The organism is Isoptericola sp. MSGPD8_1_ISO-PGPR-S23-394, from assembly GCF_058072785.1.
The window spans coordinates 1,424,729-1,482,399 of the sequence record NZ_CM176517.1 but is presented as its reverse complement, the minus strand read 5'-3'; the positions used below and the strand labels follow the sequence as shown (position 1 = coordinate 1,482,399).

47 protein-coding genes (2 of these 47 running past the window's edge) are annotated in these 57,671 nt (G+C 73.3%); 16 read left to right on the top strand and 31 right to left on the bottom strand.

Annotation, left to right across the window (positions count from 1 at the left end; translation table 11 throughout):
* The 4 genes from AC3RJ8_RS06550 to AC3RJ8_RS06535 form a co-directional block, all read right to left on the bottom strand.
* Positions 1-430: the 5' end (the start) of a ketose-bisphosphate aldolase gene (locus AC3RJ8_RS06550; protein ID WP_489715105.1), read on the bottom strand. It extends 440 nt beyond the left edge of the window; only the first 430 of its 870 coding nucleotides appear in the window; the start codon lies at positions 428-430; the stop codon falls past the left edge of the window.
* 30 nt (positions 431-460) lie between these two features.
* Positions 461-1,351 carry a carbohydrate ABC transporter permease gene (locus AC3RJ8_RS06545; RefSeq protein WP_489715104.1) on the bottom strand — a complete coding sequence of 297 codons (891 nt, stop codon included), beginning with the start codon at positions 1,349-1,351 and terminating at the stop codon, positions 461-463.
* 2 nt (positions 1,352-1,353) lie between these two features.
* Complete coding sequence (locus tag AC3RJ8_RS06540) at positions 1,354-2,313, bottom strand: carbohydrate ABC transporter permease (RefSeq protein ID WP_489715103.1); 960 nt, start codon at positions 2,311-2,313, stop codon at positions 1,354-1,356.
* Positions 2,314-2,385: 72 nt separating this feature from the next.
* Positions 2,386-3,669, bottom strand: coding sequence for an ABC transporter substrate-binding protein (locus AC3RJ8_RS06535; protein ID WP_489715102.1), 1,284 nt, complete (start codon positions 3,667-3,669; stop codon positions 2,386-2,388).
* Positions 3,670-3,857: 188 nt separating this feature from the next.
* Here AC3RJ8_RS06535 and AC3RJ8_RS06530 point away from each other — a divergent pair, with 188 nt between their 5' ends.
* The 3 genes from AC3RJ8_RS06530 (at position 3,858) to rpsT (ending at position 5,705) form a co-directional block, all read left to right on the top strand.
* Positions 3,858-4,685, top strand: a complete 828-nt coding sequence (locus AC3RJ8_RS06530) for a DeoR/GlpR family DNA-binding transcription regulator (protein WP_489715101.1) — start codon at positions 3,858-3,860, stop codon at positions 4,683-4,685.
* A gap of 47 nt (positions 4,686-4,732) precedes the next feature.
* Entirely contained in the window at positions 4,733-5,302 is a 570-nt protein-coding gene (locus AC3RJ8_RS06525) for a type II toxin-antitoxin system PemK/MazF family toxin (protein WP_489715100.1), read from the top strand.
* 142 nt (positions 5,303-5,444) lie between these two features.
* A complete protein-coding gene (gene rpsT / locus AC3RJ8_RS06520) occupies positions 5,445-5,705 on the top strand; it encodes a 30S ribosomal protein S20 (RefSeq protein ID WP_489715099.1) in 261 nt (86 codons plus the stop codon).
* 80 nt (positions 5,706-5,785) lie between these two features.
* Here the strand turns inward: rpsT and holA are convergent, their stop codons facing one another.
* Positions 5,786-6,811 (bottom strand): DNA polymerase III subunit delta, encoded by a 1,026-nt coding sequence (gene holA, locus AC3RJ8_RS06515; protein WP_489715098.1) that lies wholly within the window; start codon positions 6,809-6,811, stop codon positions 5,786-5,788.
* A 51-nt stretch (positions 6,812-6,862) separates the two neighbouring features.
* Positions 6,863-10,027 (bottom strand): glycoside hydrolase family 9 protein, encoded by a 3,165-nt coding sequence (locus AC3RJ8_RS06510; protein WP_489715097.1) that lies wholly within the window; start codon positions 10,025-10,027, stop codon positions 6,863-6,865.
* A gap of 138 nt (positions 10,028-10,165) precedes the next feature.
* On the opposite strand from AC3RJ8_RS06510, the gene AC3RJ8_RS06505 reads away from it, so the two are divergent.
* Together AC3RJ8_RS06505 and AC3RJ8_RS06500 are read left to right on the top strand one after the other, a co-directional pair.
* Positions 10,166-11,305 (top strand): glycosyltransferase family 4 protein, encoded by a 1,140-nt coding sequence (locus AC3RJ8_RS06505; RefSeq protein WP_489715096.1) that lies wholly within the window; start codon positions 10,166-10,168, stop codon positions 11,303-11,305.
* Positions 11,306-11,425: 120 nt separating this feature from the next.
* Entirely contained in the window at positions 11,426-13,561 is a 2,136-nt protein-coding gene (locus AC3RJ8_RS06500) for a LuxR C-terminal-related transcriptional regulator (protein WP_489715095.1), read from the top strand.
* 88 nt (positions 13,562-13,649) lie between these two features.
* Here the strand turns inward: AC3RJ8_RS06500 and AC3RJ8_RS06495 are convergent, their stop codons facing one another.
* The 3 genes from AC3RJ8_RS06495 to AC3RJ8_RS06485 form a co-directional block, all read right to left on the bottom strand.
* The gene (locus tag AC3RJ8_RS06495; protein ID WP_489715094.1) at positions 13,650-16,115 is read right to left on the bottom strand and encodes a ComEC/Rec2 family competence protein; all 2,466 of its coding nucleotides are present in this window, start codon (positions 16,113-16,115) and stop codon (positions 13,650-13,652) included.
* Entirely contained in the window at positions 16,112-17,119 is a 1,008-nt protein-coding gene (locus tag AC3RJ8_RS06490; protein ID WP_489715093.1) for a ComEA family DNA-binding protein, read from the bottom strand. Before AC3RJ8_RS06490 ends, AC3RJ8_RS06495 begins: the two co-directional genes overlap by 4 nt.
* A gap of 92 nt (positions 17,120-17,211) precedes the next feature.
* Complete coding sequence (locus AC3RJ8_RS06485; protein ID WP_489715092.1) at positions 17,212-18,126, bottom strand: DegV family protein; 915 nt, start codon at positions 18,124-18,126, stop codon at positions 17,212-17,214.
* Between the two features lie 90 nt (positions 18,127-18,216).
* On the opposite strand from AC3RJ8_RS06485, the gene AC3RJ8_RS06480 reads away from it, so the two are divergent.
* A complete protein-coding gene (locus tag AC3RJ8_RS06480; RefSeq protein ID WP_489715091.1) occupies positions 18,217-18,396 on the top strand; it encodes a hypothetical protein in 180 nt (59 codons plus the stop codon).
* A 66-nt stretch (positions 18,397-18,462) separates the two neighbouring features.
* Here the strand turns inward: AC3RJ8_RS06480 and AC3RJ8_RS06475 are convergent, their stop codons facing one another.
* Entirely contained in the window at positions 18,463-20,943 is a 2,481-nt protein-coding gene (locus AC3RJ8_RS06475) for a glycogen/starch/alpha-glucan phosphorylase (protein ID WP_489715090.1), read from the bottom strand.
* A gap of 164 nt (positions 20,944-21,107) precedes the next feature.
* On the opposite strand from AC3RJ8_RS06475, the gene AC3RJ8_RS06470 reads away from it, so the two are divergent.
* Positions 21,108-21,887, top strand: coding sequence for a glycoside hydrolase family 78 protein (locus AC3RJ8_RS06470; RefSeq protein WP_489715089.1), 780 nt, complete (start codon positions 21,108-21,110; stop codon positions 21,885-21,887).
* Positions 21,888-21,892: 5 nt separating this feature from the next.
* Here AC3RJ8_RS06470 and AC3RJ8_RS06465 read toward each other — a convergent pair whose 3' ends face one another.
* The 9 genes from AC3RJ8_RS06465 to AC3RJ8_RS06425 form a co-directional block, all read right to left on the bottom strand.
* Positions 21,893-25,276 carry an ATP-binding protein gene (locus AC3RJ8_RS06465; RefSeq protein WP_489715088.1) on the bottom strand — a complete coding sequence of 1,128 codons (3,384 nt, stop codon included), beginning with the start codon at positions 25,274-25,276 and terminating at the stop codon, positions 21,893-21,895.
* Positions 25,273-26,034 (bottom strand): DUF4194 domain-containing protein, encoded by a 762-nt coding sequence (locus tag AC3RJ8_RS06460; RefSeq protein ID WP_489715087.1) that lies wholly within the window; start codon positions 26,032-26,034, stop codon positions 25,273-25,275. The genes AC3RJ8_RS06465 and AC3RJ8_RS06460 overlap by 4 nt, the downstream gene beginning before the upstream one ends.
* Entirely contained in the window at positions 26,027-27,523 is a 1,497-nt protein-coding gene (locus AC3RJ8_RS06455) for a DUF3375 domain-containing protein (protein ID WP_489715086.1), read from the bottom strand. Before AC3RJ8_RS06455 ends, AC3RJ8_RS06460 begins: the two co-directional genes overlap by 8 nt.
* Positions 27,524-27,619: 96 nt before the next feature.
* Complete coding sequence (leuS, locus tag AC3RJ8_RS06450; RefSeq protein ID WP_489715085.1) at positions 27,620-30,640, bottom strand: leucine--tRNA ligase; 3,021 nt, start codon at positions 30,638-30,640, stop codon at positions 27,620-27,622.
* A 51-nt stretch (positions 30,641-30,691) separates the two neighbouring features.
* Positions 30,692-31,354, bottom strand: a complete 663-nt coding sequence (locus AC3RJ8_RS06445; RefSeq protein ID WP_489715084.1) for a vitamin K epoxide reductase family protein — start codon at positions 31,352-31,354, stop codon at positions 30,692-30,694.
* A gap of 76 nt (positions 31,355-31,430) precedes the next feature.
* Positions 31,431-32,657: an MFS transporter gene (locus tag AC3RJ8_RS06440; protein ID WP_489715083.1), complete on the bottom strand. Its 1,227-nt coding sequence runs from the start codon at positions 32,655-32,657 to the stop codon at positions 31,431-31,433.
* Positions 32,658-32,746: 89 nt separating this feature from the next.
* Entirely contained in the window at positions 32,747-33,442 is a 696-nt protein-coding gene (locus AC3RJ8_RS06435; protein WP_489715082.1) for a metal-dependent transcriptional regulator, read from the bottom strand.
* A 29-nt stretch (positions 33,443-33,471) separates the two neighbouring features.
* Positions 33,472-35,142, bottom strand: coding sequence for a metallophosphoesterase family protein (locus AC3RJ8_RS06430; protein ID WP_489715081.1), 1,671 nt, complete (start codon positions 35,140-35,142; stop codon positions 33,472-33,474).
* A 61-nt stretch (positions 35,143-35,203) separates the two neighbouring features.
* Positions 35,204-36,754, bottom strand: a complete 1,551-nt coding sequence (locus tag AC3RJ8_RS06425; RefSeq protein ID WP_489715080.1) for an MFS transporter — start codon at positions 36,752-36,754, stop codon at positions 35,204-35,206.
* A 103-nt stretch (positions 36,755-36,857) separates the two neighbouring features.
* Between AC3RJ8_RS06425 and AC3RJ8_RS06420 the strand changes: the two genes are divergently transcribed.
* Positions 36,858-37,388 carry a TetR/AcrR family transcriptional regulator gene (locus tag AC3RJ8_RS06420; RefSeq protein ID WP_489715079.1) on the top strand — a complete coding sequence of 177 codons (531 nt, stop codon included), beginning with the start codon at positions 36,858-36,860 and terminating at the stop codon, positions 37,386-37,388.
* A gap of 33 nt (positions 37,389-37,421) precedes the next feature.
* On the opposite strand, the gene ku is transcribed toward AC3RJ8_RS06420, so the two are convergent.
* The 4 genes from ku to AC3RJ8_RS06400 form a co-directional block, all read right to left on the bottom strand.
* Positions 37,422-38,213, bottom strand: a complete 792-nt coding sequence (gene ku, locus AC3RJ8_RS06415; RefSeq protein ID WP_489715078.1) for a non-homologous end joining protein Ku — start codon at positions 38,211-38,213, stop codon at positions 37,422-37,424.
* A 47-nt stretch (positions 38,214-38,260) separates the two neighbouring features.
* Positions 38,261-38,482 (bottom strand): SCO4848 family membrane protein, encoded by a 222-nt coding sequence (locus AC3RJ8_RS06410; RefSeq protein ID WP_489715077.1) that lies wholly within the window; start codon positions 38,480-38,482, stop codon positions 38,261-38,263.
* A gap of 69 nt (positions 38,483-38,551) precedes the next feature.
* Entirely contained in the window at positions 38,552-39,241 is a 690-nt protein-coding gene (locus AC3RJ8_RS06405) for a response regulator (RefSeq protein WP_489715076.1), read from the bottom strand.
* Positions 39,238-40,377 carry a sensor histidine kinase gene (locus AC3RJ8_RS06400; RefSeq protein ID WP_489715075.1) on the bottom strand — a complete coding sequence of 380 codons (1,140 nt, stop codon included), beginning with the start codon at positions 40,375-40,377 and terminating at the stop codon, positions 39,238-39,240. The genes AC3RJ8_RS06405 and AC3RJ8_RS06400 overlap by 4 nt, the downstream gene beginning before the upstream one ends.
* Before the next feature lie 112 nt (positions 40,378-40,489).
* Here AC3RJ8_RS06400 and AC3RJ8_RS06395 point away from each other — a divergent pair, with 112 nt between their 5' ends.
* Genes AC3RJ8_RS06395 through AC3RJ8_RS06385 form a run of 3 tightly spaced genes read left to right on the top strand, consistent with a single transcriptional unit; the run spans position 40,490 to position 44,643 of the window.
* The gene (locus tag AC3RJ8_RS06395) at positions 40,490-41,224 is read left to right on the top strand and encodes an ABC transporter ATP-binding protein (RefSeq protein WP_489715074.1); all 735 of its coding nucleotides are present in this window, start codon (positions 40,490-40,492) and stop codon (positions 41,222-41,224) included.
* Positions 41,221-42,009, top strand: a complete 789-nt coding sequence (locus tag AC3RJ8_RS06390) for an ABC transporter permease (protein WP_489715073.1) — start codon at positions 41,221-41,223, stop codon at positions 42,007-42,009. Before AC3RJ8_RS06395 ends, AC3RJ8_RS06390 begins: the two co-directional genes overlap by 4 nt.
* 42 nt (positions 42,010-42,051) lie before the next feature.
* Positions 42,052-44,643 carry an ATP-dependent DNA ligase gene (locus AC3RJ8_RS06385; protein ID WP_489715072.1) on the top strand — a complete coding sequence of 864 codons (2,592 nt, stop codon included), beginning with the start codon at positions 42,052-42,054 and terminating at the stop codon, positions 44,641-44,643.
* Position 44,644: 1 nt separating this feature from the next.
* On the opposite strand, the gene AC3RJ8_RS06380 is transcribed toward AC3RJ8_RS06385, so the two are convergent.
* Both AC3RJ8_RS06380 and AC3RJ8_RS06375 read right to left on the bottom strand, forming a co-directional pair.
* Positions 44,645-45,349: a class F sortase gene (locus tag AC3RJ8_RS06380; protein WP_489715071.1), complete on the bottom strand. Its 705-nt coding sequence runs from the start codon at positions 45,347-45,349 to the stop codon at positions 44,645-44,647.
* The gene (locus AC3RJ8_RS06375) at positions 45,349-46,137 is read right to left on the bottom strand and encodes a hypothetical protein (protein WP_489715070.1); all 789 of its coding nucleotides are present in this window, start codon (positions 46,135-46,137) and stop codon (positions 45,349-45,351) included. The genes AC3RJ8_RS06380 and AC3RJ8_RS06375 overlap by 1 nt, the downstream gene beginning before the upstream one ends.
* A 151-nt stretch (positions 46,138-46,288) precedes the next feature.
* Here AC3RJ8_RS06375 and AC3RJ8_RS06370 point away from each other — a divergent pair, with 151 nt between their 5' ends.
* Positions 46,289-47,212 (top strand): NADP-dependent oxidoreductase, encoded by a 924-nt coding sequence (locus tag AC3RJ8_RS06370; RefSeq protein WP_489715069.1) that lies wholly within the window; start codon positions 46,289-46,291, stop codon positions 47,210-47,212.
* 14 nt (positions 47,213-47,226) lie between these two features.
* On the opposite strand, the gene AC3RJ8_RS06365 is transcribed toward AC3RJ8_RS06370, so the two are convergent.
* On the bottom strand, positions 47,227-48,057 hold the full coding sequence (locus AC3RJ8_RS06365) for a siderophore-interacting protein (RefSeq protein WP_489715068.1): 831 nt from the start codon (positions 48,055-48,057) through the stop codon (positions 47,227-47,229).
* 81 nt (positions 48,058-48,138) lie between these two features.
* On the opposite strand from AC3RJ8_RS06365, the gene AC3RJ8_RS06360 reads away from it, so the two are divergent.
* Positions 48,139-48,948: a DUF2599 domain-containing protein gene (locus tag AC3RJ8_RS06360; protein WP_489715067.1), complete on the top strand. Its 810-nt coding sequence runs from the start codon at positions 48,139-48,141 to the stop codon at positions 48,946-48,948.
* Positions 48,949-48,955: 7 nt separating this feature from the next.
* On the opposite strand, the gene AC3RJ8_RS06355 is transcribed toward AC3RJ8_RS06360, so the two are convergent.
* Positions 48,956-49,993: a DUF2804 domain-containing protein gene (locus AC3RJ8_RS06355; protein ID WP_489715066.1), complete on the bottom strand. Its 1,038-nt coding sequence runs from the start codon at positions 49,991-49,993 to the stop codon at positions 48,956-48,958.
* 67 nt (positions 49,994-50,060) lie between these two features.
* Positions 50,061-51,413: an MFS transporter gene (locus AC3RJ8_RS06350; RefSeq protein WP_489715065.1), complete on the bottom strand. Its 1,353-nt coding sequence runs from the start codon at positions 51,411-51,413 to the stop codon at positions 50,061-50,063.
* 89 nt (positions 51,414-51,502) lie between these two features.
* Here AC3RJ8_RS06350 and AC3RJ8_RS06345 point away from each other — a divergent pair, with 89 nt between their 5' ends.
* Entirely contained in the window at positions 51,503-52,738 is a 1,236-nt protein-coding gene (locus tag AC3RJ8_RS06345; RefSeq protein WP_489715064.1) for a GNAT family N-acetyltransferase, read from the top strand.
* A 7-nt stretch (positions 52,739-52,745) separates the two neighbouring features.
* Here the strand turns inward: AC3RJ8_RS06345 and AC3RJ8_RS06340 are convergent, their stop codons facing one another.
* Positions 52,746-53,438 carry a hypothetical protein gene (locus AC3RJ8_RS06340; RefSeq protein WP_489715063.1) on the bottom strand — a complete coding sequence of 231 codons (693 nt, stop codon included), beginning with the start codon at positions 53,436-53,438 and terminating at the stop codon, positions 52,746-52,748.
* A gap of 185 nt (positions 53,439-53,623) precedes the next feature.
* On the opposite strand from AC3RJ8_RS06340, the gene AC3RJ8_RS06335 reads away from it, so the two are divergent.
* Both AC3RJ8_RS06335 and mqo read left to right on the top strand, forming a co-directional pair.
* Positions 53,624-54,292 carry a pyridoxine/pyridoxamine 5'-phosphate oxidase gene (locus AC3RJ8_RS06335; RefSeq protein ID WP_489715062.1) on the top strand — a complete coding sequence of 223 codons (669 nt, stop codon included), beginning with the start codon at positions 53,624-53,626 and terminating at the stop codon, positions 54,290-54,292.
* Positions 54,293-54,410: 118 nt separating this feature from the next.
* Positions 54,411-55,982 (top strand): malate dehydrogenase (quinone), encoded by a 1,572-nt coding sequence (gene mqo, locus AC3RJ8_RS06330; protein WP_489715061.1) that lies wholly within the window; start codon positions 54,411-54,413, stop codon positions 55,980-55,982.
* Between the two features lie 12 nt (positions 55,983-55,994).
* Here mqo and AC3RJ8_RS06325 read toward each other — a convergent pair whose 3' ends face one another.
* Positions 55,995-56,924, bottom strand: coding sequence for a ketopantoate reductase family protein (locus AC3RJ8_RS06325; protein WP_489715060.1), 930 nt, complete (start codon positions 56,922-56,924; stop codon positions 55,995-55,997).
* Between the two features lie 25 nt (positions 56,925-56,949).
* Positions 56,950-57,671 carry the 3' portion of a Re/Si-specific NAD(P)(+) transhydrogenase subunit beta gene (gene pntB, locus AC3RJ8_RS06320; RefSeq protein ID WP_489715059.1) on the bottom strand. The gene runs 682 nt beyond the window's last position, so 722 of the gene's 1,404 nt are visible here — the last part of the coding sequence; its start codon lies beyond the right edge, outside the window — the gene reads right to left on this strand; the stop codon is at positions 56,950-56,952.

The following is a 57,671-nucleotide window of genomic DNA, read 5'->3' as shown; positions in this document are numbered from 1 at the left end:
CCGCCTGCTCGTCGAGCTTGCCGATGGTTCCTAGCTCCCCCTCGACGGAGAGACCCACCGCATGGGCCGACTCGACCACTCGACGCGTCACGGCGACGTTCTCCTCGAAAGGCAGCATGGAGGCGTCGATCATCACCGACGTGAAGCCCGTCTTGATCGCGGTGAGCGCCTGCTCGTAGGTACCGCCGTGGTCCCAGTGGATCGTCACCGGCACGCTGGACCGGTGGGCACGCTGGACGAGCGCCGGCAGCAGGTCATGGCCGAGGTGCGCGACCTCGTCGGGGTGGATCGCCACGATCAGCGGTGACTGGCGCTCTTCCGAGATCTCGAAGACGCCCTTGCCCATGGCCCAGTCACTGATGTTGAAGGCGGGTACGGCAAAGTTGTTCTCGTTCGCGACATCGAGCAGTGCACGTCCGTCGATCAGCATGGTGTTGCCTTTCCTCTTGTGGTATTCATTTCAGATCTTGACGGCGCCAGCCGTCATCCCGCCGATGAAGAATCGTTGGAACAGCAGGAACAGCACCAGGACGGGAATGCAGCCGAGGATGCTCATCGCCATCATCTCGTTCCACTCGTACGAGTGCTGACCCATCAGGAGCTGAATTCCGATGGGAACGGTCCGCATGTCCTCAGTGCGCGTGAGCGTCAGGGCGAAGAGGAACTCGTTCCAGGCGATCATGAACGTGTAGACGCCCACGGAGACCAGACCCGGGACGGATATCGGCACCAGGATGCGCCACAGTGCGGTCATCGGACCTGCTCCGTCGACCTTGACCGCCTCGTCCAGCTCGCGGGGCAAGGTATTGAAGTAGCCCGTCATCATGATGATCGCGTAGGGCAACGTGAAAACCATGTACGTGAGGATCAGGCCCGGATAGGTGTTGTACAGCCGAAGCGCCACGACCAGCCCGAAGTACGGGATGAGCAGCGTGATCGGGGGCACGGCCTGCACGGAGATGATGACGACGTTGATCGCCTTCTTGCCACGGAAGTCGTACCTGCTGAAGGCATACGCGGCGAGCACGGAGACCGCCAGGGTCAACACGGTCACGGACAGCGCGATGATGTAGCTGTTGGCGAAGAAGCGCAGCTTGACCGAGTCCGTGAGGATCGTGACGTAGGCGTCCAAGGAGAATGACTCAGTCACGAGCCGTGGGGGCGAGGCGAAGATCTCCGGGTTCGGCTTGAAGGAGCTGGAGAGCATCCAGAGCACCGGCAGGGAGGAGAAGCACGCACCGGCCACGAGGGCGACCAGCAGGGCCGCCTTCCTTCCGCGCCGGGGCGGTGGCGTCCTCAGCCGAGCCGGGTCGACCGCCGAGCGGAGTGCGGGAGCGTTCGTGGCGACCATGGTCAGTCCCTCCCCTTCTGGTGCCGGACGTAGAAGAACGCCAGGACCATCGACAGCAGCAGCACGAGCACGGCTGCGGCGGACGCCAGCGAGAAGTCGTAGCTCGTGAACGCCAGCTTGTAGGTGAAGGTCGAGAGCACCTCCGTGGCGTTGATCGGCCCGCCCCCGGTGGTCATCCAGATCAGCGGGAACTGCTGGCTGGTCCAGATGAGGTCGAGCAGCGCCATCGAGATGATGATCGGGCGCAGCTGCGGGATCGTGACGTTCCGGAACTGCTGCCATGCGCCGGCGCCGTCGACGCGCGCCGCCTCGTACAGGTCACGTGGTATACCCTGCAGGCCGGCCAACAGGCTGATCATGAAGAACGGGTAGCCGGCCCAGATGTTGATGAACGTGACGGCGAGCAGGGCGCTCGACGGGTTCGCCAGCCACTCGGTCTGCCCGTCGGTGAGTCCGGCCGATCCGAGGAGATGGTTGACGACGCCGTTCGGGTTGAGCAGGAGCCGCCAGAGCACGGCGACGATCGCCACCGTGAACAACCACGGCAGGACGTAGAGGGCACGGAAGAGCCCCTTCGTCCGGTCGCCGAGCAGTGGGGAGTTCAGCATCAGCGCGAAGGCGAGCCCGATCATGAAGTGGGCGACGACGGACACGCCGGTGAACACGAGGGTGTTCCGCACCGCGATGTAGAACACCGGGTCGGCGAGGACCTCCAGGTAGTTGTCGAACCCGACGAACGCCGGGTTGTCGCTCGTGATCACACCGTCCATGAGCGAGTACCAGATCACCATGGTGATCGGCGTGGCCATCAGGATGATGAGCAGGACCCCGGTGGGGCTCAGGAATCCGTAAGGGGTGAGCGTGCGACGGATCCGGTGCGCGGGTGTGCGGCGCGCCGCCCGTTCCCGCTGCGGTTCGTCCGTGGAGGGCGAAGCGGCCGCGGACCTCAGCGTCGTTGACACCTGACTTCTCCTTGGGCTGGGATCGTGCCGGGCAGACCACCCGGCACGATCGTGGGCAGGGCGACGTGGGGTCTAGAACTCCGCCTCCCACTTCTCCTGGGCCGCGGCGAGCGCCTCGTCCAGCGTCTGCTGGCCGTCGAGCGCCTTCTGGAACTCCTCACCGAACTCCCGCATGAGCTGCTCAGCAACCGGCAGGCCGACGAACTCGTTCGCGGGGTATCCGTCCTGGTAGATCTCGAACGCGGTGGCGAACACCTCGTCACCCTCGACGAAGTCGGGCACGGACTGGGTGTTGCCCGGGAAGGCGTGCGCTGCCTCGGAGAGGTCGGCGTTGGGCCCCTCGCTCATGAGGAACTCGATGAGCTTGAACGCTTCGGCCTTGTGCTCCGAGTTCTCCGCGATGCCGATGCCCCACGAGGCGTAGGGGATGCCGCGCTCTCCCGCGTAACCGTCCTCGGCCGGGAGCGCCGAGACGCTGAAGCTCAGGTCCGGGTTGGACTCGCGCAGGGTGTTCACGTGTGCGAGCGAGTCGACCATCATGCCGACACGGCCGTTCGTGAACTCCTCGACCTTGTCCTGCTCCTTCATCGTGTAGGCACCCGGCGCCACGACGCCGGCATCCCACAGGTCCTTGACGAACTGTGCGCCGCTCGCGACGTCGGGGTTGCCGGTCAGCGCCGGCTGCCCGTCGGAGAGCATCGAACCTCCGGACGCCCAGACCCACGACATCACGTCGTTCTGGACGCCGTTCGGAGCCTCGAGCGACAGCGGCAGCACCCATCCGTGCGTGGACTCGTCCAGTGCGGAGATCCTCTCGGCAGCATCGGCGAACTCGCCACGGGTCTGCGGCGGCGCGTCGACCCCGGCTTCTGCGAGCAGGTCGTCGTTCGTGAACATGGGGTAGACGAAGTTGACGACAGGGATCATGTAGGTCGAGCCGCCAACCTGGACCTCGCTGGCGAGGTTCGACGTGTCGTATCCGGCCTCGTCCATGACGGCCGACAGGTCGGCGATGGATCCCTGGCCGGCGAAGTCGTTGACCCAGGCCCCGTCGAGGCCGACGACGTCGGACATGGTCCCGGCCGCGGAACCCGCGACCACCTGCTCCTTCGTCGAGGCGTACGGGCCCGAGAGCAGCTCGACGGTGATCCCGGGGTTCTCCTCCTCGAACTGGTCCATCAGCCCGCGGAAGTAGCCGTCTGGCAGCTCCGGCTCCCACCATTGCGAGAACTCCAGGACGACGTCCCCGTCCTCGCCCACCTCCGAACCACCACCGCCGCATCCAGCCACGACCGCCAGGGCCGAGACCCCGAGTCCGGCCAGCAGTGTCCGTCTGATCTGAGCACCGTTGCTCATGACAACTCCTTCCGAGATGCCGCTTCGTGCGACATTCTGCGTTCTCATGCGTGTTTTCTCAACCTACTGCGACACTCCTGCGACGTCAAGAGGTTCTAGGAGCAGATATGTGCACGGCCTCGCAGACGAGCGGCAGCGGCCGCCGCAAGGTGTCGCAGAAAACGGCACTTGTGTGCTAAGTGTGGGGGATGGCTCCTTCCCCAACGCCAGAAACCGGAAACGGCACACGTCGGCTTCCCGCCGGTCGCAAGGCCGAGCTCGCCGAGTTCGTCGCCCAGGCCGGCGAGGTCACCGTGGCCCAGCTCGCCGAGCGGTTCGACGTCTCGACCGATACGATCCGCCGCGACCTCGACGCCCTCGACGCCGACGGCGTCGTCGTCCGTACCCATGGCGGCGCGGTCAGCGCCAATGCGGTACCGCGCCCGGACACCGGTGTCGACGTGCGCCTGCGCCTGCAGACGGCGGCGAAGGAACGCATCGGCGGGCAGGCGGCGTCCCTGGTCCGCGACGGCGCCGCGCTGCTGATCAACGCCGGCACCACCACCCTGGCCCTCGCTCGCGCGCTGTCCGAGCATCGAGAGCTGACGGTCGCGACCAACAACCTGCGGATCGCGGCAGAGATGTCACCCGTCGTCTACCGCGACCTGTATGTCCTCGGTGGCGCGATCCGCCCCAGCGCGCAGGCCACGTTCGGACCTGTCCGATTCGCCGCGTGGGCGGACGGTCCCGAGATCGACATCCGCTGCGATCTCGCGATCATCGCCGTCGGCGCGGTCTCCGTCACGGACGGCTACTCCACCAGCAACGTCACCGAGGCGTCGATGATGAGCGACATGATGGATCGCGCCGACCGCGTCGTGGTCCTCGCCGACTCGTCGAAGTTCGGGCGGCGACTGTTCGCCACCGTCGCGGAGCTCGGCCGTGCCGATGTCCTGGTCACCGACGCCGACCCACCCGCGGATCTGCGGAACGCACTGACGGCAGCGGGAGTCGAGGTCATGGTGGCCTCGACATAGCGGTTCGGTCGGGCACCACGACGACCACCCGAGGCTAGGCTGCCCGCGTGAGAACGCCCCGTTGGACCACACTGCTGCGCGCCGCATCACGGGTGCTCGGCTCCGCGCTCGGTTCCCGGCCGGGAGGACGACGCTCCCCGGTCGGGACCACGACCCGACCCCACGACGCCGGCCCGGCCCGGCCCCCGGACGGCGCCTATCCGGGCGACTTCAGCGGCACGGTGCGCACCAGCTACTCCCCGCGCCCCGACGGCGCACCCGACCCGGGCGAGATCGTGTGGACGTGGGTGCCGTACGAGGAGGACGCGAGCCTGGGCCACCCGCGCGGCAAGGACCGGCCGGTGCTCCTCGTCGGGCGCGACGGACCCTGGCTGCTGGGGCTGCAGCTCACCAGCAAGGACCACGATCTCGACGCATCCCGGCAGGCCCGGCACGGCCGGTACTGGCTGGACATCGGTAGCGGCCCGTGGGACGCCCGACGTCGACCGAGCGAGGTGCGCCTCGATCGCGTCGTCCGCGTGGACCCGGGAGCGGTGCGCCGCGAGGGCGCGGTGATCGATCGCCGCGTCTTCGACCGGGTCGCCGCGGCGATGGCGCAAGGTGCCCGGGACTGGTAATATGGTGCGCTGCGTGTCCGCCCAGGTCGGCGGGCACAGCCACTGTTCCTCTCCACGGGTTCCCCACCCCAGTCCCGGAGCTGTGGCCGCCCTCGACGACCTATCCGCTCGCCGTCAGGCGAACACACCAGGAAGTACACCAGTGGCCAACATCAAGTCCCAGATCAAGCGCATCAAGACGAACGAGAAGGCTCGTCTGCGCAACAAGTCCGTCAAGTCGGAGCTGAAGACGCACGTGCGCAAGGTGCGTGCCGCCGTCGCTGCCGGTGACAAGGAGGCCGCGACGGCCGCCCTGCAGACCGCGACGCGCAAGCTCGACAAGGCCGTCTCGAAGGGCGTCATCCACGCCAACAACGCGGCGAACCGCAAGTCGGCCATCGCGAAGGCCGTCGACGCGCTCTGACGCACCGCAAGCCTGCCTGAGGGCGCCGTTCCCGTACCGGGGACGGCGCCCTCTTGCTGTGCATGCAGCCGACGACGGCGTCAGCGCATCGCGCGCGCCCGCGCGATGGTCAGGACCGCCTTCTCGACGGCGTAGACCGGGTCCCGGCCGCCGCCCTTGACGTCGGCGTCGGCCTGGGCGACCGCCGTGATCGCCGTGGCCAGTCCTTCCGGGGTCCAGCGGGCCAGGTCCCGGTTCGCGTTGCGGACCTGCCACTCCTGCAGGCCGAGCTCGCGCGCCGTCGTCGACCCGCCACGGATCGCCGCGACCCGTGCCAGGGTCCGCAGCCGCAGGGCGAGCGCCGCCACGACGGGCACAGGGTCGGCGCCGGTGTCCAGCGCGTGCCGCAGGAGAGCCACGGCCGAGCCGGCGTCGCCGGCGACCGCCGCGTCGGCGACCTTGAAGCCGGTCGCCTCCACCCGTCCGCCGTAGTACCGGTCCACGGTCCCCTCGCCGATGGTTCCCGAGGTGTCGGCCACGAGCTGTGCGCACGCGGAGGCGAGCTCGCGCAGGTCGTTGCCCAGCGCGTCGACCAGCGCCCGCACCGCGGCCGGCTCGGCACGACGCCGGGCGGCGCGCAACTCGCCGGAGACGAAGGCGACCTTGTCCGCGTCGCGCGTGATCGCGTCGCACTGCAGGACAGGGGCCCCCGAGCCGACGATCGCGTCGAGCATGCGCTTGCCGCGGTTGCCGCCGCCGTGCACCACCACGACCACACCGTCCGGGTCGGGCGCTGCCACGTACTCCACGAGATCGGCGACGAGATCCTCGGTGCACGCCTCCGCCCCGCGGACCACGACGACCTTGGCCTCGCCGAAGAGCGACGGGCTGGCCGCGACCGTGAGCTGCCCGCCCGCGTAGGCCGCGGCCTCGAGCTCCACCTTCTCGACCTCGGGGTCGCGCGCCCGGGCGAGCCCGACGACCCCGTCGACCGCGCGTTCCGCGAGCAGCCCTTCCGGCCCGCGCACCAGGACGACGGGAGCGAGGGTCGGGTCGTCCCACGGCCGGGCGCTGGCGGAGGCCTTCGGACGACGCGCGGGGCGGGGACGGGAGGAGGTCGAGGGCACGGGACCAGACTGCCAGACCGCACCGACAGCGCGCCGGTGCGGCCCGGCCGGTCAGTCCGTGGCGCAGCGCACGCCGTCGAGGAGGAACTCCCCGGGCAGGCTCCCGCCGGCACCGCTGCTGAGGAACCCGAAGGTCGCTCGGGCGGCACCCTTGCCCCGGTGCTGCCCCGGGTCCGCGAGCCGGCCGTTCCACGGCATGCTCGCGGCCGTGGCCGTCGAGCCGTCCTGCGTGACGTCGGCGCTCCACGCCCGGGTCACCGACTCCTCGCCGTCGAGCTCCCACGTGAGCTCCCAGCCCTCGATCGCCCCCGGACCGAGGTTGGTGAGCCACACCTGGGTGTTGGCCCCGCCGCCGGGCCACGTGCCGTGCTGTGTGTACGACACCTCGCAGGTGGGGGTCGGCGGCTCCCAGTCCGGGCTGCCGTCTCCCATGTCCGCGGCCCACGAGGCGTACCAGGCGAGCGCGGCGTTCCAGTTGATGGTCGTCTCGTTCGTCGACCACGAGTCGGCGTCGTCGATGTAGCACGCCTGCGGTGCGCAGCCCTGCAGGTTGGCCTGCGCCACCGGGTCCTGGATACCCGAGTTGGGACCGCCCGCCACCTTGCCGTCGGGGAACGGCGGCAGCCGGTCCGCCGAGGCGTACCAGCGGCTGTGCATGTGCTGCGAGAAGTGCGTCCCGTACGCCGTGACGTACGAGTTGTTGATCGCGTTGCGCCCGAGCACGTAGTCGATCGACTCCAGCGCCACGTCGCGGTACACGTCCTCGCCCGTCAGGTCGAACGCCGTGGCGACGACCACCGCGTTGTTGACGACCTGGTGGGTCGAGCCCCAGTCATAGCCGTCCGGGCCGTACGGGTGCCCGAACGGCTGGCCCTGCTGGATCGCGACGTAGCGGTCCGCGCCCTCGACGACCGAGTCGATGACGTCGCCGCGGCCCGGCAGGTGGTTCGGCACCGTGGCCAGGTCGAGACGACCGGCCACCGCCGTGCGCCCCCAGTCGAACCCCGTGGGCGACCAGATGTCCCCCTCGGCACCGCCGACGTGGTAGTCGGACTCCAGCACCACGTCCGCGAACCGGTCCTGCTCGGTGGTCAGGAACAGCTGCGCAGCGGCCCAGTACCACTCGTCGCCCAGCTCGTCGTCGTCGTACGGCCCGCCACCCGGGTTCGGGTCGAGGTCGTTGGTGTTGGGCGCGAGGATCTCCGGGTGGGCGGCTGCGGCGTCCCACGCCCGCCGGGCGGCGGCGAGCAGCTCGTCGGCGTACGCCTCGTCGTGCTCGGCGTACAGGCGGGCGCCCTGCGCCGCCGCCGCGGCGAGGTTCAGCGTGGCCGCCGTCGACGGACGGTGCACGTAGCGCGGCATGGGGTCCTCGTGCGGCAACGTGTTCAGGCCGGTCCAGGCGACGTCGTGCACCTTGTGGTGGACGAGCCCGCCGGCGTCGACCTCCTCACCGTCGATCGTCATGGAGACGCCGTCGGCAACCTGCATCTGCAGCATCCAGTCGAGGTTCCAGCGCACCTCGTCCAGCACGTCCGGCACACCGTTACCCCGCTCGGGGACGACCAGGGTCGAGTCACCCAGCGCCCCCTCGTGCACGACGCCCGCGTGCCGCGAACGCTCGTACGCCGAGAGCAGCTGGTAGACGGTGATGCCCGAGTTCACGACGTACTTGCCGTGGTCGCCGGCGTCGTACCAGCCGCCGGACGCGTCGACGGTGTACCCGTCGGGGCACGCCCAGCCGTCGACGCCGTAGTGCGCGTCCGCCCCGAGCTGCGGGTTCCCGTCGTGGTCGACGGCGCCGGTGGGCGGCAGGCAGGGGACGTTCACGTCTCCCTGGTTGACGTCGTCACCACCGAACGCGGACACGTGCCCGGCCGGACGGACGTACTCCGTCTTGCGCAGCTCCCCGTCGACCTCGACCGGCTCGATCGCGATGCCCGAGCGCTGGGTGTAGTAGATGCCGAGAGCGTCCGTGCGCAGCCCCTCGTACAGCGACGGCGTGATCTCGAACGGGTAGGACTCCTCGCCGTCGGCGGCCAGCCGGAACCCGGCGCCCTGCCCGGTGAACCGGCCGAAGTCGATGGTGTGCACGTCGAGCCCGGCGGAATCGTCGAAGCCGGCGGGCTCCGACTCGCCGGACGCGACCACGGCACCACCGTCGTCGAGCAGCTCCCAGGCGACCGGGGCGGTCGCGTCGGTGACCAGCGTCGCGTTCTTGGGACCGTCCGGGAGGTAGCCGACCTGGTTGACCCGCACGCGCGGACCCGTCTCGTGCTCGAACTCCTCGACCGTGCCGCCCGTCGTCAGGGAGACCACGTCGAGGCACAGGTCGAACGGCTCGTCGTTGCCACCGAGCTGGAGCTGGATCTCGGTGTCGGCGTCCGCCTCGGCCTCGAACGTCTCGGTGAAGGTCTGGCCGTCGGCCCGCAGCGCGATGTCCGCGAAGTACAGCGGCGGCCAGTCCGTCCCGGGCTGCGGGACGAGCACGCGTGCGGACGCCTCGGGGCTCCCGCTCGCCGTCACGGTGACGGTGTAGGTCCTGCCCTCCTCGATCGCGACGCCGCCCTGGCCGAGGATGACGTCCCACTGCTCACCGCCCGCCGGGACGGTGCCGCACATCCGGCCGTCAGCCTCCGCGAGCTCGAGGTTCGGCGTCGTCCACCAGGGGTCGAGCCCGTCGAACGTGGGGTTGACCAGGACCTCGGCGACCGGTCGGACGGACACCGAGGACAGGCAGACGGTGCCGGCCGGGTCGGCGCCGGAGAGCTCGAACTGGACCCGCTGGGCGTCGCCACCCGCGGTGAACCCCCACTCGTAATCCTGGGCCTCGGGCACCACCTCGAACGTCTCGGCGACGTCGTACCCCTCGGGTCCGCTCGCGCCGTCGACCTGCACCCTGCCCTCGAGGCCGCCGGTGCCCGCGTCGCCGCGGGCGGTGAAGCCGAACACGTACGACTCGCCCTCGATCAGGTCGAGGTCGACGAAGTTGCCGAACCGTTCGACCTCGGGCACGTCGAGGCAGAGCTCGCCGTCGGTGACGTCGCTGTCGGTGATCCCCCACCACTGGTCACCCACGCCGGGGGCGAAGTCGCCGTTGCTGACGAGGTTGGGGGTCTCGTCGTCGGCCTGTGCCGTGCTCGGCACGACGGCTCCCACCAGGGCCAAGGCCGTGACGAGGGCGACGGCCGGACGGCGTCGTTGCTGTCTGGGTCTCACGCTGACTCCTCGATGAGAGCGCTTCCATCATGCGGGCGACACCGAGCCTAGCGCGTGACGCAGGTCACGTGAACCCCTGGCCGGGCGTGGACCGCGCGGCCGCTCCCCCGTCCGCCGACGTCCCGGTAGCCTGATCCGGTGCCCCGGACCCTCGTCGTCACCAACGACTTCCCTCCGCGCCAGGGCGGCATCGAGACGTTCGTCCACGCGATGACCTCACGCTTCGACCCGGCCGACGTGGTCGTCCACACGTCCTCCACGCCCGGGCAGGAAGTCTTCGACCGCACCCTGCCCTACCCGGTCGTGCGCGCCGCCACGCGCGTGCTCCTGCCCACCCCGTCCCGCACGCGCGAGGTCCTGCGGCTCGTCGACGAGCACGGGTGCGACAGCGTGTGGTTCGGGGCGGCCGCGCCGCTGGGCCTGATGGCGCCGGCGCTGCGCCGCCGGACCGACGTGCGCCGCATCGTCGCCACCACCCACGGGCACGAGCTCTGGTGGGCGCGCGTGCCGGGCACGCGTCGCGCGCTGCGGCACATCGCCCGCGACGTCGACCACCTCACCTACCTCTCAGACCGCACGGTCGCGACGCTCGCCGCGGCCGTGGGCCCGGACGCCGCTGCCCGCGCCGTCCGCCTGTCGCCCGGCGTCGATCCCGAGACCTTCGCCGGGACCGACCCTGCCGGCGGCCGCCAGGTGCGCGCCCGCTACGGGATCCCCCCCGACGCCCCCGTCGTGCTCTGCGCGGCCCGGCTCGTGGAGCGCAAGGGCCAGGACACCCTCGTGCGCTCCCTGCCGGCAGTCCTGCGGGACGTGCCCGACGCCCGGCTGCTGATCGTCGGCGACGGCCCCGACGGCCCGCGTCTGCGTCGCCTCGTCCGGGACCGCGACCTGGCCGACCGCGTCGTGCTCGCCGGCGGCCATCCCCACACCGCGATGCCCGCGTTCTACGCGGCCGCCGACGTCTTCGCCATGCCCTCGCGGAGCCGCCGCGGCGGCCTCGAGGTCGAGGGACTGGGGATCGTCTACCTGGAGGCGCAGGCAGCCGGGCTGCCCGTCGTGGTCGGTAGCTCCGGCGGCGCTCCCGACGCGGTCCGCGACGGTGACACCGGCTTCGTCGTCGACGGCACGGACCCCGACGACGTCGCCCGGCGACTCGTCGAGCTCCTCGCCGACCCGGCACGCCGCCGCCGCATGGGTGCCGACGGGCCCGCCTGGGTGCGCGGCGCGTGGACCTGGGACCAGCGGTTCGACATCCTCCACGACCTGCTCACCGGGTGACGGCATGACCTTCCGCCTGCCCGAGCCGGCCCCTTCCCCGGCACCCGGGACACCCGGCCCGGGGCCACCGGGACCGCCCCGGCGGACGATCTCTCCTTCGCCGCACGGCGGACGGTGCTGGTGGGCCGCGAACCCGAGGCCACCGAGGTGCTGGACGCCGTCGACGCGGCCAACCACTCGGTCATCACGATCACCGGGGTCGGGGGGTCGGGCAAGACGTCCCTGGCCGTCGAGGTGGCCCACCGTCTCGTCGGGCAGTTCGGCCGACGGTGGTTCGTGGACCTCACCGCCGTCGACCACCCCGAGGACGTCGTCGTCCACGTGCTCCACGCGATCGGCCTGCGCTCGTCGCTGGGCGACCCGCACGACGTCCTGACCGCGGAGCTGCGTCGCGGACCGGCGCTGCTCGTCCTCGACAACTGCGAGCACGTCCTCGACGCCGCCGCGCACCTCGTCGGCGTGGTCGCCGCCACCTGCCCCGAGCTGACGATCATCGCCACCAGCCGTCGCCCCCTGGACGTGCCCGACGAACGACTGCTGAGCCTCGGTCCGCTGCCGCTGACCGACGGGGAGGAACCGGGCGCGGCGGTCCGGCTGCTCGCCGCGCGGGCGAACGCCCTCGGTGCCCGTCTCGACGCCGACGGCCCCGACGGCGCGCGCCTGCTCTCCGTCTGCCGCCGCCTCGACGGGCTCCCCCTGCCGTTGGTCCTCGTCGCGACCCAGCTTCGCGGCATGGCCCCCGCTGAGCTCGACGACCTGCTCGCGGACGGACTGACGCTGCCGGCGATGCGTGGCGGGACGGCGCACCAGCGCACGATGACGGCCTCCCTCGACTGGAGCCTGGCGCTGCTCACGGACGCGGCCGTCGACCTGTACCACCGGCTCGGCGCGTTCGTCGGGTCGTTCGACGCCGCGCTGGCCGCCGCCGTCGGGTCGACGAGCACGGCGTCGGCACGCGTCGCCGCGACCCTGAACGAGCTGGTGGACCACTCGCTGCTGCTCGTGGACACCTCGGGCGCCACGGCCCGCTACCGGATGCTCGCCGTCGTCCGCGAGCACGCCCGCGCCGGGCTGGACGACGACGCCCGCGCCCGGGTCGCCGGCGCGCACCGTCGAGCCGTCCTGGAGCGCGTCACCGCGCACCGCCACCGCGCGCGGTACTTCTCGCCGGAGCAGATCGTCGAGCTCGAGGTGCTCCACGACGACGTCGTCGCGGCGATCGACAGCGCGATCGCGACCCGGGACGCGCCCGTCCTCGTGGCGCTGCTGACCAGCACCATCCGGTTCTGGCGCGTCACAGGCCGCATCCGGTTCGGGCTGGACCGCACGATCGGTGCCCTAGGGGTTCTCGACGGCCCTGACCGGGCCGTGCTCGAGTACATGCGTGCCGACCAAGAACGCGTCCTGGGGCTCCTCGACGCGGCGGCGGTGCACGCCCACGACTCCCTGCGTCGGATCCGGGAGAACGGGCCCCGCGCCTGGCTCCCGTTCGCGCTCGGGGTAGCCGGTGACGTCGCCGCGTCCCAGGGCCGGTTCGACGACGCCCGGGCGGCGTACCAGGAGATCCGCCAGATGTACGACCCGCAGGCGGATCCCCAGCTGCACGGGCTGTGGTGCGCCAACCTGGGCGGGATCGAGCTCGCGGCGGGCCGGGACGACACGGCGACACCGCTGCTGGAGGAGGCGCTCGAGGTCTTCGCCGTCCACCCGCCGGTCTGGCTCATGGGCCGGGTCCGCGGGCACCTGGGCGTCGTGGCGCGACACCGCGGCGACTTCGCCATCGCGGCCACGCTCCTGCTGCAGGGGCTCGACGACCTCGCGCCCTACCACGCCCTGGCCGAGGCGGCTCCGCTCGTCGACGAGCTCGCCCTCGTCCTGGCGGCGACGGGGCGCGCACGGGACGCCGAGGACTGCCGGCACGCGGCCGCCGAGATGCGGCGGCGCATGGGGTCCCCGGACCTCGCGGACGCCGACGGCTCCGACGCGGAGCCGTCGATGTCCATCGCCGAGGTGGTCGTGCTCGGCCGCCGGACCGCCCGGCCGCGGCACACGGACGTGCTGACGCCCCGGGAGCTGGAGGTGGCAGGCCTCGTCGCCGAGGGGCTCACCAACCCGCAGATCGCCGAACGCCTGGTGATCTCGCCCGGGACGGCACGCACGCACGTGGAGCGCATCCGGACGAAGCTGGGTGTGGGCTCACGCGTCCAGGTCGCCCGATGGGTCCTCGAAGAATACGTCGATCGACAGACGCGCTGAGACCCTCCGACCCCGCACGATGGGAACGGTTCGGGCGAGCGATCGAGACGCTCTGCCCGAGAGGACGTGGACCGTTTCCCCCGGCGGTTCATCGTGACGCGTCGGTGGCGTCGGCCCGGCCGACGCCACCGGTGTCCGCCGGACCGCGTCGGACCCGTCGCCGCCTCCGCCGCGCGCAGGCGAGCACGAGGCCCCGGTCCCGCACGGCCAGCACCGCCGTCCCGCACCCGTCCGTCCGCACGACGCGTGATCCGACGGCCTCGTAGAGGCGCAGCGCGGTGTCGGTGGGATGGCCGTAGTCGTTCTCCCCGACCGGCACGAACGTGACCTCGGGTCGCAGGTGCGCCGCCAGGTCCCGCGACTGCGACGCCGAGCCGTGGTGCGCCATCTTCACCACCTCCACCGGCCCGTCGGGGAACCCGGAGGCCCGCAGCCCCGCCAGCAACCGCTCCTGTCCCCCCTCCTCCAGGTCGCCGAGCGCCACCACGTCGATCCCGCTCGCCGTCCGCAGCACCGGGACGACGCTCGCGTCGTTCGCACCGCCACGGGAGTCCGCCCCGAGCACCTCCCAGGTCACCGTGCCGGCGGCACCCCGGTGCCCGGGCACGGCGACGCTGACCGGCACCTCGGCGTCGTGCAGCGCCTCGCGTGCTCGTCCGGCCGGGGCAGCCGGCTCGTCGAGGGGGGAGACGAGGGCCGCACGCACCGTCCGGCCAGCCAGCACCGCGTCGAGGCCCCCGACGTGGTCGGTATGGAAGTGGCTGAGAACCAGCAGGTCGACATGCTCGACGCCGAGCCGTCCCAGGCACCGCGCGGCGGCGTCGCCCGGTGGCCCGACGTCGACGACGACGGCGGCACGCGGTCCGCTGCGCACCACCAGGGTGTCGCCCTGGCCGACGTCACAGGCGACCACCTGCCAGTCGTCGAGCAGCCCCGCCGTGCCCGCGCCGACGACCGGCCAGCGCGGCACGACCAGCACCGCGGCCACGACCGCCAGCACCGCTGCCGCGGCCCACAGAACGCCGGACCGGCGCGCGCGAGGACGCTCACCTCCGCGGAGCCGGCGACGCAGCGCCGCCACCAGGTCTCCGACCGAGCAGTGCCAGCCGCGCGCCGGCGGTCTGCGCAGCAGTACCCAGAGCGCCACCGCCGAGGCGCCGGCGAGCAGCAGCGCACCGAGGGCCCCACCGGGCCACGGGGCGCTCGCACCGGGAAGGCCGGCGAAGAACCGGGCGACCGCGGCGATCCAGGCCGTCGCTCCCCCGGCGACCCACGCGACCGCCCCGGCGACCGCCGGCGCCCACGGTGCGAGCAGCGTGGCCACGAGGCCCAGCACCGTGGCGGGCACCAGGGCCGGCGCGGCCAGCAGGTTGGCCGGCACTGCGGTGAGGGGCAGCGCGGGATCGAGCAGGACGAGCACGGGGCCGCAGGCGGCCTGGGCGGCCAGGGGCACGGCGACCGCGAAGCCGACGGTGCGGCCGCACCACGGGGCCAGGCGACGAGCGAGCGGTCCGGTGAGCAGGATGATGCCCGCGGTCGCGGCGCAGGAGAGCGCGAACCCGAAGGAGCGCGACATCCAGGGGTCGGCGACGAGCAGCACCGTGGAGGCCACGGCGAGCGCCGGCGGACCGGCCGACGGCCTGCCGAGCGCCAGGGCGAGCAGCGCCACGGCGCAGGTCCACGCGGCACGCAGCACGCTGGGCTCGGGGCGGACGAGCAGCACGAACCCGACCGCCCCGACGACGAGCAGGCCGACGCGGGCCCCGCGCGGCACCCGCAGCACCACGCAGGCCACGGTGAGCGCGGCGACCACGATCGTGAAGTGGCTGCCGGAGACGGCCGTGACGTGGGTGAGGCCGGTGACCCGCATCGCCTCGTCGAGGTCCTCGGGCAACCGGGTCGTGTCCCCGACGGCGGCTCCGGGGACGAGCCCGCGGGCCTGCGGCGACAGGTCGTCGGTGACCTCGAGCAGCGCCGTGCGCAACGTCGACGTCGCGCGCAGGACGGCTCCCGGCGGTGCGGTCGTGGCCACGGATGTCGCGGAGGCGGTGGCCACCGTCCCGGGCGCGAAGGCCGACGGGCCCAGCCGGGCGTCGACGACGACCCGGGCCCCGTACCGTGGGGGCGCTCCCGGGGCGGTGACCTCGACGTGCCCGCGGGCCGCCGACCCGCTGCCCCGTGCCCAGACCTCGTCGACGGCCAGGACGAAGCGGTGCCCGCCGCCGAAGGTTGCCGGCTGGGGCTCGGCGGCGACCGTCCCGTGCAGGGTCGCCACGGCCTGCTCGACGGCGAGCTCGGGCAGCGGGGCCCGGGCGGCACTCTGCGCGTGCACCGAGGCGCTGACGGCGAGCACGCAGCCCGCGACGAGCAGCAGGTGGGCGGCGACGGCCCGTCCGCGTCGCCGGAGCAGCACGAGCGCCAGGAGGACGACGGCTCCGGCGACGAGCGCGACGACGACGTCCCGGCCGCCGCCCGAGGGGCTGTCGCGGGTCAGCAGCCACGCGGCGACCCAGGCCGCGAGCGCCGTCGGCGCGAGGCGCAGGTCTCGGGTCACCACGAGACGAGGTCACGGACGTCGGCCAGCAGCGCGGGCCCGATCCCGGAGACCTCGGTGAGCTCCTCGACGCGCGTGAACGGCCCGTTCTCCTCGCGCCAGGCGACGATCCGCTCGGCGATCACCGGGCCGACGCCCGGCAACCCGGTGAGCTCCGTGACGTCCGCGGTGTTGAGGGGCACGAGCCCGTCCGGCCGGCCCGGACCGCCGGCGGCGTCAGCGGCGGGGGCGGGGGCGCCCTGTACCGGGGGATCGTCCCCGGGCGCGGGGACGTCGACCTGCTCGCCGTCGACGACGGCGCGCGCCAGGTTCAGCGCGGCCAGGTCGGCGCCGCCCGTCGCGCCCCCGGCCGCCGCGACGGCGTCGGCCACCCGCGCGCCCGCCGGCAGGTCGACCAGCCCGGGGTCGGCGACCTCGCCGACGACGTGGACCACGACGCTCGCAGCGGACCGCGGTGCCGCACCGTCCTCGGCCGCCGCCTCGTCGTCCGCGGGCACGTCATCCCGGGGCACGTCGTCCGTGACAGGCGCCCCGCCGCCGTCGTCGGCCGACGTGCCGTCACCCGGAGCGACGGGCGCGCCGGCCGGGGCGTCGTCGGGCACCCTCGTGGCCGACGGTGGACCGACGGCGACACCCAGGTCCTCGACGTCCCCGTCCGACCAGATCGTCACGCCCAGGACGGCCACCGCCAGGACCAGGAGCGCGAGGCAGGCGACGACGGCGGTGGGGCCGGACAGGGCCCAGCGGCTCCGGGCGCCGCCGTCGTCGGCGCCGACCGGGTGCCCGTGCGCGGCGCTGTACGCAGCGGCCACGTGCCCGGCCGAACGCCGGGCACGCAGGCGATCGACGAGCTCCGGGTCGGGCTCGTCACCGGCCACGGTGGCCCCGGGGACCTCCGGCGCCACCGGTCGCGCTGGTGCGGGGGCCGCGGCGTCGAGGGCCGCACGGAGCGCCGCCAGGCGAGCGGCGGCCTCGGGCCCGGAGCTGGTGTCGGTGGTGGTCACGGCGCGAGGCTAGGCAGGCGCGCGGCCCGCCGGACGCCGTCGGACCTCCGCCTGTGGACGCTCGCGGCCGGGGACGGCCTCGGACGCCGGTCCTACCAGGGGCCGCCCGGTTCGAGGTCGTGGACGTGCCCACCTCGGTCGACGACCATCACCGCGAGTGCACCGGGCCCCACGTGCGCGCCCAGCACCGCGCTGACCGGGGTGACGACGGGGAGCACACCGAGGCGTTCCGCCAGCACGGCCGCGACCTCGGCGGCCCGCTCGGGGGCGCCCAGGTGGTGCACCGCGACGGCCGGACGGGTGGCGGCCCGCGCCCGGGCGACGGCGATCTCCACGAGACGAGCCGTCGCAGCGGTGCGGGTGCGCACGCGCTGCACGAGCTCGACCCGCCCGTCACGGAGCCCCAGGATCGGCCGGACGCCGAGCGCGGCCCCGAGCGCCGCCGCCGGAGCGGTCAGCCGCCCGCCGCGACGCAGGTGCTCCAGGGAGTCGACGAGGAAGACCGCCTCCGCCGAGGCGGCCACGTCCGCCGCGCGGCGGGCCACGTGGTCGGTGTCGCAGCCGGCCGCGGCGCACCGGGCCGCCTCCACGGCCGCGAAGCCGAGGGCCATCGCCGCCGTGCGCGAGTCCACGGCCCGCACCGGGACCATCGACCGCTGCCCGGCCCGCTGCGCCGCGGCGAACGTGCCGGACAGGTCGGCGGACAGGTGGACCGAGACCACGGAGCGCGCGCCGTCCGCGACGAGCTGCCGGTAGGCGTCGGCGAGCTCCGTGATCGAGGGCTGGGACGTCGTCAGGCCCTCGCCGGCTCCGATGCGGGCGGCCACGTCCTCGGGGCTGACCTCGACGCCCTCGCGCATCGACCCGCCGTCCGTGACGACGTGCAGCGGGACGACGAGCGGGCCGTGGCCCGGGCCTTCCCAGAACGCGGGGTACGTCGCGTCGTCCGCGGCGGGGAGGCAGGCGGTCGAGTCGGTCACGACGCGCACGGCAGGAGAGTCAGGCATCGGTGCGAGTCTAGCGATCAGGGCCCGCCGGCCCGCGCACGCGTGCTCTCCCGCGCGCGAACCGCGCCGCGTCGCGTTAGCGTGCCACCCATGCCCGACGACGCCACGCCCACCGCCTCCGCCGCGGACCGGGCCGTCGGAGGTGCACCGCCGCACTCCGGCCGGGCGCTCGTCGCCGTCGGCGGGGCTGCCGTCCGGGGGGAAGGAAGGCGCGCAGCAGGGCGTGCCCGACACCACCGCCCGGACCTCGACCGCCGGCACCGTCCCTGACACGGGGAGGGCCCGTCGTCGGGCGCCGGGGCACCTCGGCGTCCGACGACGGCAGCCTCGCGCGTCTCAGACGGGCGGCAGCACCTCGGCGTGCCACACCCGGTCCATGTAGTCGCGCATCGAGCGGTCCGAGGAGAAGAACCCGGACCGCGCCACGTTGAGCACCGCGGACCGGCTCCACGCGTCGGGGTCGCGGTACGCGGCCTCCACCCGCTCCTGCGCGTCCAGGTACGGCTGGTAGTCCGCCAGCACCATGAAGCGGTCCTCACCCAGCAGGTTCGACACGATCGGCTCGAAGACCGAACGGTCGCCGCCGGAGAACTCGCCGTGCGCCACGAGGTCGAGCGCCCGACGCAGCGACGGGTTGGACTCGTAGTACGACGACGGCCGGTAGCCCGCCTCCTGCATCGCGGCGGCCTCGGGCTCGGTGAGGCCGAACAGGAAGAAGTTGTCGTCCCCCACGAGCTGGCGGATCTCGACGTTCGCGCCGTCGTCCGTCCCCACGGTCAGCGCGCCGTTGAGCGCGAACTTCATGTTGCCGGTGCCGGACGCCTCCTTGCCGGCCAGCGAGATCTGCTCGGACAGGTCGGCGGCCGGGATGAGCGTCTCGGCGACGGTCACGTTGTAGTTCGCGGGGAACGCGACCCGCAGCACCTTCGACACCTCGGGGTGGGCACCGACCACCGCCCCGACGTGGTTGATCAGGGCGATGATCTCCTTCGCCATGGCGTACCCCGGAGCGGCCTTGGCGCCGAAGACGACCGTGCGCGGCACCAGGTCCCCGGCGGCGACCTCGCCCGAGACGATGCGGTCGTACAGCGTGATCACGTGCAGGATCTTGAGCGTCTGGCGCTTGTACTCGTGCAGCCGCTTGACCATGACGTCGAGCATGGTGCCGGGGTCGACCTCGATCCCGTCGCGGCGAGCGAGCAGGTCCACGAGCCGGTCCTTGTTCGCGGCCTTGACCTCGCGGAAGCGCCGACGGAACTCGGGATCGTCGGCCATCGGCTCGAGCTCGCGCAGCCGGTCGAGGTCGGTCACCCAGCCGTCGCCGATCGCCTCGGTGATCAGCTCGGACAGCCTCGGGTTGGCGAGCCGGACGAACCGGCGTGGCGTCACTCCGTTGGTGACGTTCGTGAACTTCTCCGGCCACATCCGGGCGAAGTCCGCGAGCACCTTGTCCCGCAGGAGCTGGGAGTGCAGCTCGGCGACGCCGTTGACCTTCGTCGCCGCCACCGTGGCGAGGTGCGCCATGCGCACGCTGCGCGCCGGATGCTCGGCGATGATCGACATGCGTCGCACGAGCAGCTCGTCGTCGCCGGAGTGCTCCCGCACCCGTGCCAGGAACTCGTCGTTGATGCGGTAGATGATCTCCAGGTGGCGTGGCAGCAGCCGCCCGAGCAGCTCGACCGGCCAGACCTCCAGGGCCTCCGGCAGCAGCGTGTGGCAGGTGTAGGCGAAGCAGCCCTGGGTGACCTCCCACGCCTCGTCCCAGTCGAAGCCGTTCTCGTCGACGAGGATGCGCATCAGCTCGGGCACCGCGATGACCGGGTGGGTGTCGTTGAGCTGGAAGCAGATCCGCTCCGGCAGCCGGTGCAGGTCGAACCCCTCGGGCAGCAGCTGGTCGATGAAGTCCCGCAGCGAGCAGGCCACGAAGAAGTACTGCTGCTGCAGGCGCAGCTCCTTGCCCTGCGGCGTCGAGTCCTCGGGATAGAGCACCTTGGAGATGTTCTCGGCGAACGTCCGCGAGCGGACCGCCTCGGCGTAGTCGCCGTGGTTGAAGATCTTCAGGTCGAACGCGTGGGTCGCGCGCGAGCTCCACAGCCGCAGGGTGTTGACCATGCCGTTCCGGTAGCCCGGGACCATGTAGTTGTAGGGGACGCCGAGCACCTTCCAGCCGGGCAGCCAGCGGGTGCGCTCGACGGCGTCGTCGCCCTCGCCGTCGACGTAGCGCTCCGTGTGCCCGCCGAAGCCCACCGTCACCTCGTGCTCCGGGTGGGCGAACTCCCACGGTGCGCCCGCCGCCAGCCAGTCGTCCGGCTTCTCGACCTGGCGACCGTCGACGAACGTCTGGCGGAAGATGCCGTACTCGTAGCGGATGCCGTAGCCGATCGCCGGCACCGACATCGTCGCGAGCGAGTCGATGAAGCAGGCGGCGAGTCGTCCGAGCCCGCCGTTGCCGAGCCCGGGCTCCACCTCCGCCTCGCGCAGGTCGGCGAGGTCGATGCCCAGCGAGGCGAGCGCCTCGGCGGCGATCGCCTCGAGGTCGGCGGCCACGAGCGCGTTGTCGAGCTGGCGGCCCAGCAGGAACTCCGCCGACAGGTAGGCCACCGCCTTCGGCTGGCGGCGGTAGTGGTCGGTGGTCGTCGTGATCCACCGGGCCATGAGGTAGTGCCGGACGGTGCGCGCCAGCGCGAGGTACTGGTCGTTGACGCTCGCCCGCTGCAGCACGGTGCCCTGGGCGAAGTTCAGCTCACGCAGGTACTCGCGGACGAAGCCCTCGACGGAGTGCTCCGGCGTGGCGATCAGGGGGGTCGATTCGGTCACGTGGTCGACACTACCCACGGCCCCGCCCCGTGTCGTCGGTTGACGCCGAGCCGACCCCGCACGGAAACATGACCGCCGCCCGCCGTTCAGGGTGTGGTGCGGCCCACGTCCTGCACGCTAGGGTTCCGCCGTCCCCCCTCCCTGACGCCGTGGAGCAACCTGCCGTGACCGGAGACACCCGACGCCGCCTCCTCGGCGCCCTGCTGAGCCTCGCCGTGGCCCTGACCGGACTGACGGTCGCCGCCCCGGCGGCCACCGCCGCGGACACCAGCCGTCCGACCACCCCGCGGGTCTCCCTCGACCGCTGGCGCACGCCGAAGCCGGCCGACTTCGCCGGGGTCCGGCAGTGGCGTCCCCGCGCCACGTGGACAGCGGCGCGCGACGACCGGCGCGTCACCGGCTACCAGGTCCAGGTCAAGTCTCCCGACAGCCGCTGGCACCGAGCCCACAGCCGCGCGTGGCGTTCCCCGGACAGGCTCCGGTACCGCGGCATCGTGCTCGGCCCCGGCGAGCAGGTGTGCTTGCGGGTCCGCGCCCGCGACCACGCCGGCAACACCAGCGCCTGGTCGAAGCGCCGCTGCACGTCCGCACCGTTGACGCCGCTGGAGGACTTCGACCTCGACCGGACGATCGTCCGGGACTCCGGTGCGGGGACCCACCCGTTCGCCGTCGTCAGCAAGCGGAACGGTGTGCCGCGCACCAGCGACCGGGTCACTGACGTGCGCGGCGTCCGGGTCTCGGTCCGCACCGGCCCGCGTGCCGGCCGGATGAAGGTCTACGTCGGCAAGCGGTACCTCGGGACGGTGGACGCGCGGTCCGCCACGACGCGCTGGCGCGGCGTCAAGCTCAAGGTGCCCGCCGACGAGGCGCGCACCGGCCGCCTCCGCTTCGTGCCCGTGACCAAGAAGCCGGTGAAGGTGCGGTTCGTCTGGCCGATCGGCTGACCGGCTCAGACACCGACCAGCGTGACCAGCCGCGAGCGCCCCGCCGCGTCCTTGACCGCCTGCAGCACGACGTCCACGTGCGGCTCCAGCGCACTGACCTTGTCGAGCGGGGCACCGATGACGAGCTGGAACCCCAGCCCGCGCCACGCCCCCACGGCACGGCCGGCGAACCGGGCGTCGGCCTTGATGAACGCTTCGTCGAGGAACACCGGCGCGTACCGCGGGCGCTCCGCCCCGGCGTCGCCGAGCTGGTAGCGCAGCGCCGCCCCCACGATGAACGCCACGAGCTCCTGCGACTCCCCGCCGGACTTGCCCGCGATGTGGTCGTACACGCTGACGTGGCGACCCTCGAGGTCCACGCACTCGGCGCTGATGCGCACGTGCTCGCGCACGTCCACCAGCCGACGCCGCTCCGGCGAGTCCGGACGGATCCGGTCGATCAGCCGCGCCATGCGCTCGTACCGTCGCTGCCGCTCCGCGGGCGTCTGCTCGCCCGGGTCGGCGGCCAGGTCGCGCAGCTGGCGGCGGAACGAGGCCACGTCGCGCGCCTCGGTCACCTGGGCGGTGATGCGCAGGCGATGGGTGTCGTCGCGGAACGGCAAGGTGGCCAGGATCGCGTTCACGGGTTCCATGCGCTCGCGGATCTCCGCGACCGACCGGTTCATGACGTTGCCGAGCAGCGTCAGGTCGTGCCCGCTGAGCCTGCCCAGGGTCCGCGACCAGCGCTCGGTGAGCTGGTAGAGACGCTGGTCCTCGATCTCGTCGAGGATCCGTGCGAAGTCGTCGTAGGACTCCTCGGGGTCGGTGCCCAGGTTGGGGTTGGGCCACGCGTCGCAGAAGCGCTCGAACAGGCTGCGCAGCGCCGCGCGCGCGGTGCGCCCGGACTCCAGCGCCTCGTCCCGGTCGCGCACGAGCTCGCGCACGACGGCCGTGGTCGCCTGCTCCAGCGCGGCGAGGGACAGCGTCTGCGGGTCCGACGGCGTCACGGCGGCCAGCGCGGCGTCCAGGCGTTCGCGCTGCGCGGCCGTCGGCGCGACGTCGGCCCGTTCGGCGCTCTCGACGGCGTCGGTCACGCGGTCGACGAGGTCGGTGATCGCCGCCCAGTGCTCGCCGAGCTCCCGCACGCGGTTCTCAGCGTCGGCGCGCTCGCGGTAGAGCTCGGTGAGGCGGGAGCGCAGGCGCTGCTCGTCCTCGGCGAGCCCGCGGACCGCGTCGGACCCGTCACGCAGCGCCTCGAGCCGCTCCGTGCGGTCCGCGACGGCCTGCTCCGCCGCGGCGACGTCGACGTCCTCCCACGACACCCGCAGAACCTGGCTGGCCGCCACGAACTCGTCGGTGTGCGCGGCCTGCCGCAACCGGGCACCCTCCAGCGCGGCACCGGCGTCGCGCAGCGCCCCGCGGGCCTCCTCGACGTCGGCCTCGATCCGTGTGCGGCGGCGGGTGTTCGAGAAGCCGAGCACCGAGGCACGCCCGGCGCCGCCGTGCGCACCGCGTGCCCCGTCGGACGTCTGGCCGGTGCGCGTGAGCGCCCGCCGGTGGTCCCGCAGCTCGGCGGGGTCGTCGACGCAGACGTAGGCGAACTGCTCGGCCAGACGCCGGGCGAGCCAGCCGCCGAACGGACCGGCCTTGACCTCGAGCCGGCCGGGCAGCGTCGACGGGTCGGCGTCGTCGTCGAGCGGCAGGTGGGTGGGGACGCCCTCGAACCGGACGCGCCGGCGCAGCGACACCCCGTCGATCGCCGCGCGGAAGTCCGCCAGTCGCTCGGCGTCGACGAGCAGGGTGGTGGCGAACCCGCCGAGCGCGACCGAGACGGCGTCGCGCCACGGCTCGTACTCGCCGCGCACCTCGAGCAGCTCGCCCACGAACGGCAGCTCGTCCACCTCGAGGCCCGCGGCCTCGGCCAGTGCGAGCCGCGCCGCGTGGTCCTCGGCCGGCATGTTGCCGCGCCGTCCGGACAGCGACGCCTGCTCCTGCTCGAGACGCGCGAGCCGCTTCTCGGCCTCGGCGACCGTCTGCCGCGCGGCGAACACGTCCTCCTCGTGCTCGCCCGCCCGTTGCGTGCGCTCCTCGACCAGGTCGCGCGCCCGGCGCAGCACCCGGTCGAAGTCGCGCCGCGCGGCGACCTGCTCCTGCAGGACCGCGAGGTGGGTCTCCAGGCCCGCCCGTGCCGTGCGGGTCTCCTCCAGAACCTCGGTCCGACGACGGATCTCCCGTTCCGTGGACTCGATCGCGTCGCCGCCCTGGCTGCGCAGGGAGGCGCGCACCTCCTCCAGGTCCGCCTCGGCCGACGCGATCCGTGCGGCGGCGGCGGTGCGACGCTCCTCGGCGGCGCGGTGCGCCACCCGGTTCGCCTCCTCCTCCGCCTGCACCAGCGCGAGCCGGCGGGCGTCGCGCCACGCCCCGAACACCGTGGGGCCGCCGGGCTCGCCCCGTCCACCGCCGTCGGGCACCCCGAGCGTGTCCAGCAGCGCGACGGAGCGCTGCGCGGCCTCGGCCTGCTCGCGCAACGTCCGCATCGGGCGCAGCACCTCGACCTGCCGGTGCGCCGTGAGCATCTCGGTGCGCACGGCGCTGAGCTCGTCGAAGTGCTCGACGGCACGGTCGGCGACCTCCAGCGTCTCGGGCTCGGTGAGCACCATCGCCTTGTACAGCGCGTCGACGGTGGTGATCGCCTGGCCGGCCTGGATGCGGCCCAGCAGCTGCATCGCCTTGTGCCCGTCGCCTGCGGCACCGATGCCGAGCGCCGAGTGCAGCCGCGTGGCGAACGCGACGTCCGTGTCGTACGGCGTCAGGCCGGCCTCGGTCAGCGCCGCGCGGGCGAACCGGCCCGCGGCCAGCGGCTCCAGGTCCCGCAGGTCGAAGGCACCGTCATCCGTCGCTCGCACGACGACGCACTCCTCGTTGCGAGTCGCCCCGCGAGGCACGTACCAGGCACGCAGCGCCGTCAGGGTCCCGCCGGACTGGTCGGACCACGACATCGCGATCGCCGTCCACGTGTCCACGCCGTCGCCGCGCAGCACCTGCTCACGGCTGGTGGTGCCGTCCGCCCGGGACTCGTCGAGCTTGCCGCGTGCGTAGGACAGCACGTTGCGCTGCTCACGCCCCCGCGCCCGGCCGGCCGCCGCGCCGTTCGAGGCACCGTTGAACGGCGTCGTGTGGCTCATCATGAGCGCGATGTAGGCGTCCAGCAGGGTCGACTTGCCGGACCCCGAAGCACCCGAGAGCAACGTCGCGGCCGGGGAGAAGCGCACCTCGTGGTGGCCGTGGTAGCCGCCCCAGTTGACGAGCTGCATCGACCGGGCCGTCCACTGCCGACCGTCCGAGGCGGCGGGGATCAGCCCGAACAGCGAGTCGTTCATCCGTGTCCCGGCCGGGGTGGTCACACTCATTCGTCCGCCTCCTGCGGGCTCGCCGCGGTGTCGTCGTCGGGCAGCGCGGGCGGCGCGGGGTGCTCGGCAGGTGCGGCGGAGGCCCCCCGCAGCCACTGCGTCAGCTCACGCAGCCGATCGACCGGCAGCAGGATCTCCACCACCGGCAGGACGCGGTACCGGCCGGTGGCGACCTCGTCCAGCACGCGCTCACGCGCCAGGGCCGCCACCGCGTTGTCGACCTCCCGCCGCCGTGCGGACAGGTTGGTCTCGTCGTGCGCGAGGAAGCCGAGGGCGTAGTCGGCCATCTCCTCGGCGTCCACGTACGCGGCCGCCTGGCCGGCGCCCTGCTCCTGGCGGAACCGGTTGCGCACGAACAGCATCAGCAGGGTCTCGATGCGCTTGTACGGCTCGTCCTTGAGCAGCACCGGGATGGTGAGCCCGTCCGAGCGGACCTGTCGCTTGTAGGCGATCTCGTAGTCGCGGTCCACGACCAGCTCGACGAACAGGTCGTGCAGGCGCGAGGAGAGCACCTGCTGGTGGCTCAGCAGCGCCTTCCACTCGAGCGGGTGGTCCGCCGCCGCGAGGTAGCGCCGCTGGAGGAGCAGCGCCAGCACGCGGCGGGCCTCGAAGGGCAGCACACCCGTGTCGCCCGGGAAGAGCCCCGGGTCGTCGTCCTCGACCGCCGGGGCCTCCACGAAGGTGTCCGACGGCGCGGGCCCCTGGTCGTCCGGCGCTTGCGACGTGCGTGGTTCGTCGACCGTGTCCAGCTCAGTCATCCGTCCTCCTGATCGGGGTGCGGGGCAGCACGAAGTCGCGGACCGTCCCGTCGGAACGGGTCGCTGTGACGAGCTCGAGCCCGTCCGCCGGGACGTCGCCCGACCCTCCGCCGTCGTCCTCCGTGGCGAGGTCCAGGTAGCCGAGCAGCTCCACCGGGCGGCGCAGCGTCTCCGGGCCGGCGGTGAACGCCTGTCCGATGCTCGACGGGCCGTCGATCGTCCCCAGGTGCGCCAGGATCTCGGCGTGCTGCGGACCGCCCATGGCGCGCAGGTCGGCGATCTCGTCGCCCGGGGCGAGCCCGTCGGACCAGTCCTCCAGGTCGTCCGGCGGGGTCTCGGGGCGCAGGTCGTGCAGCGCGGTCCGCAGACGGCCGGGACGTGCCCGCTCGAACCAGCGCAGCGGCTCCACCCGGGCCGCACGTCCCGACGACGGGAACCAGTCGGCCATGGCGGCGGTGGCCTCGCGCAGCGCGTCGTCGAGCTCGCGGTCGCGCAACGGGTTGTGGTGGCGGATCTGTGCGGTGACCGTCCGCGAGGCCCGCGCCTGCGCGGCCAGCACCACCTCGATCGCGCCGACGAGCTGGGTCCGCAACGTCTGCAGCACCACCCGGTGGTCCGGCGGCAGCTCGGCCGCGAACGGGTGGTCGAGGATCGAGCGGACCCGGTGCTCGAGACCGTCCAGCAGGTCGGGGTCGCCGAGCAGCTCCATGGCGCCGGCGAACGCCCGACCCTCGGGCGTGCGCTCGAGGAGGTTCTCCGAGGCGTCCAGGTAGTCGGCGACGACGACGCCGGTCGTGCGCTCGTCCTGACGCAGCCGCGTCACCATCTCGCGCTGCAGGGTGGAGATCGACTCCGCGACCCGCGCGAAGTCGGCCGGGAGCTCGCGCACCAGGGACAGCACATGGTCGTACTGCTCGGCCAGCCGCGCGGGCGCGACGGACTCCACCTCTCCCCCGGCCTCCAGCCGGCCCAGCTCCGCCTGCGCCTCGTCGATGCGCGAGCGCAGCTCGCTCATCCGGGCCTCACGGTCGGGACGGGCGTCGCGCGCCAGGTCCTCCACCGTCACCAGCAGGGTCCGGATGCGCGACTCGCTGACCAGCCCGCGGGTGCCCTGGGTGCGGGCGACGACGTCGAGCGCCTCGGCGGCATAGCTGGAGAGCCGGTAGCGCTCGGCGCCCGCGTCGTCGAGCGAGCGCACGAGCCAGCGCTCACGCACCCAGCGCGTGCACAGCACCCGCGCCGGGTCGTCGGGCACGTCCGGCACACGGTCCTCGTCCCCGGCACCGACCGCCGAGCGCAGCTCGGCCAGCAGGTCGTCGACCTCCACGTGCAGCTGCTCGGTGGCCACCGTGGGCCGGTCCGGCGTGAACACGCAGCGCAGCACCGCGACCACCAGCGGGGCTCCCGCCTTGTGCAGCAGCCCGAGTGTCGGGGTCGCGAAGGCCCGCTCCGCGCCGCCGAGCGCCGCGGCCAGACGAGAGCCGGTCATGACCGCTCACCGCACTCCTGGTCGTCCGAGCCTGCGGTTCCGCTGCGGCCGAGTGCCTCGCTGCGCTCGGCCCTCACCCTCCGCTGCACCTCCGGTTCACACGACAATGTTCACGAGCTTCGGCGCCCGCACGATCACCTTGCGGATCTCGGCGCCGTCGATCGCGCGCTGCACGTTGGGCTCGTCCAGCGCGGCGGCCTGCAGGTCGGCCTCGGAGATGTCCGGCGCCACCTCCAGCCGACCCCGCACCTTGCCCCTGACCTGCACGACGCACGTCACCGTCTCGGCCACCAGGTACTGCTCGTCAGCGACGGGGAACGGCTCGCGGGCCAGCGACGCAGCGTGCCCCAGCCGCTCCCACAGCTCCTCGGCGATGTGGGGTGCGATGGGTGCGACCATCAGCACCAGCGGTTCGACGGCCGCCCGCGGCACCACGTCCAGGCCGGTCAGGTGGTTGTTGTACGTGATGAGCTTGGCGATCGCCGTGTTGGGCCGCATCTGCTCCATCTCGACGCGGACGTCCGCGACGGTGCGGTGCAGGGCACGCAGCGTGTCGAGGGCCGGCTCGTCGTCCGAGACGACCAGGTCACCGGTCTCCTCGCTGACCACGTTGCGCCACAGCCGCTGCAGGAACCGCTGCGACCCGACGACGTCGCGGGTGTTCCAGGGGCGCGACAGGTCCAGCGGGCCCATGGCCATCTCGTAGACACGGAACGTGTCGGCGCCGTACTCGGTGTACATGTCGTCGGGCGTGACGACGTTCTTCAGCGACTTGCCCATCTTTCCGTACTCGCGCGCCACCGGGGCGCCCTGGTACGTCCAGCCGCTCTGCTCGTCCCCCTCGACCTCCGCGGCAGGCACGTAGGAGCCGCGGTCGTCGGTGAAGGCGTACGCCTGGATGTACCCCTGGTTGAACAGCTTGCCGAACGGCTCGCGCGAGCTGACGTGCCCCAGGTCGTGGAGCACCTTGTGCCAGAACCGTGCGTACAGCAGGTGCAGCACGGCGTGCTCGACGCCACCGACGTACAGGTCGACGCCGCCGGCGGGCCCGGCGGTGGCGTTGTGCTGCGGCCCCATCCAGTACTGCTCGAGGGCCGGGTCGATCACCGGCAGCGTCGCGTCGGTGGCGCCGTCGGCCGCCCCCGCGCCCCAGGTCGGGTCGAGGTAGCGCAGGTAGTACCAGCAGGAACCGGCCCAGTTGGGCATCGTGTTGGTGTCCCGGCGGTACTGCTGGGGACCGTCGCCCAGGTCGAGGGTGACGTGCACCCAGTCGTCGTTGCGTCCCAGCGGCGCCTCCGGCTCGGAGTCGCGGTCGTCCGGAGCGAAGGTCCGCGGCGAGTAGTCCGGCACCTCCGGCAGGTCGACGGGCAGCCGGTCGGCGGGCACCGCCACCGGGCGGTCCTGCGCGTCCCACAGGATCGGGAACGGCTCGCCCCAGTAGCGCTGGCGGCTGAACAGCCAGTCGTTGAGGCGGTAGGTCGTGGTGCCCTCGCCTGCGCCACGGGCCTCGAGCCAGTCGATGATCTTGGCCTTGGCGTCCGCGACGCCCAGGCCGTCCAGCGAGATCTCCTCGTTCGACGAGTTCACGGCCACACCGTCGCCGGTCCAGGCACCCTCGTGGCCCTCCGGCAGCCCGCCCGCGGGCTCGACCGTGTGCACGATCGGCAGCTCGAACGCCTCGGCGAACGCGTGGTCGCGCTCATCCCCGCCCGGCACCGCCATGATGGCGCCGGTGCCGTAACCCATCAGCACGTAGTCCGCGGTGAACACCGGGACGGTCCGCCCGTCGACCGGGTTCACGGCCAGGTGACCCGTGAACACGCCTGTCTTCTTGCCGGCGTCGGCCTGTCGCTCCACCGCGGTCTTGGCCGCCGCCTCGGCGCGGTAGGCGGCGACGGCGTCGACCGGGCTCGCGTGGCCGCCCGTCCAGACGTCGCGCGTGCCCTCGGGCCAGGCCGCCGGGACCTCGTCCAGCAGGGGGTGCTCCGGGGAGACCACCATGAACGTCGCGCCGAACAGGGTGTCCGGTCGCGTCGTGAACACCTCGATCTCCTGACCGGCACCGGCGAGGTCGACGGAGGCGTCCCCGGACCCGACGACGTGGAACCGGACGTTCGCACCGGTGGATCGGCCGATCCAGTTCTTCTGCATCGCCTTGACCTTGTCGGGCCAGTCGATGAGGTCCAGGTCGTCCGTCAGGCGGTCCGCGTAGGCGGTGATCCGCATCTTCCACTGGCGCAGGTTCTTGGTGAAGACCGGGAAGTTGCCGCGCTCGGAGCGGCCGTCGGACGTGACCTCCTCGTTGGCGAGCACCGTGCCCAGGCCGGGGCACCAGTTCACCGGGGACGAGTCCACGTAGGCCAGACGCTGGGAGTCCAGCACGTCCCGGCGCTCGCCCTCGCTCAGGGCCGCCCAGACGGCTCCCTGCGTGTTGTCACCGCCGTGCTTCTCGCCCCACGGACCGGGCACCGCGCGGGTGCCGGCGGCCAGCTCGTCCCGCAGCTCGGCGATGCGTCGCGCACGACCTCGCTGGGTTGTCGGGCTGCCGTCGGCCAGCTTCCCGACCGGCTCGGCGTCGGCGTCGTACCAGGAGTCGAAGATCTCCAGGAAGATCCACTGGGTCCAGCGCACGTAGTCGCTGTCGATGGTCGCGAAGCTGCGACGCGGGTCGTGGCCCAGGCCCATGCGGCGCAGCTGCCGCCGGTAGGTGACCATGTTTCGCTCGGTGACCAGGCGCGGGTGCTCACCGGTCTGCACCGCGTACTGCTCGGCGGGCAGGCCGAAGGCGTCGAACCCCATGGCGTGCAGCACGTTGTCGCCGCACATCCTGCGGAACCGTCCGACCACGTCCGTGGCGATGAAGCCCAGCGGGTGTCCCACGTGCAGCCCCGCGCCCGAGGGGTACGGGAACATGTCCATGATGAAGAACGGTTCGGCTGCGCCGGCGTGCTCGCCTTCGCCGCTCGTGAGCTCGCCCGACGGGTTCGCGGCGTAGAACGTGCCGCGCTCGTCCCAGCGGTCCTGCCAGCGCTCCTCGATCTCCTGCGCGAGGGCGGGCGTGTACCGGTGGGCGGGCTCGGAGGGTCGCTGCTGGGTCTCGGTGTCTGGCGTGCTCACGCCGGGGAGTCTACCGGCCGGGCCTCGCCCGCCCCGCCGGGTTCTGCGGCCTCAGAAGGAGCTGACGAGCGCCGGTCCCACGGCGAGCAGCAACCACGCGACGGCGACGACGTAGCCGATGACGAGGATCACCCAGCGGTTGCCCACGACGGCGCGCCGCAGGCCCTCGCTCGCCGGCAGGTCCCCGGACTGCACGGCGCGCACGACCTGCACCCACAGCAGCGGCCACATGGCGGTCCACACGATCATGCAGGCCGGGCACAGGGCGACCAGCACGTAGAAGCTGGTCCACATGAGGAAGAAGATGAGCGCCTGACCCAGGACGGTGCCGGCCAGCAGGCTCAGCAGGTACCAGCGCGGCAGCCGGGCTCCCGCGAGCAGCACCACGCCCGTGGTGATCACCACCGGGAACGCCGCGACCCCGAGGAACGGGTTGGGGAAACCGAGCAGGGCACCCTGCCACGACCCCATGGCGACGCCGCAGTCGAGGAACACGTTGATGCTGCACGACGTCGTGCGTCCGGGGTCCTGCAGCTTGAGGATCTTCTCGATCGACAGCCACATCGACCCGGCGAACCCGATCCCGCCGAGGACGACCAGCAGCGTGCCGAAGGCGCGGGTCGACAGCGTGCGCAGCACGGGCGCGGGCTCCGCAGGATCGAGGCCGTCCGGGCTCTGGGCGGAACCGTCCGTGCTCACCGTCGTGTCGGTCACGCGGGTGACGGTACCGCACCGTCCTGGGACGGTGCTGGGAGGACGGTGCTGGGAGGACGGTGCTGGGAGGACGGGGTCAGGAGGTCGGGCCCGACCCAGGAGCCCGCACCGCCCGGTGAGACCAGCGTGCCCGCACCGACACCAGCACGATGGCGAGGCCGACGAACGTCAGCGCCAGGCCGGTCCAGGCGGGAGCCACGTACCCGTAGCCCGCGGCGATGACGAGCCCGCCGAAGAACGCGCCGCCGGCGTTGGCCAGGTTGAGGGCCGAGTGGCACAGGGCGGCACCGAGCGACTCCGCCCGTGGCGAGAGATCCATGAGCCGTGTCTGCATGGCCAGCCCCAGCACCTGGGAGGTGACGCCCAGCAGGAAGAGCCCGGCCACGGCACCGACGGTCGACGTCGCGGTCAGCGCGAACAGGACGAGGGCCGCGGCGGTGGTCAGGAACCCGCCGATCACGGTGCCCAGCACCGAACGGTCCGCGAGCCGTCCGCCCACGAGCGTGCCGACCGTCATCCCGACGCCCATCGCCGCCAGCACCCAGGGCACGGCGCCCTCGCTCATCCCGGTCACCTGCGTGACGGTCGGCGCGACGTAAGTGTAGACGGCGAACAGCCCGCCGAACCCGATCGCGCCGGCGACGAACGCCACCCACATCGGTCCGTTCGCCAGCGCGCCGAGCTCCTGGCGCACGCTGGACTCGACGGGGCCGCGCTCCGGCACGAACCGCCACAGCCCCAGCAGCGCGGCGCCGCCGAGCACGCCGATGAGCACGAACGCGACGCGCCACCCGAACGCCTGGCCGACGGCGGTGGACAGCGGCACACCGACCACGTTGGCGACGGTGAGCCCCGTCATCATCACGGCCACCGCGTGCCCACGGCGACCCGGCCCGGCGACGGAGGCCCCGACCGCGGCGCCGACACCGAAGAAGGCCCCGTGCGGCAGGCCCGCGAGGAACCGGCCGGCCACCAACCACTCGATGCTCGGAGCGGCCGCCGAGACCACGTTGGCCACGGTGTAGAAGCCCATCAGCCACAGCAGCAGCCGACGCCGGGACATGCGTGCGGCGGCGACGGTCAGCAGGGGGGCGCCCACGACGACGCCGACGGCGTAGGCCGTCACGGCGCGCCCGGCCACCGGGTCGCTCACCCCCAGGTCGGCGCCGAACTGCGGGAGCATGCCCATGGTCGCGAACTCGGTGGTGCCGATCGTGAAGCCGCCGAGCGCGAGCGCGAAGAGGGCCCACGAGGCGGGGCTGAGGCGCGGGCGCGCCGCGGGGCGGGAGGGAGCCAGGGTCACGGAGGTCCTCGAGTTCTCGGAAAGGTGCTCGAAACGATTCGACGGCGCGACGCAGAGACTGCGAGCACACCGTCGGGAAGGGCCCCAGCCTACGCGCGGACCACCCGCACGCGCGAGGCCGCCAGGTGCCCCAGGTCCACGGACACCGGCCCGTCGGCCGCGCTCCAGGCCACCGTCAGGGTCCCGGCGTAGTCGCGGCGCCGCACCACGGTGATCTCGAGGTCCAGGTCGAGGCCCAGCCCGGCCAGGTACCGCAGCGCGTCCGGGTCGGCGTCGGAGATCCTGGCGACCACGCCGACCTCTCCCTCGGCGAGATCGGCCAGCAGGATGGCGTCCGGTCGCACGACCTGGCCGTCCGCCGTCGGGATCGGGTCACCGTGCGGGTCGCGGCGGGGGTGCCCCAGCCGGGCGTCGATCCGCTCGACGAGACGGTCGGAGACCGCGTGCTCGAGCACCTCCGCCTCGTCATGGACCTCGTCCCAGGTGTAGCCGAGCTCGCGCACCAGCCAGGTCTCGATCAACCGGTGCCGACGGACCATCGTCAACGCGTGCCGGCGCCCGAGGTCGGTCAACCACACCCCGCTGTACGGCTCGTGCCCGAGCAGTCCCTGGGCCGTCAGCCGGCGCACGGTCTCCGAGACGGTGGAGGGGCCGACGCCGAGCCGGTCGGCGAGCAGACCGGTGGTGACCTTGTCGTCGCTCCACTCCTGCGCGGACCACACGGCCTTGAGGTAGTCCTGCGCCACGGGCGTGAGGTCGGCCGGCTGCGTCTCGGTGTCGGTCACACGGAAGAGCCTACGCGCGGCGGCGTCGCTCAGGGCGCGATCGGGACGTCGACCGAGGGCTCGTCCGAGGGCGAGGCCGACTCCGCGGGGTCCTCGGGCGACGAGGGCGAGTCCAGCGGGGCCGGGTCCGCCAGCTCGCCCACCGGCGGCACGATCTCAGGCACGGGCTCGCGGTCGTAGACGGTCGCCTCGCCGTCCGGCGTCACCTCGATCACCTGGCTGTCGAGCCACTCGCGGGTGGTGGTGTCGAAGCGCAGCAGCGTCATCTCGGCCGTGCCCCGCAGCGGTCCCACAGTCGGCTGCCCCGAGGCGGCACCCGCGGTGCTCGCCGAGACGTAGCGCAGACCGCGCCCCACCTGCAGCGGTCCCGACCGCCGGTGGGTGTGCCCGGAGACCTGGAACGGGACGCATCCCGACTCCAGCGCCGGAACCCCCACGACCGGGGTGTGGATCAGCAGCAGGTCAGGTTCCTCCTCGCAGGCGGTCTCGGCCAGGCCGGCGGCCTGCTCGGCCGGCGTCTGCTCGCGCGCCGGGTAGGTGCCCTCGCCGATGCGGGTCTCGAGAGCGTCCCGGTCCCCCAGGATCCGCACCCCGGCGACCTCCACGACCTGACCGTCGAGGATGGTCTGGCCGTGCGCGGCCTCCTGCTGGGAGGTGAGCGTCGAGTCGTGGTTGCCGTCGGCGACCACCATCGGGACGTCGCCGACCGCCGAGGCGAAGGCGTCCACGCAGACCTTCTCCACGGCGGTGCCGTTCATCGTCGTGTCGCCGGCGTTGAGCACCACGTCCGGCTCGGAGCGCTCGACCACCTCCTCGATCACCGTCGACATGCCGGTGTTGCAGTGCAGGTCGGAGACGACCAGCAGGGACACGATCGCGTCGCCGTCGGCGCCCGTGGCGGGATCGGCAGGCTCCTCGCCCAGGTTCGTGCGCACGGCGTGCCGGATCTCCCAGGAGCTCCACGCCGTGCCGAGGTCGGAGCGGGCTGCCTCGTAGAAGGCCTCGTTCTCGTCGTACAGCTCGACGAGCTGACCACCGTAGGTGTCGATCACCCCGGCGAGCCGCCCGGTGATGCGCGCGCCCTCCAGCGACGTCCCCGCGAACACCTGCGAGGCCGGGCGCCCGGAGCGCGGAGTGTCGACGTCCGCCGAGACGAAGGCCCCGCCGATGAAGGCGACGACGACGACACCGGCCGTGAGCTGCCACGTCCGCGGCGCGAGCACCGCCGTCAGCTCCTGCCTGCGCCGCGCGCCCAGCAGCGCACGCACGCCCCACCCGACCAGCACGACGGCGACGAGAGCAAGACCCGCCCGTCGTGCGGCGTCCCCGAGCAGCGCCACGGTCACCGCGTCGATCGTCACCTGCGGGCTGTCGTAGAACTGCAGGTAGCCGTTCAGGTCGCCGACGAGCCGGTCGAGCGTCGACGAGGCGCCGACGGCCGACAGGTCGGCCGGGATCTCCTTGACGGTGACGTCCACACCGAGGCCGAGCGGGAGGGGCGAGTCGATCTCGAGGGTGCCGAGCGGCCCGAGGTCGACGACGACGAGCCCGTCGGTGTCCACGGCGTACTCGGCCTCGTGCGGCCCGAGGCTCAGCGTGGCGGACGCCGTCGTGATGCCGAGACCGACGCAGGCGGTGACGACCGCGACGACGGCGAGCGCCCAGCGCAGCCAGCGGGGCGGGGTGCGGTGTTCGGTCATGGTGGCACCATCCTGACATCGCACCGCCCGGGTCCGGCACAGACCTCCCCCGGGCGGCGCGTCAGGACGTCACACGGCGCAGCGTCGTCCGCGCGACCACGGCGGCGACCAGGACCGCGACGAGGCCGATGACCGACGTGGTGACCACGCCGCTGCCGAACGCCGCGTGGGCGGAGTCGAGCAGCATGGTCGCCTGCTCCGGCGGGAGCCCGGCCGCGACGTTCGTCGCCCCGGCGAGCGCCTCGGCCGCCCGGGCGGCGTCCGTCGCGGCGACGCCGTCGGGCACCACGACCGTGGCCTGGTACGACGCGGTGAGGATGCCGCCCAGCACGGCCGTGCCCAGCACGGCACCGACCTCGTACGCGGTCTCGGAGATCGCCGAGGCGGCGCCGGCCTTGGCCGGCGGGACCGTGGAGACGATGAGGTCGTTCGAGATCGTCTCCGCCATCCCGACCCCGAGGGAGAGCAGCACGAACGCCGCGGCGATCCAGCCGGCCTCGCCGCGACCGGCCACCAGGGCGGTGACGAGGTAGCCGGTCGCGGACACGCACAGGCCCGTGGCGACGACGGACGCCGGGCGGACGCGACGCACGACACGGACCACGGACAGGCCGGCGACGACCATGGTGACGGTCCCGGGCAGGAGCACGAGACCCGCCTGGACCGGCGACAGCCCGATGACGAGCTGCAGGTCCTGGGAGACGAAGAACAGGAACCCGACGAGTGAGAACACCGAGAGCAGGTTCACCAGCACGCTGCCGGTGAACGCCCCGTGCCGGAAGAGCCGGACGTCGAGCATGGGGTCCGGGCGGCGCAGCTGGCGGCGGACGAAAACCGCCCCGACACCGAGACCGAGCAGCATCTCGGCGACCCCGGAGACCTCGCCCTTGGCGAGCGTCTTGATGCCCAGGACGACGGCCGTCATCGCCACCATCACGAGCACGATGGAGACGGGGTCGATGCGGCCGGGCGCCGGGTCGCGCGACTCCGGGACGTAGATCGGCGCGAGCACGAGCATCAGCACCAGGACTGGCACGGCGAGCAGGAAGACCGAGCCCCACCAGAAGTGCTCGAGCAGGACGCCCCCGACGATCGGGCCCACGGCCGAGCCGGCGGCGAAGCCCGAGGCGAAGATCGCGATGGCCAGCCGGCGCTCGGTGCGGTCGGTGAAGACGTTGCGCAGCAGCGACAGCGCCGACGGCATGAGCATGGCGCCGAAGAAGCCGAGCGCCGCCCGCGCGGCGACGAGGGTCTCCGCCGTCGGGGCGAACGCGGCGACGGCGGAGACCGCGGCGAAGCCGACGGCACCAGTCAGCAGCAGCCGACGGCGGCCCACCCGGTCGGCGATCGAACCCATCGGGACGAGCAGACCGGCGAGCACCAGGGAGTAGGAGTCGACGATCCAGAGCAGCTGGGTGCCGCCCGGCTCCAGAGCGGCCGAGATCTGGGGCAGCGCGAAGCTGAGCACGGTGTTGTCGATGGACACCAGGAGCACCGGCAGCATGAGGACGGCGAGGGCGACCCACCGCCGCGCCGCAGCGGTCGGGGACGCGGCGCCGGAGGCGGAGGAGTTCGTCGTCGAGGGTGCCGGTGCCGTGGGGATCTGAGCCATGGCGGATGCCTCTCACAGCACACGACGGTCAGGGCGACGCGTCGCGTCGGACTTCTGCACCGTCTAGTCGGTACAGTAACGCGTCCGCCGGTAGGGTGCAACCATGCCTCCCCCACCGGCAGCCCGCGCCAAGGTGCTGCACGCGTTCACCGACCTCCTCGTGACCTCCGGTGAGCGGTCCGCCACGCTCGACGCCGTCGCCGAGCACGCGGGCGTCTCCAAGGGCGGGCTGCTCTACCACTTCGGTTCCAAGGACGCCCTCGTCGACGGCCTGGTCGAGCACCTCACCGGGCTGATCTCCGCCGACGTCTCCGCGATGCGGTCCGCACCCGAGGGCCCCGTGCACTACCTGCTGCGCACCTCGTCCGCCGTGGGCAGCGAGTTCGACCGCGCCTACCTCGCGGTGGCGGAGCTCGCCCGCGGCGCCTACCCGCGCGCTCGCGGCGCGCTCGACGCGGCCGAGCAGGCGTGGACCGACGCCGTCGCCGAGCAGGTCCACGACCCGGCGGTCGCCCGCGCCGTCGTGCTGCTCAGCGACGGCATCTACCACCGCGCCTCCCTCGGCGCCGAGCCCCCGCCGCTCGAGGAGCTGCTGACGCTCGTCGACCGCCTGCGACAGTCCGCCAGCGCCTGACCCGCCGGGACGCCGTCGTCCCCGCGACGACGGTCAGCCGGTCTTGCGCTGGGCGGCGACGGACCGCTTGAGGGCCTCCATGAGGTCGACGACCTCGGCGCCCTCCCCCTCCTCCTGCTCGCCGAAGGTCTCCGCGGGGTCCAGCGTGTCGCCCTTCTCGATCTTGGCGTCGATGAGCTGGCGCAGCTGGACCTGGTACTCGTCCGTGTAGTCCTCGGGCGTGAAGTCGGACTCGTAGCTCGCCACGAGCTGGGCGGACATCGCCAGCTCCTTGTCGGTGACGGAGGTCGAGGCGTCCAGGGACGGGAACTCGGCCTCCCGGATCTCGTCCGCCCACAGCAGCGTCTGCAGCGTGAGCACCTCCTCACGCACGCGCAGCGCCGCGAGCCGGGTGCGCTGGCGCAGGGCGAACTTCACGATCGCCGTCCGGTCCGACTCCTCGAGTGTGCGCCGCAGCAGCACGTAGGCCTTGGGGCTCTTCGAGTCCGGCTCGAGGTAGTAGGTCCGGTCCAGCAGGATCGGGTCCACCTGGTCGCTCGGCACGAACTCCACGACCTCGATCTCGCGGTGGGTCTCCGCCGGGAGCGCGGCGAAGTCCTGCTTCGTCAGCACGACCACCTGCTCGCCGTCGTCGTAGGCCTTGTCGATGTGCTCGTAGGGCACCGTCTCGCCGTCGAGCTCGCACACGCGCCGGTAGCGGATCCGGCCGCCGTCGGCGTCGTGCACCTGGTGCAGCGAGACGTCGTGGTCGGACGTCGCGCTGTACAGCTTCACCGGGACGTTCACCAGACCGAACGTCACGGCACCCTTCCAGATGGCCCTCATCACCCCAGTCTCACGCGGGTCGCGCGAGCGCGCAGGACGATCGATCGTCAGCCCAGCAGGCCGAGCACGCCCACGACACCGACCAGCACGGCGAGGACGACAGAGACCCCGACGAGCACGGCATGGACGGTGTAGAACCGCGTCGGCAGGCCGGCGGCGTCACGGGCGCGCGGGTCCTTGGTCACGCGTCGCCAGAACTGGGGCCACACGACGAGGTTCCAGACGGCGGCGAGGACGAGGACGAGCGACCACACGAGAGGAATCTGCACGTCACCAGTGTCCCACCGGCCGCACCAGTGTCCCACCGGCCGCGACCAGGCCGTCCGCGGACCCCCGCGTCAGGAGAGCAGGCCGTGGTGCAGCGCGCGCAGCACCGCCTTGGTGCGGTCGGTGGTGTCCAGCTTGAGCAGCACGGCGGACACGTGGTTCTTCACGGTGCCCGGCGCCAGGTGCAGCACCTCGGCGATCTCCCGGTTGGTGCAGCCCTCCGCCATGAGCCGCAGCACCTCGGTCTCCCGCTCGGTGAGCGGCTGGACGTACGCGTCGTCGATCCCCGCGTCGACGATCGGGGACGAGCGCACGGCGCGCAGCAGCCGGGCCGTCACCGACGGCTGCACGTGGGTGCCGCCGTCGGCCAGGGTGCGCACCGCTTCCGCGAGCTGCGCGACCGTCACGTCCTTGAGCAGGTAGCCCTGTGCTCCCGCGCGCAGCGCGCCGAGCACGAGCTCGTCGTCGTCGAACGTCGTCAGCACCAGCACCGGCACGTCCAGCCGACGACGGCGCAGCTCACGCAGCGCCCACAAGCCGTCCGTGCCCGGCATGCGCAGGTCGAGCAGCACCACGTCCGGGCGGTGCTCCACCACCGCCTCCACGCCCGCCGCGCCGTCGTCCGCCTCGGCCACCACGTCGAGACCCCCGGCGATCTCCAGCAGGCTCCGGATGCCGTGGCGCACGAGCGTCTGGTCGTCGACGAGCACCAGGCGCAGGCCCCCGGGTGCCGCCCGCGCCCGCGCCCGCGCCCGCGTCACGAACGCACCCGCAGCGGCATCGCCGCCTCGATCCGGAAGCCCCGCGAACCGTCGAAGCGCACGGCCCCGCCCAGCACCTCGACGCGCTCGACGATGCCGCGCAACCCGTTGCCCGGCGTCACCGTGCCGGTGGCGTACCCGTCGTCGTGCGCGACGAGCCTCAGCCGCTCGTCGTCCGCCGTGACCTCGATCGTCAGCACCGACGCCCCCGCGGCGTGCCGCACGGTGTTCGTCGCGACCTCCTGCACCACCCTCACCAGCGCGGCCGTCTGCTCCTCGTCGGCGGCGACGTCGTCCGCCACCGCCACCACGACCCTCGGGTGCGGGACAGCTGCCGCGACAGCGCCGAGCGCCTCGCGCAGGTCGGGCGCCCGACGGCGGAGCTCCCCGACGGTCGTGCGCACGTCGCCCAGCAGCTCCCGTGCCATGGTCCGCGCCCGCCCGACGTGCTCGGTCTGCTCCGGCCCGGTGCGGTGGGTGGCCGACTCGAGCTCCAGCGTCAGCACCGTGAGCTGGTGGCCCAGCAGGTCGTGCAGCTCGCGCGCGATCCGCAGGCGTTCCGACGCCCGGCTCACCTCGTCGCGCAGCACCGTCGCCGCCGCGAGCTCGGTGTGCGCCACCGAGAGCTCGACCCGCATGCGCTGCTCACGCTGCAGGGCGGCACTGACGAACGCGGCGGAGACCTGGAGGAGCAGGTACAGGCCCGCCCCGAAGGCGACCTCGGCCACCGGCAGCTCCGCGCCGCGGCGCTCGGCACCGAGCACCGAGCTGACCACCAGGATCACGGTGTTGGCCGCGATCACCGCCGTCGTCACCCGCCACGACACCAGGTACGTGCTCAGCGCGGCGCCGAACACGAGCAGGATCGGCAACCAGCCCGCCCCCGGCAGCCCGATGATCAGCACACCCGCGAGCACCGTCTGGCCGGCGACACCTGCCACCGTCCCCAGGGCGTGCGGCTTCTGCACCATCACCCAGAGGGTCAGTGCCACGAAGGCGACCGCCGCGACCCACCACACCCACGGCGCCACCAGGTAGGACGACCGCTCGACGATGAACGGCACGATCACCACGACGCCCACGCACACGCCGAGCACCGCCAGCCCTGCCACCGCGTCCGCCCCTGGTCGTCGCACCGTCCCACGCTACGGCAGGTCAGCGCCGCTCCGCGGGTGCCAGAGGTCACGGTCGATGGTCGTGACCGCCGGCACGCGCGGCCGGCTGCCCGACGTCCCTAGCGTCGTGGTCATGACAGCGATCCGAGCGACGCACCTGCACAAGGAGTACCGGCGGCGCGGCCGCAGCACCGTGGCGGTCGACGACGTGAGCCTCCGCGTCGAGGTCGGTGAGATCGTCGGGCTGCTCGGCCGCAACGGCGCCGGCAAGTCCACCGTGGTGAACCTCGTCAGCGGCCTGCGCGCTGCGGACACGGGCACGGTGAGCGTGCTGGGCCACGACCCGCGCGCCGACCGCTCGAAGGTCCGCGGCGTCCTGGGCGTCCAGCTCCAGGAACCACAGCTCCACGACGCCCTGACCGTCGGCGAGCTGGTCGGGCTGCACCGGTCCTTCTACCCGACGGGCCGCGACCCCGGAGAGCTCGTCGAGGAGATGGGGCTGGGCGACCAGCGCGGGACGCGGTTCGGCAACCTCTCCGGAGGACAGCGGCAGCGCACCTCGATCGCCGTGGCGCTGGTCGGCAACCCGCGGGTGGTGATCCTCGACGAGCTCACCACCGGTCTCGACCCGGAGGCCCGGCGCGGCATGCTCGACCTGGTGCGCGGACTGCGCGAGGACGGCACCACGGTGCTCCTGGTGAGCCACCACATGGACGAGGTGGAGAAGCTGTGCGACCGCGCGATCGTGCTTGACGCCGGCCGCGTCGTCGCCGACAACACCCCCGCCGGACTCGTCACGGACGCCGACCTGCCGACGGGCGCCGGGCTCGAAGAGGCCTACCTGACCCTGACGGGAGCCGCACGATGACCGACACCCTGGTCCCCCGCCTGCCCGAGGTCCGTCCCGGCGTCCGCGCGTGGCTCGCCATGATGGTCGCCGAAGCGAAGATGGTCGCCCGCGACACGGCCGGTCTGATCGTCCCGATCGGCATGCCCGTCCTCATCCTCGTGATGAACGGCGCCCAGAGCGGCGCCGGGACGGTGATCCCCGGCACGGGCGGACGCACCGCCTTCGACCTCTACCTGCTGCCCCTCACCCTGGCGTTCGTCGTCGCCATGGTCGGGGTCGTGAACATGCCGAGCTTCCTGGCCACCTACCGCCGCACCGGAGTGCTGCGCCGGCTCGGCGTGACCCCGGCGTCCCCGGTGATGGTGCTGGTCGCGCAGGCCGCCGTCGGGATCGCGCAGATCCTGGTCGGGCTGGCGCTCACCCTGGGGGTGGCGTTCGTGGCCTACGGTGCCCACGCACCGGCGGCCCCCTGGACCACGACCGGTGTGCTGGCGCTGGCGATCGCGGCGATGTACGCCGTCGGCATGCTCGTGGCCGCGGTCTCCCCCACGCCACAGTCCTCGGTGGCCATCGGACTGGTCGCCTTTCTCGGTATGGCCGCCGTCGGCGGACTGTTCGGGGGCCGGCAGAACCTGCCCGAACCGCTCGCCGAGATCGGTGGGGCGCTGCCCTTCGGCGCCACCGTCGATGCGCTCGGTGCCGCCTGGGCCGGCGCCCCCGTACCGGCCTCCGCCGTCGTCGGCCTGGTGGTGGCGACGCTCGTCGGCACGCTGCTCTCGTCTCTCTGGTTCCGCTGGGAGTGAGCCCCTCGTGCACCACCGTGCTGCCCGCGCGACCATGGGCGCATGGCAGGCGACGCGCTCCGGAGCAGCGCCCAGACCGTGTCCGTCGAGGGCCACCGACTCCAGCTGACCAACCTCGGCAAGGTGCTCTACCCGGCGACGGGCACCACCAAGGGCGAGGTGCTGCACTACCTCTCCCTGGTGGCGCCCGCGCTCGTGGCGCACGCCGCGCACCGGCCCGCCACGCGCAAGCGGTGGCCGAACGGTGTGGACGGACAGATGTTCTTCCAGAAGAACCTCGACGCCTCCACGCCCGAGTGGGTGCCGCGGCGCACCATCCGGCACACGTCCTCGACCAACGACTACGTGCTGGTGAACGACTTGGCCACGCTGACCTGGCTGGGCCAGACCGCCACGCTCGAGATCCACACCCCGCAGTGGCAGTTCGGTCGCACGGGCACGCCGCTGGCACCGGACCGCCTGGTCCTCGACCTCGACCCCGGGCCGGGTGCAGGCCTCGCCGAGTGCGCCGAGGTCGCCCGGCTGGCCCGCGACATCCTCGTCGGCATGAACCTCGAGCCGCTGCCCGTGACCAGCGGGTCCCAGGGGATCCACCTGTACGCCGCGCTCACTGCGGCGCACGGCGAGCTGACGTCCGACGACGTCTCCGCCGTCGCCAAGGAGCTCGCCCGGCATCTGGAGTCGGCCCGTCCCGACCTGGTGGTCAGCGACATGAGGAAGTCGCTGCGCGCGGGCAAGGTGCTCGTCGACTGGTCGCAGAACAACGGGTCGAAGACGACGATCGCGCCGTACTCGCTGCGCGGGCGCGAGCACCCCACGGTCGCGGCGCCGCGGACGTGGGAGGAGCTGGACGACCCCGACCTGCGCCAGCTGAGCCACACGGAGGTCCTCGAGCGGCTCGACCGCGACGGCGACCTGCTGGCCCCGCTCCTCACCGGTCATCTCTCCCGGCTCGAGCCGACACCGCAGCGGCTCGCGTCGTTCCAGCGGCTCGAGACGTACCGGTCCAAGCGCGACCCGGGCAGGACCCCGGAACCGTTCGGGCCGGGAGCCGACGAGGCGTCGGGGACCGCGGGCGTGACCGGGGCCACCGGTCCGTCGTTCGTCGTCCAGGAGCACCACGCCCGTCGCCTGCACTGGGACTTCCGCCTGGAGCACGAGGGGGTGCTGGTGAGCTGGGCGCTGCCCAAGGGTGAACCGACCGACCCGTCCCGCAACCATCTCGCGGTGCAGACCGAGGACCACCCGCTGGAGTACGGGCGGTTCGAGGGCACGATCCCGGCCGGCGAGTACGGAGCCGGGGAGGTGACGATCTGGGACGCCGGGACCTACGAGCTGGAGAAGTGGCGCGAGGGCAAGGAGGTCATCGTCACGCTGCACAGCGAGCGCCGGGGGTCGCGCCGGCTCGCCCTCATCCAGACCGGTGGCCGCGACGGCAGCGCGAGCTCCTGGTTGATCCACCGCACCAAGGAGCAGCCCGACGGCGCCGTGCTCACACCGTCGACCGGTACGCCGTCGACCGGCGACGCCGGGACGGGGCCCGACGCCCCGGCGCCGGCCGCCGGCCCGCCACCGCGCCCGATGCTCGCGAGCACGGCCTCACCCGCGGAGCTCGCCCGCATGGAGGCCGACGAGTGGGTGTTCGAGGCCAAGTGGGACGGATTCCGGGCGATCGTCGAGGTCGGGCCCGCCGACGTGCTCGAGGAACCTGACGGCGTTGCGGGCGACCGCACAGGCGGCGGCACGGGCGGCGGCCGCCCGCCGACGAACCGCGTGCGCCTCACCTCACGGTCGGGCCGGGACCTGACACCCACGTTCCCGGAGCTCCAGGAGCTGGCGGAGATGGTCGCCGACGACGAGGTGCCGCTCGTGCTCGACGGTGAGGTGGTCGCGCTCGACGCGCAGGGTCGGCCCAGCTTCCGGCGGCTGCAGAGCCGGGCCAACATGGCCACGCCGCGGGAAGTCGAGCGAGCGCGCCGTCGCGTGAGCGTCGACCTGGTCCTCTTCGACGTGCTGCGGGTGGCCGGCATCGACGTCACCGACCACCCCTACGACGAACGGCGGGCGATGCTTGCCCGCGTGCTCACCCCGCGGCGACCCGTGCACGTGCCGGAACCGTTGCCCGGCGGCGCGGCGGACGCGTTGGCCGAGTCACGCCGTCTCGGGCTGGAGGGGATCGTGGCGAAGCGACGGCGGGCCGGGTACGCGCCCGGACGCCGCTCGCGCGACTGGTTGCGCGCCAAGCACGTCGAGATGCAGGAGGCGGTCGTCGTCGGGTGGCGACCGCTGCGCAGCGGGACGCCGACCGAGGACCCGCGGTCGGTCGGCGGCCTGCTCCTCGCGGTGCCCGACGGCGAGGGCCTGCGCTTCGTGGGACGGGTCGGCTCCGGCTTCGGGGACGCGGAGCGGCGGTCGCTGCGCGAGGTGCTGGGTTCGCGAGAACGTCCCACCGCGCCTGTGGCGGAGGTGCCGGCCGTCGACGCCGCGGGGGCGCGCTGGGTGGAGCCGTCCGAGGTGGTCGAGGTCGTGCACGCCGGGTGGACCGGGGGCTCGCCCGGCGCGGGGAGCCTGCGGCACCCTGTCTGGCGGGGTCGGCGCCCGGACAAGGGGCCGCAGGACGTCCGCGTCGGGTGACTCACACCGAGTGGGCGTACACGACGGTGTTGTCCTCGTAGTGGCCCGCCGCCGGGTCCCAGGCTCCGCCGCACGTGATGACACGCAGCTCGGGACCCTCGGTGTTGGCGTACACGCGCCGGGTCGGGAACTCGTCCTTGTCGTACGCCTCGACGCGGTCGACCTCGAAGGTGACCGTGGTGCCGTCCTCCCTGTCGACGTGCACCTTCTGCCCCGGTTCCAGCGTGGACAGGTGGTAGAAGACCGACTCGCCGTTCGGGCTGTCGACGTGTCCCTCGATGACCGCCGGCCCCCGGTCGCCGGGCCGCGGTGACCCGTCGAACCAGGCGGCGCGGTCGATGTCCTCGCCCGCCGGGACCTCGATCGTGCCGTCGTCGTTCAGGCCCAGGTGCAGCAGCCGCGAGTCGACGTCGATCGCCGGGATCCGCACCCGCTCGGGCGGAGCGCTGCGCTCCTCGGGGGTCGGCTCGTCGGACGGCGCGACGGGCTCGGCGGCACGGCTCGGGGAGGTGCTCGGGCCGGGCAGCGCCTCGGGCGGCGCGGAGCGGGACGGGGCCGGGGGCGCCGACGGCTCAGCTGCCGTCGTCCCCTCCACCGGTGCCGGCACGGGTGCCGGCTCCTGCGTACCCAGCCCGACGGCGACCGCCGTCCCACCGCCGAGCAGCAGCCCGGCGGCGAGGACGACGGTCGCGCGTCGGCCGACCATCAGGAGTCCTGGCTCACGGTCCGACGGCGGGCGACCAGACCGGCGGTCAGGCCGGCACCCGCGAGGAGCGCCACGCCGCCACCGGCGATCAGCCCGAGGTTCTCGGTCCCGGCGGTGCCGCCGGTGCCGGTCGCCACGCCACCGGCCGGCATCTCGTCCATCTGCGAGGCGGCGAGGATGCCGCACAGCGCCGGGTCGGTGGCCTCGGCCGGCAGCGACGGGTCGAGGTCCGACTCGGTGTCGCCGTCGTATGCACCGCTGCCGTCGTGGTCGACGCCGTGCACGACGAGGGCGACGTCACCGGCGAGGATGTCGTCCGCGAGGTCCTGGGAGACCTCGATCTCACCGCGCTGGTAGTCGATCTCGCCGCCCTCGGCGGTGTCGAACCGGTCGACGGCGAGCGCCGAGTCGCCCGACGTGTCGCCCTCGGTGGTCAGGGAGACCTGGACCGAGCCGTAGGACGGGACGCCCTCGGACGTGGTGATCGTGCCCGAGTCGTCGGCGTCGTCGCTCTCGACGGGGCACTGGTTCGTGGCGTCCTCGCCGTAGTGCAGGTGGGCGGCGTGCGGGCTGCCGGCGAGCAGGCCGGAGGCCGCGAACTCCACGGTGAGGGTCGTGCCCTCGACCCAGACCATCGCCTCGCCGCTGCCGTCCACACCGTTGAGCGGGACGGGCGTGAGGTCACCCTGGGCGGTACCGTCCGCGGCCGAGGCCGGGCCGGTGACGGCGAGCAGTCCGGCGAGCGAGAGGGCCGGCGCGACGAGCGCGGCGCGGGTGCGTGCCTTCATGATCGTTCCCTTCGTTCCAGGCCACGACGTTCGCGACCTGTCGGGGGTTCGGAGGCCTGCCGCCCCCGGATGGGTCCGGATCGAGATCGGCGACGACGGCAGGCGGGCGGGGGCTCGGAATGGCCGGGCCGGGTCGCCGGTTGCCCCTGGCATGCGAGCAATCACCTACAGCCGGTACGGCGACGCCGACGTCCTCGAGCTCACCGAGCAGCCCGACCCCCACCCCGGGGCGGACGCCGTGGTGGTCCGTGTCCGCGCCGCCTCCGTCAACCCGGTCGACTGGAAGGTCCGCCAGGGCTACCTGGAGGGGCTGCTGGACGCCCACTTCCCCGTCGTCCCGGGCTGGGACGTCGCGGGCGTCGTGGAGCAGGTGGGACTCGACACGCCGGAGCTCCAGGTGGGCGACGAGGTCTACGGGTACGTGCGCACCGACGTCGTGCACGGCGGCACGTTCGCCGAGCTGGTGGCCGCGCCCGTCCGCACGCTGGCGCGCAAGCCGCGCTCCCTGACGTTCGAGGAGGCGGCGGCCGTCCCCCTGGCGGGCCTCACCGCGCTGCAGACGATCCGGCGTTCCGGCGTCCGGGACGGACACACCGTGCTGGTCCACGCCGCGGCGGGCGGCGTGGGCGCCTTCGCGGTGCAGATCGCCCGCTCGCTCGGAGCCCGGGTGATCGGCACCGCGAGCGAGCCGAACCACGCGTTCCTGCGATCCCTCGGCGCGGACCCGGTGACCTACGGCGACGGCCTCGCCGGCCGGGTGCGCGAGCTGGCGCCCGACGGCGTCGACGTCGCGCTGGACTACGTGGGCGGCGACGCCGTGGCGACCTCCGCCGCGGTGCTGGCCGACGGCGGGACGATCACCTCGATCACCGACCCGGCAGCGCGTGACGAGCACGGCGGGCAGTATGTGTGGGTGCGTCCGTCGACCAGCGACCTGGACGACCTCGCCGCGATGTTCGACGCCGGGACGCTGCGCGTCGAGGTCGCCGAGACCTACGAGCTCGCGGACGCCGCCGCGGCGCACCGCGCCAGCGAGGGCGGGCACGTGCGCGGCAAGATCGTCGTGCGGGTCTGACCGACGGTCCAGGGTCAGCTCTGGGCTGCCCGGCCGTGCTTCCAGTACCCGACGAAGTCGACGTGGGCCTTGGGGACGCCCCGGTCGTTGACCAGGTGCCGGCGCACACCGGTGGCGAGCCCGGACTCCCCGGCCGCGAAGGCGTAGACGGCACCGGCCGGGAACCGTGCGTCCCGGACGACGGCGAGCGCGGCCTGCCCCGGGACCGCAGCAGGGTCCGCTCGGTCCCGTTCCACCCAGAGCAGCTCGACGCCGTCCGGGACGCGGAAGTCCTGCCGGTCGTCCGCCGTCGGCACCTCCACGACCGCGAGGCCACGGGCGTCGTCGGCCAGCGACTCACAGACCCCCGCGACGGCGGGCAGCCCCGACTCGTCCGCCACGAGCAGCGTCCAGTCGTGCTCGTGGCGAGGGTTGTAGCCGATGCCCTGGTCGAGGATGCCGACGACGTCACCGGGCAGGGCCGTCTCGGCGAAGGTGGTGCCCGGGCCGTGCGGCTCGTCCGGCTCACCGCCGTGCACGACGAAGTCGACGTCGATCTCGTGCAGGTCGGGGCGGGCGGCCCGGATCGTGTAGCTGCGCACCCACGGGCGCCGGGAGCGCGGGGTGGCGAGGTACTGCGCGTACCAGCCGAGGCCCGAGGTCCGGGTCGGCAGCCGCATGGCGTCCTGGCCGGGGCGCGGGAGGAAGAGCCGGAACCACTGGTCGTGGCCCCCGAGGGTGAGCTGCGCGAGCCCCTCGCCGCCGAGCGTGACACGGGTCAGGTTCGGCGACAGGCGCTTGGTGGACACCACCTCGGCGACCAGGACGTGCGGCTCGACCGGTCTGCGACCCCTGTAGGCACTCATAGGGTGAGGTTAGGCGAACCTCACCGAAATTCCCAGGGGCTGCTCACCGTCCGGACGGGCACGGTGGCGCAGACTGGTCACGTGCCCAGCCGTCGCCCGTCCCGGGACACCCGTCAGCCGCCGGTCGCCCTTCTGCTCGCACTGGTCGGCGCGCTCGCCGCCTGCACCCCCGACGACGGCGGGACCGGCGCACCTGCGCCCCCGCCCGCGTCGCCCCCGCCCGCGTCGACCTCGCCCGCGTCGACCTCGCCCGCACCGGCCCCGGCGCCCGAGCCCTCGGTGACACCCGTCAGCGAGGTGGTCCGGTCGGGCGAGGTGGGCCTCGTCGTCACCACCGTGCGGCCGGCCGAGGTGACCGCCGGCGACGACGCCACCGCGCTCACCGTGGACGTCGGGCCCCGGTCGCCGGTGTCCCTGGCCGTGGACTCCGGGTCGCTCGTCGTCAACGGCGACGGGACGGTCACCGTCCACGACGACGACGGCACGCCGGTCGCGGCCCTGACGGCACCGTCCGGTGGCGCCCGCCTCGCCGCGGCGGACGGCGGAAGCGTGCGGCTCGATGCCGACGACCCGGCCACGTCGACCATGGTCCTGGGGAGCCGCGCGGTCGAGGCCGCCTCCTGGGGCGACCGTGAGGGCGGCCGGTCGCTCGCCGTCGCCCCGTCCGGCTGGGCGCGCACCGCCGGCGGCGCGGGCGAGGAGCTCGTGTTGGCCGAGCTGGTGGCGGCGGACCCCGCCGTCGACTCCGCGACGATGCGCGACCAGCTCACCTGCCACGTCCTGGGCGCCCCGGACAAGGAGACGTGGAACCTCGAGCCCTGGCGTCCCGACGTCGGCCTGGTGGCCGTGCTCGCCGCACGCTGCAACCCGACCGACGACGAGGCCGGGTGACGCGCCGTCACCACCGTTGGCGGACGTCCTCCGCCCAGCCCTCGATCCGGTGCACGTCCAGCCGTTCCCCGGCGTCGGTCGTGACCCAGCCCGACCAGCTGCCGAAGCACTGGTCCGTCGCCGACGCGACGACCCCGAGGTTCGTGCGGCTCACACGGTCGAAGAAGGGGGCGAACGACAGGTCCATCCGCTCCCCCCGCACCCGCCAGGGACGCAGGTAGGCGTGCCGGTCGAACGACCACTCCAGCTCGTCGTGGACCTTGTCCAGCCGGCCGTCGACGAACAGCGCGTTCTCCGTGGTCGGGCCGTGGCGGGTCCACGCCCCCCCGAGCTGCAGGCCGAGCCGGCGGTCGCGCCCCGAGGCGTCCCGCACCGCGCCGTTCCCCACGCCCCACTGCCAGGCGACCGAGTACGGCCAGCGGCCACGGCCGTGGTCCAGCACGGCCCACGCCGGCGTGCCGATCTCGTGCAGGACGCCGTCGACGCGCAACGTCCCGCGCACCGGGCGACCGACGTCCTTGAGCGTGTACTGGAAGCGTCGTGGGGACCAGGGGACGACGACGCCCAGCACCTCGTGGCCGTCCGGCCGGTCCACGACGACGTCCAGCTCGACGTCCGCGGTCCGCGCCCGCAGCCGGGTCCCCGGGGTACCGGACGGTCCGCCGGCGTCCTCGTCGGCGTCGTCGACCGCGATCTCGACCCGGCGGGTGCGCGCGCGGACCCGCCCCTCGCCCAGGGTGGCGGGCAGCTCGACGGTGCCGGACAGGGGCGCGACGACCACCTCGTCCGTCTCGATGCCGGTGGACCGCTCGAGCACGTACACCTGGTGCAGGGCGGCGTAGTCGAGGGCGGCGGTGGTCACCCCGACGACGTGCGTCGGGGTGATGATCCCCCAGTACTCCCACCGCTTGTCCCGCCCGCGCCGTCCACGGCCGATGCCCGAGGTGTCGTGCAGCGCGGCGCGGGTCCACCCCACCGCGGCGGGGTCCAGCGACCCGTCCGGCCGGCAGAGCCGGACACCCGCGATGATCTCGTCCTCGGTCATCGCTCGACCGTAACCGTCGACGGCACACGGCTGCTCCACGGAAGGGCCGGTCAGCGCGCCGGCCGGGTCATTTCACCCGCGCCGACCGCTCCGTGCGGTCGTCGCGGATGCCCACCATGCTGACCAGGCCACCGGCCACCAGGAGCGCCGCGGTCACCACGAGCGCCCGGTGGAAGGAGTCCACGTCGAGCACACCGCCGACGATGACACCGGCGAAGGCGATCACGACCAGTCCCGCGACCCGGGAGACGGCGTTGTTCACGGCGGAGGCGATCCCGGCGTCGGACGGCGGCACGGCCCCGAGGATCGCCGCGGTCAACGGCGCGACGGTGATCGCGAGACCAAGACCGAACACCAGGATCCCGGGCAGCACCTGGGTGAGGTAGTCGGCGTCGGCGTCCATGGTGAGCATGAGCAGGAACCCGCACCCGGCGACCACCGGCCCCACGGTCATGAACCACCGCGCGCCGTAACGGCCCGCGAGCGCCCCGAAGCGCGTCGAGAGCGCGAGCATCGCGAACGTCGTCGGGAGCTGGGCCACGCCCGCCGCGGTCGCCGAGTACCCGGCGACCTGCTGCAGGAACAGGGACAGCACGAACCCGCCGAACGCCAGCGCTCCGTAGACGGCCGCCGTGGCGAGGTTGCCCCAGGCGAAGTTCCGCACCGCGAAGAGGCGCAGCGGCAGCATCGGGTCCGGCGTCCGGCGCTCGACGAGGACGAACGCCACGAGCAGCACGACGCCGACGCCGACCGCGAGCCAGATCTCCTCGATGAGCCCCAGCACGGCGCAGGCCAGGCCCAGGGCGGCGAGCGCGGCCCCCGGCAGGTCGAGGCGCCGCCCCACCGTACGGCCCGACGGCGGTACCCGGCGCAGCAGCACGAGGGTCAGGGCGACCACGGGCAGGTTGATCCAGAAGACCCACCGCCACGAGACCAGGTCGACGAGCCCTCCCCCGACGAACGGGCCGACGATCATCGCCGTCCCGGTCCAGGCGGTCCACCGACCGATCGCGCGGGCCTGCGCCGGGCCGTCGAACGACGAGATGATGATCGCCAGGGAGCTCGGGACGAGCAGCGCACCGGCCACGCCCTGCGCCAGCCGCGCGGCGACGAGCACGGGGCCGGTCGGAGCGAGCGCGCACAGGGCCGACGACACCGCGAAGCCGACCAGTCCGACGAACAGCACGCGACGCCGTCCCAGCACGTCGGACAACGACCCGGCCAGGAGGATGAAGGACCCCAGAGTGACGAGGTAGCCGTCCACCACCCACTGCTGGAGCGTGAGTCCCGCCTCGCCCGGTCCGCCGAGCTCGTCGGCGATCGCCGGCAACGCCACGTTGACCACGGTGCCGTCGAGGAACGACACGAACGAGGCGAGGATCGCGACGAGCAGCACCCGTCGCTGGAGGGGCGAGTCCACGCCCGTCACGCTACGACCGCGCGGTGTCCACGGCCATCCGTGGCGTGACGCCCGCGACACTCCGGCCCGCGGGTCGCTAGCGTGATGGCGTGACCTTCGACATCCGACGCTCCACCTTCGCCGACGTCCGTGCGGCACGACGGCTCGGCGACGAGGCCTTCGGCGTCCCCACGGCCCGTGCCCCCGACCCCGACCCGGACTCCTGGCCGTCGCCGAACGTACGCCCCTGGTCGGCCTGGGACGGGGCGGAGCTCGTCGCCGTGCTCGGCGTGCGGCACTTCACCTCGTGGTTCCACGGTGCCGCGGTCCCGACGGCCGGGTTCGCCGGGGTGACCGTCGCCGCGGAACGGCGTGGCGAGGGCGTGATCCGGCCGCTGTTCGACGCCGCGCTCACCGAGGCACGCGAGCAGGGCGAGGTGGTCTCGACCCTCTACCCGAGCGCGGCCGGGATCTACCGCGGGCTCGGGTACGAGGTGATCGGCTCGTACGACGAGGTCAGGCTGCCGATGTCGGCGCTCGCCGCGGTGCGACCGCCGACGAGCGGGGTGCGCACCCGGCGCGCCACCCCCGCCGACCTCAAGGAGGTCCGGGCCGTGTACGCCACGTGGGCAGCCGGGCAGAACGGTCCGCTCACCCGGGCGGAGAAGCCCTTCACCGCCGAGTCCGACGAGCTGTTCGGTCCCGACTCGCCCTACACCGGGGTCAGCCTCGCCGTCGGCCCCGACGGGGGCGTGCAGGGCTTCGTGAGCTGGACCCGGGGCTCGGCGCACGACGGGACGGGCAGCCTCGAGGTCGACGACCTGGTCGCCCTCACCCCGGACGCCGCGCGGGCCCTGTGGCGCGTGGTGGGGTCGTTCACGACGGTGGCCGGCGCGGTGCAGCTCTCGACGTCGGGCGGCTGGACGGGGGCGGACCCGAGCCGGCTGGTGCTGCCCGACCACACGGCGACCACCACGAGCCGCCCGTACATGCTGCGGCTGCTGGACGTCGCCGGTGCGCTGGGCTCCGCGCACCTGCCGCCGCTGGAGGCCCGCGTGCCGTTCGCCGTCGTCGACCCGCGGACCCCCGACCTCGAGGGCGCGTGGACGCTGGTCGCCGACGGCGACGGCGTGGCGCACCTCCACGCGGACACGGGGCGTGCGCCGACGGCGGGGTCGCCCGACCGGCCGACCTTCACCTCGGCCGGGCTCGCCGTCAGCTACGCCGGCGCCGCCTCGACCGCGAGCCTGCGCCTGGCGGGCCACCTGTCCGGGCCGTCGGGCCACGACCGGGTGTGGGACGCCCTGTGGTGCGGCGGAGACGTGCACGTGCGCGACTACTTCTGAGGCACGTTCAGCAGGAGGCCGCGACGTCGGTGCGGTAGGCGAGCGCCCAGCACAGGGTGCCGACGTCCTGTCGCACACCGTCCACGGCGGCACGGAGCCCGTCGAGCTCCTGGCGCAGGGCGTCGAGGTCGGCGACGGTGGGGGCGTCCTGGCCGCCGTCCAGGTCGGCACGGACGCTCGCGAGGTCGCTGCGGACCGTGCCGAGGCCGTCCTGCAGGTTCGTCTCGAGGCTGTCGATCACGTTCGAGACCTCGAGCAGCCGCGTCTGCAGGTCCGCCGTCCCGGCGGCGCCGTCGGCGGGCAACCCGGTCCATGCCTCGACGTTCTCGACGCGCCCCGCGAGCGCGTCGACCGTCTCGAGGTCCGGGCCCTCCTCGATCGTGGCGCGCAGCTGCGCCGACTCCGTCCGCACGGCTTCCGCCTGGGCGACGGCGGACTCGACCTCGCCGGCGAGCTTGCGGTTGGCCGACCAGAGCACGGCGACGCCGACCGAGGCGACCAGCGCGAGGATCAGTGCGGCGGCGAGCAACGCCGTCTGGACGCGACGCGCGTCGAGACGGTCCATCAGGTCGCGCGCTCTCGTCGGTGGTGGTTCCGGGGGGAACAGCGACGCGACCGACGCCAACTCGCCGGTGCCGGGCCTGCGGGCGATCCGGCCGCCCTCGGTGCGGACCGGCGCGGCGCCGGGCTCGTCCCTCATCTCGGTCCTCCTGTCGCCCGGGCGGTCGGTGACATCCTTCCGCCCACTGGCGCGGGCCACAACCGGTCGCACGGACTGCCGGCACACCGTGAGGCAGGTGCGGCAGGTGCGGCAGGCGAGGTGGGTATGGTCGTCGCGATGCTCGCGGACCGCGAGCCTCGACGAGCCGCCGCACCGGAGGACCCGTGACCACGTTCCGAGAGCGTCTGCGCGCCCTGCCCGTGCTCCCCGAGGGGCTGCCCGCCTGGGAGGTCGAGAACCTCGACGACCTGCCCCCGACGCCGCACCGGCTGTTCGAGCAGTGGTTCGACGAGACCGTCGCCGCCGGAGCGACGGCCCCGCAGGCGATGACCCTGTCGACGTCGGACGGCCACGGCGCGGTGCACGCACGCACGGTGATCCTTAAGGACCTCACCACCGAGGGCTGGTGGTTCGCCGGGCACGCCACGAGCCCCAAGGGAGCGGACCTGACGGCCGATCCGCGGGCGGCCCTGACCTTCCTGTGGCGGGAGACCGGGCGACAGGTGCGCCTGAGCGGCCCGGTGACCGCGAACCCCGACGCCGGCGCCGAGGACTTCCGCGCCCGCCCCGACGCCTCGCGCGCGGCCGGGCTCGTCGGCCGTCAGAGCCAGGTGCTGCGCGACCTGGAGGAGCAGCGCGCCGCGTGGGCCGAGGCGCTGGACCGGGTCCGCGCCGCACCCGACCTGGTCGCCCCGACCTGGACCGCGTGGCACCTCGCCCCCGTCGAGGTCGAGTTCTGGCAGTCCGGCACCGGGACGGGCCAGACGCGCGTGCGCTACCGCACCGGCGACCCGCACCGACCGACCTGGACCAAGGAGCTGCTGTGGCCCTGAGCCGCTGACCTGGCCACACGTCGACGCGTGATGTGACCTGCATCACTGCAGGTCAGAGGCCCTGTGACCTTGCTCTCATTCTTTGTGACACTTTTCACCAGCGTCGTAGCATGGCCGGGTGACTACGCGTGCTACGGCCTCCAGCAACGGCTCACCCGACGCCGTCGACGTCGTCCTCATCGGCGGCGGCATCATGAGCGCCACCCTCGGGACGCTGATCCAGCAGGTCGAGCCGACATGGTCGATCCGCATCATCGAGCGTCTCGACGACGTCGCGCTCGAGTCGTCCAACCCGTGGAACAACGCCGGCACCGGGCACGCCGCGCTCTGCGAGCTGAACTACACGCCCGAGAAACCGGACGGCACGATCGACGTCTCCAAGGCGGTGACGATCAACGAGCAGTTCCACACCTCGCGCGAGCTCTGGAACCACCTGCTCGCCACCGGCCGACTCGCGGACTCCTCGTTCGTCAGCCGGACCCCGCACATGACGTTCGTGCGCGGCACGAAGAACGTCGAGTACCTGCGCCGTCGCCACGAGGCGCTCAGCGCGCACCCGCTCTTCCGCGACCTCGAGCTCTCGACGGACCGGGCCGAGATCGGCCGCTGGGCACCGCTGCTCACCACCGAGCGCGACGCGGACGAGCCCATCGCCGCGACGCGGTCCGCCGCCGGCACCGACGTCGACTTCGGCAACCTCACCCGCCAGCTCGTCGACGGTCTCGTCGCGAACGGCGCCGAGCTCCAGCTCCAGCACGAGGTCCGTTCGCTGAAGCGCACCCGCGACGGCGGCTGGCGCCTGCGCGTCAAGGACCGCTCGTGGAACGCCCCGCAGCGGATGTCCACGCTCAAGGCCCGCTTCGTGTTCGTCGGTGCGGGTGGCGGCGCCCTGCCGCTGCTCCAGTCGGCCGGCATCCCGGAGATCAAGGGCTTCGGCGGCTTCCCGATCTCCGGCGAGTTCCTGCGCACCGACGACCCGGAGCTCGTCGCCCAGCACCAGGCCAAGGTCTACGGCAAGGCCGACGTCGGCGCGCCGCCGATGTCCGTGCCGCACCTGGACACCCGCGTCGTCGACGGCAAGAGCTACCTGATGTTCGGCCCGTACGCCGGGTTCAGCCCCAAGTACCTCAAGAAGGGCAAGTACCTCGGGCTGGTCACGTCGCTGCGCGCGCACAACCTCACCTCGATGCTCGGCGCGGGCCTGAAGAACCTCGACCTGACCCAGTACCTCGTCGGCCAGCTCGTCGCCGCACCCGAGACCAAGTTCCACGCCCTGCAGCAGTTCATGCCCACGGCACACCCCAAGGACTGGGAGACCATCACCGCGGGACAGCGTGTGCAGGTGATCAAGCGCGACGCCGACGGCAAGGGCGTCCTGCAGTTCGGCACCGAGATCGTCTCGGCCGCCGACGGCTCGATCGCGGGGCTCCTCGGCGCCTCCCCCGGCGCCTCGACCGCCGTCTCCGCGATGGTGGACCTGATGTCCCGGTGCTTCCCGGACCGCTTCACGCGGTGGCGCCCCCAGCTCGCCACGATGATGCCGAGCCTCGACGGGGTCCCGGCCGACGCGCGCGAGATCGACACCACGGCGGACGCGGCGTCCGAGCTGTCCGCCGCGGAGCTCGCCGCCCGCAACGGCGGTGTGGTCCCGGCCAGCGTCTACGAGTCCCGCGCCGACTCCCGCTCCTGAGCGCTCGGTCGGTCAGCCGACGCTGCCGTGCAGCAGGTCGACCGTCCGCTCGATCGTCGGGGTGGGCACACCGCGCTGCGCCCCGCACCGGGCCACCGCTCCCCCGATCGCGTCGAGCTCGCCGAGCCGGCCGACGGCCAGGTCGGCCTGCAGCGACGACCGCATCGTCGGCGGGAAGCCACCCAGGATCGCCCGCAGGTCGTCGGGTGTCGTGGCCACCCCCTCGGCCGTCGCCACCGCGGCCACCTCGCCGAGCACGTCGTCGGTGAGGGCCGGGTCGGCCTCCAGGGCCGCGCCGATGCCCGTGCGGTGCACCGACGTCAGCAGCGCCAACGGGGCCAGGAACCGCAGCTTCGACCACAGCACCTCGGCCTCGCTGCCCGCCGTCGCGACCTCGATGTCGGTGTCGCGCAGCGCCCGGACGACGTCCAGGTCGGCCGCGGCCGCCGGGACGGTGATCCGCAGCAGGTCGCCCCGGTGGCGCACGGTCATCGCCGTGTCGGGGCCGGAGCCGGTGCGCAGCGTCTCGCCCGCGTAGGACGCCCCCGCCACGGCCGTCGCAGCACGGTTCCCGCCGTCGTCGTCCGCCGCGAGGGCGCCACGCAGCGTCGCCATGTGCTCCACGCCGTTGAGCAACGAGAGCACCTCCCGCGGACGGGCCGCCGCGACGGACCCGACGACGGCGGCGAGCCCCTCGGCCTTGACCGCCACGAGCACGCACGCACCACGGGGCACCGTCGTCGTCGCCCGCAGCGGGGCGTGCCAGTCGCCGTAGCGGTCCGTGACGATCTCCAGGCCGTGCTCCGACACCCGCCGGGCGGTCCCCGGCCGGCCGACGAGCACGACCTCGTGCCCGGCGCGCTGCAGGAACGCGGCGACGAGTCCGCCGACCGCGCCCGGGCCGACGACGGCGAACAGGGGTCCGTGCGTGCGGTTGGTCATCGCCCGAGGGTAGCGCCGACGCCGGTCACAGCGCCTGGATGATCATCTCCACCTGGTCCTTCGCGTCGCCGAAGACCATGGCAGTGTTCTCCCGGAAGAACAGCGGGTTCTGCACCCCGGCGTAGCCGGTCGCCATGGACCGCTTGAACACGACCACCTCGCGGGCCTTCCACACCTCGAGCACGGGCATGCCGGCGATCGGTGAGCCCGGGTCGTCCTGGGCCGCGGGGTTGACCGTGTCGTTGGCCCCGATGACGAGGACGACGTCGGTGTCCGGCAGGTCGCCGTTGATCTCGTCCATGCCGAGCACGACGTCGTAGGGCACCTTGGCCTCGGCCAGGAGGACGTTCATGTGCCCGGGGAGCCGGCCCGCCACAGGATGCACCCCGAACCGGACCTGCACCCCGCGGGCCCGGAGCTTCTCGGTGAGGTCGGCCACCGGGTACTGCGCCTTGGCCACGGCCATCCCGTAGCCGGGCACGACGACCACCGACGACGCCGCCGTGAGCTGCGCGGCGACGTCCGCCGCGAAGGTCTCGCGGTGCTCGCCCTCGACGCCGGCGGCGACCGTCCCGGGCTCGGTCCCGAATCCCCCGAGGATCACCGAGACGAACGACCGGTTCATCGCGCGGCACATGATGTACGACAGGATCGCGCCGGACGACCCGACCAGCGCGCCGGTGATGATGAGCAGGTCGTTGCCGAGCATGAAGCCCGCCGCGGCGGCGGCCCAGCCGGAGTACGAGT

Coding starts and splice junctions, on each gene's coding strand:
- AC3RJ8_RS06390 (WP_489715073.1), top strand. CDS start 41,221: ATGACCGACACCCTGGTCCCCCGCCTGCCCGAGGTCCGTCCCGGCGTC.
- AC3RJ8_RS06385 (WP_489715072.1), top strand. CDS start 42,052: ATGGCAGGCGACGCGCTCCGGAGCAGCGCCCAGACCGTGTCCGTCGAG.
- AC3RJ8_RS06535 (WP_489715102.1), bottom strand. CDS start 3,669: ATGAGCAACGGTGCTCAGATCAGACGGACACTGCTGGCCGGACTCGGG.
- ku (WP_489715078.1), bottom strand. CDS start 38,213: ATGAGGGCCATCTGGAAGGGTGCCGTGACGTTCGGTCTGGTGAACGTC.
- AC3RJ8_RS06425 (WP_489715080.1), bottom strand. CDS start 36,754: ATGGCTCAGATCCCCACGGCACCGGCACCCTCGACGACGAACTCCTCC.
- AC3RJ8_RS06340 (WP_489715063.1), bottom strand. CDS start 53,438: ATGAGGGACGAGCCCGGCGCCGCGCCGGTCCGCACCGAGGGCGGCCGG.
- AC3RJ8_RS06420 (WP_489715079.1), top strand. CDS start 36,858: ATGCCTCCCCCACCGGCAGCCCGCGCCAAGGTGCTGCACGCGTTCACC.
- AC3RJ8_RS06325 (WP_489715060.1), bottom strand. CDS start 56,924: ATGACCAACCGCACGCACGGACCCCTGTTCGCCGTCGTCGGCCCGGGC.
- AC3RJ8_RS06375 (WP_489715070.1), bottom strand. CDS start 46,137: ATGAAGGCACGCACCCGCGCCGCGCTCGTCGCGCCGGCCCTCTCGCTC.
- AC3RJ8_RS06395 (WP_489715074.1), top strand. CDS start 40,490: ATGACAGCGATCCGAGCGACGCACCTGCACAAGGAGTACCGGCGGCGC.
- AC3RJ8_RS06465 (WP_489715088.1), bottom strand. CDS start 25,276: ATGAGTGTGACCACCCCGGCCGGGACACGGATGAACGACTCGCTGTTC.
- AC3RJ8_RS06370 (WP_489715069.1), top strand. CDS start 46,289: ATGCGAGCAATCACCTACAGCCGGTACGGCGACGCCGACGTCCTCGAG.
- AC3RJ8_RS06460 (WP_489715087.1), bottom strand. CDS start 26,034: ATGACTGAGCTGGACACGGTCGACGAACCACGCACGTCGCAAGCGCCG.
- AC3RJ8_RS06530 (WP_489715101.1), top strand. CDS start 3,858: ATGGCTCCTTCCCCAACGCCAGAAACCGGAAACGGCACACGTCGGCTT.
- AC3RJ8_RS06480 (WP_489715091.1), top strand. CDS start 18,217: ATGCCCGACGACGCCACGCCCACCGCCTCCGCCGCGGACCGGGCCGTC.
- AC3RJ8_RS06430 (WP_489715081.1), bottom strand. CDS start 35,142: ATGACCGAACACCGCACCCCGCCCCGCTGGCTGCGCTGGGCGCTCGCC.
- AC3RJ8_RS06545 (WP_489715104.1), bottom strand. CDS start 1,351: ATGGTCGCCACGAACGCTCCCGCACTCCGCTCGGCGGTCGACCCGGCT.
- AC3RJ8_RS06355 (WP_489715066.1), bottom strand. CDS start 49,993: ATGACCGAGGACGAGATCATCGCGGGTGTCCGGCTCTGCCGGCCGGAC.
- AC3RJ8_RS06485 (WP_489715092.1), bottom strand. CDS start 18,126: ATGCCTGACTCTCCTGCCGTGCGCGTCGTGACCGACTCGACCGCCTGC.
- AC3RJ8_RS06365 (WP_489715068.1), bottom strand. CDS start 48,057: ATGAGTGCCTACAGGGGTCGCAGACCGGTCGAGCCGCACGTCCTGGTC.
- AC3RJ8_RS06455 (WP_489715086.1), bottom strand. CDS start 27,523: ATGACCGGCTCTCGTCTGGCCGCGGCGCTCGGCGGCGCGGAGCGGGCC.
- AC3RJ8_RS06380 (WP_489715071.1), bottom strand. CDS start 45,349: ATGGTCGGCCGACGCGCGACCGTCGTCCTCGCCGCCGGGCTGCTGCTC.